Annotated in this window: 58 protein-coding genes, 1 tRNA gene and 1 pseudogene (2 of these 60 cut by a window edge); 27 read left to right on the top strand and 33 right to left on the bottom strand. The window is 63.8% G+C overall.

Features of this window, described 5'->3' with window-relative positions; translation table 11 throughout:
* The 5 genes in view from ABWV23_RS18890 to ABWV23_RS18870 are tightly spaced (at most 51 nt apart) and all read left to right on the top strand, a layout consistent with a single transcriptional unit that may run on beyond the window.
* Positions 1–259 carry the end of an ABC transporter permease gene (locus ABWV23_RS18890; RefSeq protein WP_353350559.1) on the top strand. It extends 1445 nt beyond the left edge of the window, so 259 of the gene's 1704 nt are visible here — the last part of the coding sequence; its start codon lies beyond the left edge, outside the window; its stop codon occupies positions 257–259.
* Positions 247–1296, top strand: coding sequence for an ABC transporter ATP-binding protein (locus ABWV23_RS18885; RefSeq protein ID WP_353350557.1), 1050 nt, complete (start codon positions 247–249; stop codon positions 1294–1296). The genes ABWV23_RS18890 and ABWV23_RS18885 overlap by 13 nt, the downstream gene beginning before the upstream one ends.
* 51 nt (positions 1297–1347) lie before the next feature.
* Entirely contained in the window at positions 1348–2364 is a 1017-nt protein-coding gene (locus tag ABWV23_RS18880) for an MBL fold metallo-hydrolase (RefSeq protein ID WP_353350555.1), read from the top strand.
* Entirely contained in the window at positions 2361–2906 is a 546-nt protein-coding gene (locus ABWV23_RS18875) for a histidine phosphatase family protein (protein ID WP_353350553.1), read from the top strand. The genes ABWV23_RS18880 and ABWV23_RS18875 overlap by 4 nt, the downstream gene beginning before the upstream one ends.
* Entirely contained in the window at positions 2903–3367 is a 465-nt protein-coding gene (locus ABWV23_RS18870) for a phosphatase domain-containing protein (RefSeq protein ID WP_353350551.1), read from the top strand. Before ABWV23_RS18875 ends, ABWV23_RS18870 begins: the two co-directional genes overlap by 4 nt.
* A gap of 330 nt (positions 3368–3697) precedes the next feature.
* Here ABWV23_RS18870 and ABWV23_RS18865 read toward each other — a convergent pair whose 3' ends face one another.
* Genes ABWV23_RS18865 through ABWV23_RS18855 form a run of 3 tightly spaced genes read right to left on the bottom strand, consistent with a single transcriptional unit; the run spans position 3698 to position 4511 of the window.
* Entirely contained in the window at positions 3698–3874 is a 177-nt protein-coding gene (locus ABWV23_RS18865; RefSeq protein ID WP_353350600.1) for a helix-turn-helix domain-containing protein, read from the bottom strand.
* Between the two features lie 37 nt (positions 3875–3911).
* Positions 3912–4286, bottom strand: coding sequence for an AraC family transcriptional regulator N-terminal domain-containing protein (locus tag ABWV23_RS18860; RefSeq protein ID WP_353350598.1), 375 nt, complete (start codon positions 4284–4286; stop codon positions 3912–3914).
* Positions 4287–4298: 12 nt separating this feature from the next.
* Positions 4299–4511 carry a hypothetical protein gene (locus ABWV23_RS18855; protein ID WP_353350549.1) on the bottom strand — a complete coding sequence of 71 codons (213 nt, stop codon included), beginning with the start codon at positions 4509–4511 and terminating at the stop codon, positions 4299–4301.
* Positions 4512–4763: 252 nt separating this feature from the next.
* On the opposite strand from ABWV23_RS18855, the gene ABWV23_RS18850 reads away from it, so the two are divergent.
* Both ABWV23_RS18850 and ABWV23_RS18845 read left to right on the top strand, forming a co-directional pair.
* Positions 4764–5288 carry an SDR family NAD(P)-dependent oxidoreductase gene (locus ABWV23_RS18850; protein ID WP_353350596.1) on the top strand — a complete coding sequence of 175 codons (525 nt, stop codon included), beginning with the start codon at positions 4764–4766 and terminating at the stop codon, positions 5286–5288.
* Between the two features lie 17 nt (positions 5289–5305).
* Positions 5306–5563 (top strand): Rossmann-fold NAD(P)-binding domain-containing protein, encoded by a 258-nt coding sequence (locus ABWV23_RS18845; protein ID WP_353350547.1) that lies wholly within the window; start codon positions 5306–5308, stop codon positions 5561–5563.
* A 65-nt stretch (positions 5564–5628) separates the two neighbouring features.
* Here the strand turns inward: ABWV23_RS18845 and ABWV23_RS18840 are convergent, their stop codons facing one another.
* The 7 genes from ABWV23_RS18840 to ABWV23_RS18810 all read right to left on the bottom strand — a co-directional run bounded on the left by ABWV23_RS18840 (position 5629) and on the right by ABWV23_RS18810 (position 10692).
* Positions 5629–6537 carry a hypothetical protein gene (locus tag ABWV23_RS18840; protein WP_353350545.1) on the bottom strand — a complete coding sequence of 303 codons (909 nt, stop codon included), beginning with the start codon at positions 6535–6537 and terminating at the stop codon, positions 5629–5631.
* A gap of 2 nt (positions 6538–6539) precedes the next feature.
* Complete coding sequence (locus ABWV23_RS18835) at positions 6540–6956, bottom strand: hypothetical protein (RefSeq protein WP_353350543.1); 417 nt, start codon at positions 6954–6956, stop codon at positions 6540–6542.
* Between the two features lie 8 nt (positions 6957–6964).
* Entirely contained in the window at positions 6965–7507 is a 543-nt protein-coding gene (locus ABWV23_RS18830; protein WP_353350541.1) for a DUF4453 domain-containing protein, read from the bottom strand.
* Positions 7508–7582: 75 nt separating this feature from the next.
* Positions 7583–8401 carry a hypothetical protein gene (locus ABWV23_RS18825; RefSeq protein WP_353350539.1) on the bottom strand — a complete coding sequence of 273 codons (819 nt, stop codon included), beginning with the start codon at positions 8399–8401 and terminating at the stop codon, positions 7583–7585.
* Positions 8402–8412: 11 nt separating this feature from the next.
* Positions 8413–8880 (bottom strand): hypothetical protein, encoded by a 468-nt coding sequence (locus ABWV23_RS18820; RefSeq protein WP_353350537.1) that lies wholly within the window; start codon positions 8878–8880, stop codon positions 8413–8415.
* 33 nt (positions 8881–8913) lie between these two features.
* A complete protein-coding gene (locus ABWV23_RS18815) occupies positions 8914–10086 on the bottom strand; it encodes a TMEM43 family protein (RefSeq protein ID WP_353350535.1) in 1173 nt (390 codons plus the stop codon).
* Positions 10087–10122: 36 nt separating this feature from the next.
* Positions 10123–10692: a hypothetical protein gene (locus ABWV23_RS18810; RefSeq protein WP_353350533.1), complete on the bottom strand. Its 570-nt coding sequence runs from the start codon at positions 10690–10692 to the stop codon at positions 10123–10125.
* 961 nt (positions 10693–11653) lie between these two features.
* Between ABWV23_RS18810 and ABWV23_RS18805 the strand changes: the two genes are divergently transcribed.
* The 3 genes from ABWV23_RS18805 (at position 11654) to ABWV23_RS18795 (ending at position 15507) form a co-directional block, all read left to right on the top strand.
* Entirely contained in the window at positions 11654–11962 is a 309-nt protein-coding gene (locus ABWV23_RS18805; protein ID WP_353350531.1) for an RcnB family protein, read from the top strand.
* Between the two features lie 415 nt (positions 11963–12377).
* The gene (locus ABWV23_RS18800) at positions 12378–13547 is read left to right on the top strand and encodes an efflux RND transporter periplasmic adaptor subunit (RefSeq protein WP_353350529.1); all 1170 of its coding nucleotides are present in this window, start codon (positions 12378–12380) and stop codon (positions 13545–13547) included.
* A 1-nt stretch (position 13548) separates the two neighbouring features.
* Positions 13549–15507 (top strand): MacB family efflux pump subunit, encoded by a 1959-nt coding sequence (locus ABWV23_RS18795; RefSeq protein WP_353350527.1) that lies wholly within the window; start codon positions 13549–13551, stop codon positions 15505–15507.
* 624 nt (positions 15508–16131) lie between these two features.
* On the opposite strand, the gene rnk is transcribed toward ABWV23_RS18795, so the two are convergent.
* Positions 16132–16578 (bottom strand): nucleoside diphosphate kinase regulator, encoded by a 447-nt coding sequence (gene rnk / locus ABWV23_RS18790; protein ID WP_353350525.1) that lies wholly within the window; start codon positions 16576–16578, stop codon positions 16132–16134.
* A 97-nt stretch (positions 16579–16675) separates the two neighbouring features.
* The gene (locus tag ABWV23_RS18785) at positions 16676–17128 is read right to left on the bottom strand and encodes a hypothetical protein (protein ID WP_353350523.1); all 453 of its coding nucleotides are present in this window, start codon (positions 17126–17128) and stop codon (positions 16676–16678) included.
* Between the two features lie 470 nt (positions 17129–17598).
* Here ABWV23_RS18785 and ABWV23_RS18780 point away from each other — a divergent pair, with 470 nt between their 5' ends.
* Together ABWV23_RS18780 and ABWV23_RS18775 are read left to right on the top strand one after the other, a co-directional pair.
* On the top strand, positions 17599–19905 hold the full coding sequence (locus tag ABWV23_RS18780) for a molybdopterin-dependent oxidoreductase (protein ID WP_353350521.1): 2307 nt from the start codon (positions 17599–17601) through the stop codon (positions 19903–19905).
* Positions 19906–19939: 34 nt separating this feature from the next.
* Entirely contained in the window at positions 19940–20710 is a 771-nt protein-coding gene (locus ABWV23_RS18775) for an IclR family transcriptional regulator (protein ID WP_353350519.1), read from the top strand.
* A gap of 7 nt (positions 20711–20717) precedes the next feature.
* On the opposite strand, the pseudogene ABWV23_RS18770 reads toward ABWV23_RS18775, so the two are convergent.
* Positions 20718–21118 (bottom strand): annotated as a pseudogene (locus ABWV23_RS18770) (rhodanese-like domain-containing protein).
* A gap of 117 nt (positions 21119–21235) precedes the next feature.
* On the opposite strand from ABWV23_RS18770, the gene ABWV23_RS18765 reads away from it, so the two are divergent.
* The 5 genes from ABWV23_RS18765 to ABWV23_RS18745 are packed head-to-tail and all read left to right on the top strand — an operon-like array spanning position 21236 to position 27162.
* Entirely contained in the window at positions 21236–22513 is a 1278-nt protein-coding gene (locus ABWV23_RS18765) for an NAD(P)/FAD-dependent oxidoreductase (protein WP_353350517.1), read from the top strand.
* Positions 22514–22516: 3 nt separating this feature from the next.
* On the top strand, positions 22517–24601 hold the full coding sequence (locus tag ABWV23_RS18760) for a hydantoinase/oxoprolinase family protein (RefSeq protein ID WP_353350515.1): 2085 nt from the start codon (positions 22517–22519) through the stop codon (positions 24599–24601).
* Complete coding sequence (locus tag ABWV23_RS18755; protein ID WP_353350513.1) at positions 24601–26247, top strand: hydantoinase B/oxoprolinase family protein; 1647 nt, start codon at positions 24601–24603, stop codon at positions 26245–26247. Before ABWV23_RS18760 ends, ABWV23_RS18755 begins: the two co-directional genes overlap by 1 nt.
* A complete protein-coding gene (locus tag ABWV23_RS18750; protein WP_353350511.1) occupies positions 26237–27001 on the top strand; it encodes an SDR family NAD(P)-dependent oxidoreductase in 765 nt (254 codons plus the stop codon). The genes ABWV23_RS18755 and ABWV23_RS18750 overlap by 11 nt, the downstream gene beginning before the upstream one ends.
* 11 nt (positions 27002–27012) lie before the next feature.
* The gene (locus ABWV23_RS18745) at positions 27013–27162 is read left to right on the top strand and encodes a hypothetical protein (protein ID WP_353350509.1); all 150 of its coding nucleotides are present in this window, start codon (positions 27013–27015) and stop codon (positions 27160–27162) included.
* 548 nt (positions 27163–27710) lie between these two features.
* On the opposite strand, the gene htpX is transcribed toward ABWV23_RS18745, so the two are convergent.
* Positions 27711–28634, bottom strand: coding sequence for a zinc metalloprotease HtpX (htpX, locus tag ABWV23_RS18740; RefSeq protein ID WP_353350507.1), 924 nt, complete (start codon positions 28632–28634; stop codon positions 27711–27713).
* A 418-nt stretch (positions 28635–29052) separates the two neighbouring features.
* Positions 29053–29283, bottom strand: coding sequence for a sigma 54-interacting transcriptional regulator (locus ABWV23_RS18735; RefSeq protein WP_353350594.1), 231 nt, complete (start codon positions 29281–29283; stop codon positions 29053–29055).
* 165 nt (positions 29284–29448) lie between these two features.
* Here ABWV23_RS18735 and ABWV23_RS18730 point away from each other — a divergent pair, with 165 nt between their 5' ends.
* The 3 genes from ABWV23_RS18730 to ABWV23_RS18720 are packed head-to-tail and all read left to right on the top strand — an operon-like array spanning position 29449 to position 32343.
* Positions 29449–30417, top strand: a complete 969-nt coding sequence (locus ABWV23_RS18730) for an NAD(P)-dependent oxidoreductase (protein WP_353350505.1) — start codon at positions 29449–29451, stop codon at positions 30415–30417.
* A gap of 5 nt (positions 30418–30422) precedes the next feature.
* Positions 30423–31175, top strand: coding sequence for a class II aldolase and adducin N-terminal domain-containing protein (locus ABWV23_RS18725; protein WP_353350503.1), 753 nt, complete (start codon positions 30423–30425; stop codon positions 31173–31175).
* A gap of 22 nt (positions 31176–31197) precedes the next feature.
* Positions 31198–32343: a TauD/TfdA family dioxygenase gene (locus ABWV23_RS18720; RefSeq protein ID WP_353350501.1), complete on the top strand. Its 1146-nt coding sequence runs from the start codon at positions 31198–31200 to the stop codon at positions 32341–32343.
* A 276-nt stretch (positions 32344–32619) separates the two neighbouring features.
* Here the strand turns inward: ABWV23_RS18720 and ABWV23_RS18715 are convergent, their stop codons facing one another.
* Positions 32620–34278 carry a GMC family oxidoreductase gene (locus ABWV23_RS18715; RefSeq protein ID WP_353350499.1) on the bottom strand — a complete coding sequence of 553 codons (1659 nt, stop codon included), beginning with the start codon at positions 34276–34278 and terminating at the stop codon, positions 32620–32622.
* Between the two features lie 175 nt (positions 34279–34453).
* On the opposite strand from ABWV23_RS18715, the gene ABWV23_RS18710 reads away from it, so the two are divergent.
* The 4 genes from ABWV23_RS18710 to ABWV23_RS18695 all read left to right on the top strand — a co-directional run bounded on the left by ABWV23_RS18710 (position 34454) and on the right by ABWV23_RS18695 (position 40212).
* Positions 34454–35335: a LysR substrate-binding domain-containing protein gene (locus tag ABWV23_RS18710; protein ID WP_353350497.1), complete on the top strand. Its 882-nt coding sequence runs from the start codon at positions 34454–34456 to the stop codon at positions 35333–35335.
* A 165-nt stretch (positions 35336–35500) separates the two neighbouring features.
* Positions 35501–35965 (top strand): hypothetical protein, encoded by a 465-nt coding sequence (locus ABWV23_RS18705; protein ID WP_353350495.1) that lies wholly within the window; start codon positions 35501–35503, stop codon positions 35963–35965.
* Positions 35966–36082: 117 nt separating this feature from the next.
* A complete protein-coding gene (secD, locus tag ABWV23_RS18700) occupies positions 36083–38674 on the top strand; it encodes a protein translocase subunit SecD (RefSeq protein WP_353350493.1) in 2592 nt (863 codons plus the stop codon).
* Positions 38675–39081: 407 nt separating this feature from the next.
* A complete protein-coding gene (locus ABWV23_RS18695) occupies positions 39082–40212 on the top strand; it encodes a THUMP domain-containing class I SAM-dependent RNA methyltransferase (RefSeq protein ID WP_353350491.1) in 1131 nt (376 codons plus the stop codon).
* Between the two features lie 27 nt (positions 40213–40239).
* On the opposite strand, the gene ABWV23_RS18690 is transcribed toward ABWV23_RS18695, so the two are convergent.
* Complete coding sequence (locus ABWV23_RS18690) at positions 40240–40836, bottom strand: TetR/AcrR family transcriptional regulator (protein WP_353350489.1); 597 nt, start codon at positions 40834–40836, stop codon at positions 40240–40242.
* A gap of 146 nt (positions 40837–40982) precedes the next feature.
* On the opposite strand from ABWV23_RS18690, the gene ABWV23_RS18685 reads away from it, so the two are divergent.
* Positions 40983–41546: a carboxymuconolactone decarboxylase family protein gene (locus tag ABWV23_RS18685; protein ID WP_353350487.1), complete on the top strand. Its 564-nt coding sequence runs from the start codon at positions 40983–40985 to the stop codon at positions 41544–41546.
* Between the two features lie 76 nt (positions 41547–41622).
* Here ABWV23_RS18685 and ABWV23_RS18680 read toward each other — a convergent pair whose 3' ends face one another.
* The 5 genes from ABWV23_RS18680 to ABWV23_RS18660 form a co-directional block, all read right to left on the bottom strand.
* On the bottom strand, positions 41623–42801 hold the full coding sequence (locus tag ABWV23_RS18680) for a YHYH protein (RefSeq protein ID WP_353350485.1): 1179 nt from the start codon (positions 42799–42801) through the stop codon (positions 41623–41625).
* A gap of 11 nt (positions 42802–42812) precedes the next feature.
* Positions 42813–43130 carry a hypothetical protein gene (locus tag ABWV23_RS18675; protein WP_353350483.1) on the bottom strand — a complete coding sequence of 106 codons (318 nt, stop codon included), beginning with the start codon at positions 43128–43130 and terminating at the stop codon, positions 42813–42815.
* Between the two features lie 124 nt (positions 43131–43254).
* Complete coding sequence (locus ABWV23_RS18670) at positions 43255–43956, bottom strand: response regulator (protein WP_353350481.1); 702 nt, start codon at positions 43954–43956, stop codon at positions 43255–43257.
* Between the two features lie 4 nt (positions 43957–43960).
* Entirely contained in the window at positions 43961–45409 is a 1449-nt protein-coding gene (locus ABWV23_RS18665) for an ATP-binding protein (RefSeq protein WP_353350479.1), read from the bottom strand.
* A gap of 83 nt (positions 45410–45492) precedes the next feature.
* Positions 45493–46812 (bottom strand): ATP-binding protein, encoded by a 1320-nt coding sequence (locus ABWV23_RS18660; RefSeq protein WP_353350477.1) that lies wholly within the window; start codon positions 46810–46812, stop codon positions 45493–45495.
* A 101-nt stretch (positions 46813–46913) separates the two neighbouring features.
* On the opposite strand from ABWV23_RS18660, the gene ABWV23_RS18655 reads away from it, so the two are divergent.
* Together ABWV23_RS18655 and ABWV23_RS18650 are read left to right on the top strand one after the other, a co-directional pair.
* Positions 46914–47831 (top strand): MBL fold metallo-hydrolase, encoded by a 918-nt coding sequence (locus tag ABWV23_RS18655; protein ID WP_353350475.1) that lies wholly within the window; start codon positions 46914–46916, stop codon positions 47829–47831.
* An 89-nt stretch (positions 47832–47920) separates the two neighbouring features.
* Positions 47921–47995: transfer RNA gene (locus ABWV23_RS18650), tRNA-Asn, on the top strand.
* Between the two features lie 159 nt (positions 47996–48154).
* Here the strand turns inward: ABWV23_RS18650 and ABWV23_RS18645 are convergent.
* The 11 genes from ABWV23_RS18645 to ABWV23_RS18595 all read right to left on the bottom strand — a co-directional run.
* The gene (locus ABWV23_RS18645) at positions 48155–48373 is read right to left on the bottom strand and encodes a hypothetical protein (RefSeq protein ID WP_353350473.1); all 219 of its coding nucleotides are present in this window, start codon (positions 48371–48373) and stop codon (positions 48155–48157) included.
* Complete coding sequence (locus ABWV23_RS18640) at positions 48370–48597, bottom strand: hypothetical protein (RefSeq protein ID WP_353350471.1); 228 nt, start codon at positions 48595–48597, stop codon at positions 48370–48372. Before ABWV23_RS18640 ends, ABWV23_RS18645 begins: the two co-directional genes overlap by 4 nt.
* On the bottom strand, positions 48594–48797 hold the full coding sequence (locus ABWV23_RS18635) for a hypothetical protein (RefSeq protein WP_353350469.1): 204 nt from the start codon (positions 48795–48797) through the stop codon (positions 48594–48596). The genes ABWV23_RS18640 and ABWV23_RS18635 overlap by 4 nt, the downstream gene beginning before the upstream one ends.
* A 421-nt stretch (positions 48798–49218) precedes the next feature.
* Positions 49219–51330, bottom strand: a complete 2112-nt coding sequence (locus ABWV23_RS18630; protein WP_353350467.1) for a phage tail protein — start codon at positions 51328–51330, stop codon at positions 49219–49221.
* A gap of 9 nt (positions 51331–51339) precedes the next feature.
* Positions 51340–51711, bottom strand: a complete 372-nt coding sequence (locus ABWV23_RS18625) for a hypothetical protein (RefSeq protein ID WP_353350465.1) — start codon at positions 51709–51711, stop codon at positions 51340–51342.
* Positions 51712–51808: 97 nt separating this feature from the next.
* Positions 51809–52003, bottom strand: a complete 195-nt coding sequence (locus ABWV23_RS18620; protein WP_353350463.1) for a hypothetical protein — start codon at positions 52001–52003, stop codon at positions 51809–51811.
* Positions 51990–52727 carry an HK97 family phage prohead protease gene (locus ABWV23_RS18615; RefSeq protein WP_353350461.1) on the bottom strand — a complete coding sequence of 246 codons (738 nt, stop codon included), beginning with the start codon at positions 52725–52727 and terminating at the stop codon, positions 51990–51992. Before ABWV23_RS18615 ends, ABWV23_RS18620 begins: the two co-directional genes overlap by 14 nt.
* Positions 52727–53782: a phage major capsid protein gene (locus tag ABWV23_RS18610; protein ID WP_353350459.1), complete on the bottom strand. Its 1056-nt coding sequence runs from the start codon at positions 53780–53782 to the stop codon at positions 52727–52729. The genes ABWV23_RS18615 and ABWV23_RS18610 overlap by 1 nt, the downstream gene beginning before the upstream one ends.
* Before the next feature lie 208 nt (positions 53783–53990).
* A complete protein-coding gene (locus tag ABWV23_RS18605) occupies positions 53991–54323 on the bottom strand; it encodes a hypothetical protein (protein ID WP_353350457.1) in 333 nt (110 codons plus the stop codon).
* A gap of 102 nt (positions 54324–54425) precedes the next feature.
* The gene (locus tag ABWV23_RS18600; protein WP_353350455.1) at positions 54426–54965 is read right to left on the bottom strand and encodes a helix-turn-helix domain-containing protein; all 540 of its coding nucleotides are present in this window, start codon (positions 54963–54965) and stop codon (positions 54426–54428) included.
* Positions 54965–55331 carry the final stretch of a hypothetical protein gene (locus ABWV23_RS18595; protein WP_353350453.1) on the bottom strand. It continues 455 nt past the right edge of the window, so 367 of the gene's 822 nt are visible here — the last part of the coding sequence; the start codon falls outside the window, past its right edge; its stop codon occupies positions 54965–54967. The genes ABWV23_RS18600 and ABWV23_RS18595 overlap by 1 nt, the downstream gene beginning before the upstream one ends.

The following is a 55331-nucleotide window of genomic DNA, read 5'->3' as shown; positions in this document are numbered from 1 at the left end:
GCTGTCTGCGCCTGCGGCAGCGGCGGGGGCGATCCTCGTGTTTCTCACCGCGTTCAACGAACTCACGGTCTCGGCGCTGTTGTGGTCATCAGGCACCGAGACGCTGGGCGTGGTGATTTTCAATCTCGATGACAGCGGCGAGACCGGTATGGCCAGCGCGTTGGCGATGACCATCGTCTTCGTCGTCATGGCGCTCATGGCGCTGATCCAGCTGTTGTCCCGCCGCTTTCCCAAAGGAGTTGTCCCATGGCAGACATAGACCTGACATCTGTCGCCAAGTCATTTGCGGGCGCGCCTGCCCTGAAAGACGTCACCACGCGGTTCGAGGATGGCGAATTCATCGCGCTGCTGGGTCCGTCTGGCTGTGGCAAGACCACGCTCTTGCGGCTCCTGGCTGGGTTCGACGCCCCCAGCCGCGGGCGCCTGCGCATCGGAAAGCGCGAGATGGCGAATGCCGAAACGGGCGTGAACCTGCCCCCCGAAGAGCGAAACATCGGCTTCGTGTTTCAGTCTTATGCGTTATGGCCGCATATGTCGGTGCGGCGCAACGTGTCCTATCCGCTCGACATTCGCGGGTTCTCCAAGGCCGAGATCACACGGCAGGTGGATGCGGCGCTCGCGTCGACGGGGCTCGGGAAATACGCGGACCGGATGCCCTCTGACCTTTCAGGCGGTCAACGGCAAAGGGTGGCGCTGGCGCGGTGCCTTGTCTCTGACCCTTGCGCCGTTCTGCTGGATGAACCGCTCGCCAATCTTGACGTGGCGCTTCGGGCCTCGATGCAGGGCGTGTTCATCGATTTCCACAAACGCACCGGTGCGACGATGATCTACGTCACGCACGATCAGGCCGAGGCCATGGCCATGGCGGACCGGATCGCAGTGATGGATCAGGGCCGGATTCAGCAATTCGACACGCCGCAAACGCTCTATGAACGCCCGAAAAACCGGTTCGTGGCCGAGTTCGTCGGACGTGGCACGGTGGTGCCGGTGCAGTCTGTCGAAATGACAGGAGATGCCATGGCGGCGCGTGTTCTGGGGGCGCGGATCGCGGTGCAGTCCGAGGCGAGAAAGGCCAGCGTCAGCCATGTCTGCCTGCGGCCCGAGAACCTGACCATTGCAGAGACCGGAGACCTGCGCAGCAAGGTCGCGCGGGTCACCTACATGGGCGGCAAGTACCTGCTGGAAACCGTGACCGACTGTGGTGCGCGCTTGTTTGCAGAAACGCGCGCCCGCTTCGAAGTCGGCGCGCAGCTGGGCCTGACCATCACGACACCTTGGGCCTTCTCAGAGGATTGAATGCAAAGCATACGACTACTTTCCGGCATCGGGGATAAAGGCCCTGCATGCATGCAATTGACCGTGGATGATCGGATCTGGCTGTTGGATTGCGGCTTTGGCCCCGAGGCCAACGCCCATTTCAATCCCGCATGGCTTGAAGGCGCCGAGGCCGTGTTCATCACCCACGATCATATCGATCATATCGGTGGCGCGTCCCATGCCGTCGAGGCGGGCCTGCCCATCTATGCCACGGCGCAAACGGCCAAGGCGCTCCCCCCCGCGGCCAAGGTGCACCTGTTGCCCGAACAGGGCCAGACGACCATCGAAGGCGTGACGCTGACCACCGGGCGTAACGGCCACGCGATGGGCGGTGTCTGGTTGCATTTCGATCTGGGAGAGGGCTTCTTCTATTCCGGCGACTGGTCCGAAGAGTCGAACTGGTTCTCCTTCGATGCGCCACCCCCTGCCGCCACCGCCATTCTGGATTGCTCCTATCACCTCGATGACGTGCCCCAATCAGACCGGTTCAAGGCGTTGAATGCGCTGCTTGACGGGGTGCAAGGTCAAGTGCTGTTGCCTGTTCCCCCATCGGGACGCGCGGGCGAGATGGCGTTGCATCTGATCCGCCGCTACGGATGTGAAAGCGTGATGCTCGACCCTGAATGCCAAGACACGCTTCGCGCCGCGCTGAACAGCGGTGCCGTCAGTGCCGACGCGCAGGACATCGCCCCTCTGTTGGGTCGCGGCCCGATGGAACAGGCGCGCTTTTTGATCTGCGATACGCCCAATGCCGATGGCGGCGCGGCGTGGGGCTATGTGCGGGCGTGGAATGAAAGCGGGCGCTTGGGGCGCGATGCGCATGTGGTTTTCACCGGCCACATGACAGCCCATGCGCGCGGAATTTGCAGCGTTCCGGGCGGATATTTCCAGCGCTGGAACGTGCATCCCCCGCTGCGCGACCAAGTGAAAATGCTCAAGCGTCTCGGGGCACAACGCTTTGCGCCCGCCTTCTGCACGCGGCCCGAAGAGTACCTGGTCGAAGATCTGGAGGCCGAGGTGTTCTTTCACGATCTGGTCCGGCTATGATCGACGCCGCCCGGCCATCGCAAAGCTTTTGCCTGATCCGACATGGCGAGACCACAGCCAACGCGGACGGGTTCATCGCGGGCATCACCGATGTCCCGTTGACCGCCTTGGGACGTGATCAGGCTCGCGCTCTGTCGGAGTTGCCTTGGCCGGAAGAGATCGCGGTTTTTGCGAGCCCGTTATCGCGGGCGCAGCGAACCGCAGAGCTCGCATTTCCCGGCCGGGATGTCCAATTGCACCCCGGATTGCGCGAGCGTGACTGGGGCGTGTTCGAAGGTCGGCCGCTGGGGGAACAACCCGCCAGAGAAAACACACCGGGGCAGGGCGAAAGCTGGCCCGACATGCTGGTACGCGTACAAACCGCAATCACGGAAATCTGCGCTGGAGCGGAGGGAATGCTGCCGGTTCTGGTGTGCCATTCGGGTATAATCCGCGCGGCGCGCATGCTCTGGACGACAGGCGACGTCGGCCAACGCCCCCCCAACGCGACGCCGCTTCTGTTTCAAAGAGCAGGCAATAAAACATTGGAGAAGAACCTATGACCCAAGCCGCTCCTACCCCCTGTGTGGTTTTCGATGTCGATGGCACGCTTGCGGAATTCGACGCGGACCGCCTTGGTCATCTCGTGCATGGCATCGAAAAACACTGGGATGATTTCCATCATGCGATGGCCGATGCCGCATTGATTGCGCCAATCGCGAAACTGATGCGCCGGCTGAAAGAAAGCGGTGAAACCATCCTGATTTGTTCCGGGCGGCCAAGGGGCTGGGCCGCGCACACGATTGCATGGCTTCGCAAACACGATCTGCCGTTCGACGGCATTTACTTGCGTGCAGAAGATCAGGACGAGGCCACCGACCCGGAGGTGAAACGTCGCGCGTTGAAGGAAATGCAAGCGGATGGCTTCAAGCCCTGGCTGGTTATTGATGACCGCACTTCGGTGGTCGAGGCCTGGCGCGGCGAAGGGCTGGTGTGCCTGCAATGTGCTCCAGGGGATTTCTGAGAAAGGGTCTGTGGATGTCATCCATCGGTGAGACGCCTGCAACGAGCATCGAGTGGGTTCTCGCCGAGTAGAGTGCGATGGTTTCGAGGTGCTGACACGCGGGCAAGCGGACCCCGGCGGTTTGACCAGCATCTTGCGGCCGGGCCAGAGCGCCGAATGCCTGTGACAGCATGGCCCGCTTTTCGGGGAGGTCTGCGCGCGAACAGACGGCGTTTCGCAAGGCCAGGATAAATGCCTGCAAGGCGTGCGGTAACGCCGTCATGTGATCTCCTGTCATACCGTGCCTGTTGTCATGTTCCGGGCGTCGCTCCATTGCCGGGGCGACTGCCCTTACATGCGTTTGGACTGGGATGGGCTGACATAGCCCACATCCTGAGCCGCCTCGGACACGGTTATGCCGCCGGCGATCTTCATCGCGGCGTGGTTCAGGCGCATGGACTTGACGAACTGGATCGGCGATATGGTCGTCGCCTGTTTGAACTTGCGGTGAAACACGGCGCGGCTCATGCCGGCGTGGGCGGCCATGTCGTTGATCGACATCGGTTCACCCGGCTTTGACGACAGATCGGCGATGGAGCGCGCGATGGCGTTGCCCGGGGCAAAGGCATGGCGGGCGAACTGGCCTGCCTCGCCCTTGAGGATGGCATAGTAAAGCTCGCGCAGCCGCGCATCGCCAAGGACCGCCGTGTCCGTCGGGGACGCCCCCCAGTCGCACCAGCCGCAGCAGCGCGTCCAGAAAGGCTTCGTCCCAGCGGGCCAGGCGGATACCCGGCGCATTTCCCTCGGTCGAGAGGAGACGGCGTCCGGCGGCGTCCATCTCAATGGTGATTTCGGTCATAAGGCGCGGGTCGAGCGCGATATAGACGCTGAGAAGCGGGGGATCCGGCGATGCCGTGGGCGCGCCGGCCTTGACCGGCATGGACATCGGGCATCACATGTATTGGCTGCTGGCGTAGGCATGACGTTGCCCGTCGAGCACCGCCTCCTTGCCGCCGCTGACGATGACGCAGGGCGCATAGACCGGCGGGACGCAGGGTACCGCCTCGGTCGCGCGGAACAGCTGGATGCCTTTGATGCCGGTGTCGACCATACCGTCCTTCGGCATCCGGGCTTCGATGATCTGCCTGATCTGGTGTTTGCTCATGCGCTTCAGTGAAAGGGGCAGGGCGCCCCTTTCAATCGACCTGATACGATTGGGCAAGCTTTTGCGACGATCTCGCCTGTTTCCGGCACACCCGGGAGTGTCATGAACTCTGTGTATCTGGCCCGGCCCATGCGGTTTCAGATACTCAAGCGTCGAAGCGCTCGCCGGCAAGACCTTTGTCATCACCGGTGCGCATGTGGCGCCGGATTTCAGGCCGCGCGCATTCTGCTGTCGAAGGGCGCGAAGGTGGTGATGTTGAACCGCAGCGCCGAGATGTCGACCGCCGCCGTGCAGGACCTGAAGCAGAAATGCGGCTCAAGCGCGGATGTAAGCTTCATCCGCATGGACCTCGCCGAACTGGCCTCGGTGCGATTGGCGGCCGAGGAGGTGCTCGAGGCCGTGCCGCAGATCGACGCGTTGACCTGCAACGCCGCAATCGCACAGGTGCTCACGCAGACTCTGACTGTCGACGGGTTCGAAAGCCAGTTCGGTACCAACCACTACGGCCACTTCCTGCTCTGCGGCATGCTGTTCGACCGGATCGAGCAATCGAAAGGCCGGATCGTGGCGGTTGCCAGCCTCGGCTACAACATGGGGATCAAGACAATCCAGTTCGACGATATGAACTGGGACAGGAATTATAGCCTCAATCCCGTTTACAGCCAGAGCAAGTTGGCACAGATGATGTTTGCCTATGAGTTGCAAGACCGCGCCAAAGCGGCGGGCAAGAGTGTCGAGGTCTACGTCTGCCATCCGGCGCCTCGGCGACCTCGCTGATCAGCACCAGCGGCGGAATGGTGACGCGCTTCGCATGGTGGCTGATGACCAAGACCCCCTTGGTGCAATCCGTCGAGCGAGGCGCCTGCCCGGAGGTCATGTGCGCCACCGAGGACGGACTTGAACAGCGCGCCCTGCATGGGCCCACCGGGTGGATGCAAACCGGTGGGCCGGTCGGGACCGGAAAGCTGGAACCCCACGCCCGTGACAAGCCGGTGATGGCCCGTCTATGGGACGTGTCCGAACAGGCCACTGGCTTCACCTGGTCGGTCTGATCGGATCCTTTGGCGGGGGGCAAGGACCGCGAACACGAGCCCTTAGCCAAGGGGCCTTGTCATGCTCAACCGCCGAACCCGGCGATGTTGCTCTCCTTGACCCAGGCGCTGGAACACTTGCCCCAATAGGCCATGTTCGCAGGCCAGGCCTCGGGCGTCAGGGCGCAGGCCGCCATCCGGGCTTCATAGTCCAGCTGCGCCATGTAGCCGCCCGCGCCATCGCTCTTGTCGGGGTCGCTCCAGATGATGCCGGAAAAGCCGTCTTGGTGGTTGCATTCAAACGCCGTGCCGAGATCGGACGGGAAGACATAACCAAGGATGGCGGCCTCATCGTCTGGCGCGGCATACAGCGCGATCTGACCGTTCTCCGTGCCCTCGTTGCTCAGAACCGCTCCGACCTCGCGGCAATCATAGCTGCCGTGCGGGGTGCTGCCGACGAGCGGTTTGATCGGTTGGTAGAAGGGCGCACTGTCGACGCTGGGGCCCGTGCGCATCGCATTCAGGGAGACGCCGCGCAACTTCAGGAGGTCTGCCACCTCGGCCTGTAAGGCCGGGGTCATGCACGCCAGGCTGCGGTCAGGTGCGGTGCCGCGTCCGAACAGATCCAGCCATACCTGCGCGTCCGAGCTGTCCTGCGTATCCATCGGCGTCTTCACACTCAGAACCGCGCGCCCACCTTCATGCACGAATGTAAATTCGTGCACATCCCAGGGGAAACCGCCCGTGCCGGGCGTCATGCCATAAGGAATATCGGCCGTCAGCCGCGTGATGGGACCGTCGGAAATCGCAGGTGTCACATGCAGCTCCAGAACCGGCGCCCCGGTTTCGGGGTGGCTGGTGGAACAGACCTTGATCTCGTCGGCGTCTTCCGTGAGGCACAGAACCTTCGTTGCCAGAATATCGTCGCAAAAGGCCTGTGCCACGCCAGTAGAGCACATCAGCCCAAGCCCAAAAGCTGTCGTCAAAAGTCTCACGTTCAATTCTCCCTGGAAGAAATCGCATGGATCGCAGCCGCATTGAGAGCTGCCAGCGCGCCCGTGGTGGTGCCCGGATCGCAGGTATAGGCGGTGCTTCCGCCCGCATCCGCGATGACATTCATGCCGCCCACGCCCCCGGCCAGATAGACCTCGTAGCTTGCACCACCCGCGCGCAGGGTTGATGACGCCCAATCGCTTGCGGTCAGGCCCGTCACATCGCCCAGAGGCACCGTGACCTCAGCGGGGGGCCCCGCCTGCGTGCCATAGGCCAGCCGGGCCTGATCTTCTGTCCAGAAGAGCGTCATTTCCCCACCGTTGGACAGCGTGCAAGACACGGCTTCGGCTTCGGTGGCGCTGCACTGGGCGTGGGCTGCCCCCGGCAGGGCAACGATCGCAAGAACAACAAGAATACGCATGATGCCGCTTACCCTGCGAATGCTGCACAGCTGTCGACAGCGACGGCCCCTTCGGGGATCCAGCCTGCGGCACTGTCTGTTTCGACGAACTCGAATCCGCCCCAGCTTTCAAACCGGAAATAGACAGTATCACCGGAGGTGATGGTTCCGGTCGGATAGCTCATCTGCATGCCGATGCCGCTGGTCATCGTCACCGGCGAACCCTTGTAGCCATGACAGGCGGATTCGAATTGGGACAAGGTCGGCAACAGGTCGATGTCGTCCATCTTTCCGATCAGCGTCGAGGCCAGCACACGGCCCTTCGTGTTGATCTTGCAACCATTGCTGGCTTCGATCCTCTTGTGGGCGTCGACCATGCTCTGGTCCCACTCGTTCAAAGTGGGGCTTTTGGTGGAACAAGTCGCATCAAACAGCGCTCCACCCAGGGTGGAGCCGAAGCAATAGCCGGCACGATCAAACGCGAGATTCCGCAGATACCAGGCGTCCTCGCACAGGGCGCTGACAGTGGATGCCGCACAGATGAATGCGGCGGAAAGACATGCGATCTTCATGTAAATTTCCTTTTCTGTTCAATTTGGTTATCCGAACCCGCCGCAGGTCCCTCGGGGCAGGACCTGGGCTGTGCGCTATTGAATGCGCTCCAGGTAGGTCACATCCACCCAACCCGTCGCGCAGGGGCCGGAATAAGGGCGACCGAGGTGTTCGGGGCGGATCGTGCAATCCGAAATGCCGTTCGTCGGAAGGGCGACGGCAAGAAAATCGCCCTCGCGTGCGATCACGTCCACATCCTCGCCCGGTTGCAGCATCCACCAGACCGGGGTCGCGGCACCGGGACGTGCGGAGGCAAAAACCGGCAGGCCTTCGGCCCCCTCGGGGTGGCCGGTCACCCGCGCAACGCCAACGGTGGCAGCCTGTGGCGTCACCACGTCCTGCGAAAAGAACGCAGCTATCGGGCCGCGCTCCTGCTGCGCAGGCCACAGGGCGTCGGGGGCGGCATAGACCGTATCGGACCGGCAAAAGGTCTGATCCACCTGCTGGCGCCAATGGGGCGACTGCAGCCACATATCGGCGGGCTGGTCCTCAATCACCGTTTCGCTCACGTCATCCCAGGGAAGATGCACATGCAGCGTCACCGGTTCGCCCAGATCCGTACTCCAGAACCCTAGCTCCATCCGCGCATGATCGCCTTCCTCCCAGACGAACCACGTGGTGTTGGCGTCAGCGATCAGCGGGGTGTCGTAGTATGGCTCTCCCGTCGCCAAGGTGTGACGGGTCAGACTGTAGCTTTCGCCGCTTGTGCATACCGTGATCTGCTCCCGGAAATCGGGGGTGTCAGTGGCACATTGAAACAGCACCTCACCCTCGCAGACGGCCTCTGCCGCGGCCAGGCCGCCCCACCCGGCCACCGCTGCTGCGATGGCCGCCCCAAGGTTCAGACGGTTCATGTGATTGGCCCCTACTGCGCCGCGTCGATCATTTCGACCAGGGTGCTCAGGTCGCTGGTCACCGTGCCGTCGTCACAGGTGAGATTGGCAATGACCGAGCTGTCTTGCAGCACGTTGATGCCGCCGTCCAGCTGGGCACCGGCGGAGCGCTCGCTGGCCCACCAGACCTCATAGGCATAGCCGTCGCCCGCGCTGAAGGTGACGGACTCGCTGATATAATTGCCCATGCCATTCCAAGGCGTGGCGGTGAGCGTCGCGATATCCTGAACGATCTCCTTTTCGACGACTCCGTTCAACTTGTAAAAACCGTAAGAGGCTTTGTCGCCATTTTCCCAAACCGCATTGCAGACCGTAACGCCCCGGGTGCCGTTCTTGAGCGTGCAGGAGAACATCTCGGTACCGTCGAGCTGGCAATAATCCCCGGCCTGGGCCGCACCGGCGGTAACAACCAGGGCCGTCGAGAAAATGAGGTTTTTCATGGTCAGATCCTTTGAAGAGTAGAAATCGTGAAGTCAGGCGGTTTCGGGCACCGCTTTTGCCGACTTGCGCGCCAGATAGGCGGCAATGGCTGCGCCGATCAGGGCGACCGCGATGATCGAAAGCGACAACAGGGGACGGAAGTAGAACCAGGCGATGGCCATCGTTCCCCCGCCCACAACAAACGCCAGCGCAAGGCTGATCAGGGACGTGACGGAAGAGGTAATCCAGCCGAGGAAGGGCAGGATGCTCGCCACCACGTCGATCACGGAAAACAGCGCCTTGAAGCCGAGGAACAACATGACCATCAGGCCGATCCGCAGCATCCAGGTCTTGAAGCGGTTGGTCGCCTCCGCGGTCTGGAACATCTCCTCCGCGGATTTCAAACCGTCTTCGACAAGATAGATCCGGCGGCCGTTCTGTGCGGTGAAGGGCACCAGGTTACCGTCGCGCTGCACGCCGACCACGCTGGCTTGCGCGATGTCAGAGGCGGCATAGCTGATCCGCAAGTCGCCAAGCTGAGGCGTGGCCACGTCGTCGCTGAAGATGACCTTCCCGGCAACCAGTTTGGCAGGACGTGCGCTGGACAGGGACTGTGCAATGGCGCGGGCCTCGTCGTCGGACAGCAACAAAGGCGCAGACCCGCCGAGGTCGGAAATTTCATCATTGACGGAAAACGCTCCGATGCGTCCGCCAGCCTGCCGGATCACCTTGTTCCGGATCTGCATCGGTGGGTTCATGTGGCCTTCCGAGACCCGGAAATCCACGCCGCTGACAGGCGCGTCCGTCCAGTCCATCCGATAGGTGTATTCCGTGGTCTTTTCCTGTGATCCGCCAACCTTCGTATCGGTCGTGCTCCGCTTTTCTTCGATCCAGGCAAATTGCTCCACCACCCGTTCCAGCCGGACGGTCTGCCCATCTGCCGTCACGCCCAGGGCAGCGTCCTGGAGCGGCGCATCCAGCGCGAGCGGTCCGTTGACGTGTACGAGTTTCTCTTCGTTGGCTGGGTCTATGGATGTGCTGTCGACTGACACCACTTGCCCTGCGCCCTCGGCCAAAGCGCGGGCGGTGCGCACCGAATTGCCCTCGTTCCAGAACAGGAAATAGACTGCAATCCCGATGAAGCTGATGCCCAGACCAATGCCCTTCAATGCGGTCTTGAGCCGCGCGAAAAAACCGATCTGCGTCGTTTCAGTGAAATGAGACACCGTTCAAGCCTTCTTGCGAGTTCCAGAAAAAATGGTTCAGGATGCTTTGGTCAGGCCCAGCGACCGGATCACCTGCTGAACGTCGGCCATGCTTGGCCCCTTGGCGATCGGAGCCTCCGGCAAACCCAGCCAGTCGTTGATCTTTTGCGCCGAATAAAGATGGCGATTGCTGGTGGTATAGCCATGGGACAGGGGCATCCGGTGCGCATTCTGCGCGGTTCCCGTCACGATACACAGCCGGTAGGTGTACCTGGGATGCAGGCGATTGTTGTTGGTCTTGCTGCGCTGAAGATCGACATCCGCCTGCCTGACCTCGTCCAGCGAAATCACCTCTTCGCGGACCCCGTGCAGCATGGTCTTGCGGAAGGTCAGCGTCCCGGTTTCGCGGTCGAAAACGGCCTCGGTCCGGTGAAACACCAGCCACAGGATACCCCCACCCAACACGGCCGCGACAGGGGCCGCGATCCAGCCCGCGGGATACCCTGAAAACCCGGCGAACAGGCTGAATGAGATAGCGGTTAACGTCATGACGACCAACGCGCTCGACAGGATCTTTGTCGATCCCTTCAGCGTGAGGCGGTCAGGTCGGTGCAGGTCAATTTTCATGAGATGCAGCTCTGGATTTCTTGAATGTCAAACACAGGCGATATGCCGGTCATGCCACGTCGGTGAATTTATCTATTGAATTGAGTGGGTTGCGTTCGTCTTGAAAGTGGAAAGGGGACCGGCCCCTGATCGCGACCTTGCTGGCTGCTCGGTTAAGGCGCCCGGTATCAGAAATCTGGACGTCCGGCGCACTGGTGCCCCCCGTTTCAATCTGACCTAAATCAGGTGTCGCTGGTCGTTGCCTGAGGCGCCGGGCCGCGCCCGACGCCGGCAGCACGGTCCTGCGTTGGGGCAGGAGAGAACGCTTCGTAGTTCTTATGCTTCGAGGAGACCATCGTGTGCTGTGCATAAAACGGTGATGCCAATCCCGGTGTGACAACGGTGACAGCTGTCTTCATCGTGTTTCCCTTGTGAGCAAGTGCTTACGCGAACTCTTGCCCCAACATAGTTTACGCTTAAAGCAACCCGCATAGGGAAAAAACACGACTATTTCCCATCAGTGTCACGGCAATGAGTTTGCTTTCCTGGTCGGTTCAGACCTGGTGGCCGGGCTTGCCGGTTTGCTCGGCGAGAACCGGTTTCCGCAGCAATGATCGGTTCGAGAGTTGTTCCAGATTGGCTTGCATCGTGCTTCGAGGGTTTGTTGCAACCAGCCCCGCTATAGTTATCGGGGAGCAACACTTTGAAAGCCACTATCGGAATCTCTGATCTAAAGGCCATGTCCGCTGAGGGGCTGGGTCAAATCATCTGCGGCAGGGACTCGGTCCTCTTCATTAGGCCGCGAGAGCGGGCGCCGTAAAACACACCTGCTGTCAGGATCAGAGACTGGATTTGCGCGGCACAATGGGGCCCGCCTCCAAGATTGACCGTCCTGACGCGGCTGAACAAAAAAACTCAGCTTCAGCGACGGATATTTGTCGAACAAACGTTGATTAAGGAGACAACAACAAGGATGGACCCAATGCAGAACCTGATGAAACGATACGCAAAGATTCTTGTCTTGGCGACGGCTGCGGTGGCTGTCGTGCCGATGACGGCCGCGGCGGAAAGAAGGGCTGTAAAGCAAGGCGCCAAGGTGAAGGTTGTGAAACAGCAGAGCCATCGGCATGCAGTTGGTCACCGTTTCCGCAAGCAGGATGTGATCGTCGTCAATGACTGGCGAACACGCGGTCTGCCGCGCCCCGGTCGCAACGAGGTCTACGTCGCAAATGGAGACGGTATTTACCTCGCGGCGGCTGCGACGCTTTTGGTAAAGGCTTTGATTGATTGAGAAAGGCCAGAGTGCCTCGTCATGCGGTGAAGGTCGGCGTTGTCCGCAAGGTTGGCGCGCGACAGGTGAGATTGCTGCACGAGGCACGAAGGACCGCTTCAATGGACCCGAAATCAGCTTTGGGTCGACAACTGAGCACTGGTTCCGGGCCGTTCATTCCCTCGAGTGGACAGGGGGATGAACAGTCGTTCACTGCGCAGGCCACCATGCTCCGAAATGTGCAGGTTGCGCCAACTGATTGCGCGCGGTGACATGCCGCGGAAACACGTAACAGCGGGTGGGTTGGGCCTGTGCGGCCTTGCTCCCCTCATCAATTTGGGGGAGCAGTTATTTTCCCGTCACAGCGACGGAAGTGCCGGCCTCCGTCGTATCACCGACATTGTTCGATAATTTCTGCCCGAAAGGCCCTCAGCCCATGAAGACAATACGCATCCTGATCCCGCTCGTCCTGGTGGCGGCGATGGTAGGCGGCTGGTTTTATTTTTCCGGCAGCGAGAACGCGGCCCCCCCGACCACCGCGGTCGTCACGCGTGGCACGGTCGAGGAGTCGGTGCTGGCCTCGGGCACGATGGAGGCCAGGCAGTTGGTCAGCGTTGGCGCCCGGGTCTCTGGCCAGATCGAAACGCTGGCGGTGGCGCTTGGCGACGAAGTCGAGAAGGGCGACCTGATCGCGCAGATCGACAACCAGGACCAGCAGAACAATGTGCTGATGGCAAAGGCGAACCTGGCCAATATCAAGGCCCAGATCGCCGGCAAGAAGGCCAACCTGGTCAAGGCTGAAAACGCCCTGGAACGGCAATCGAAGCTGGTGACTTCGGATTACGTCTCGAAGGTGGATCTCGAGGCGGCGCAGGCCGATGTGGACGTCTACAAGGCCGAGCTCGACGCGCTGGAAGCGCAGAAGGCGAGTGTCGAGGTCATGGTTTCGACCGCGCAGATTGCGCTGGACCGGACCAGGATCACCGCACCGATCTCGGGCACGGTGGTGGCGATCGTAAATGACGAGGGCCAGACCGTGAACGCCACGCAGAGCGCGCCGACAATCGTCAAGATCGCCGAGCTGGACAGGATGGTGGTGAAGGCGGAGATTTCCGAGGCCGACGTGGTGCATGTGAAACCCGCGCAGCAGGTGCTCTTCACCATCCTGGGCGAACCCGATCACCAGTTCACTGCCACCGTGCGCGATGTGGAGCCCGCCCCCTCGGAAATCGAGGACAGCGATACGATCTCGAGCGATGAGGCAATTTATTACAACGGCTTGCTGGAAGTGGACAATCCCGACCACCTGCTGCGCATCGGCATGACCGCCGAGGTCTCGATCATTCTCGACCGGGCCGAGGATGTGTTGACGGTGCCATCCTCGGCGCTTGCCAAGGGGCGGCAGGGCTATACGGTCAAACTCTACGATCCGGACAGCGGCACCACCGAGGTGCAGAAGGTCGAGGTGGGGCTGAACAACAAGGTCAATGCCGAGATCAAATCCGGCCTGAGCGAAGGCGACATTGTGGTCACCGGTACCGCCGTCACCGCGGCCCAGACAACGCGGGACACCTCTCCGCGCATGCCGCGGGGGATGGGGCTGTAAGATGAGTGACCCTCTGATTTCCGCGCGCGGCATCTCGCGCAGCTTCCAGGCCGGCGACGAGACGATCACCATCCTGCGCGATATCGACATCGACATCTGGCCGGGCGAACTGGTGGCGATCATCGGCGCATCCGGCTCGGGCAAATCGACCCTGATGAACATCCTCGGCTGCCTCGATCGGCCAAGCTCGGGCAGCTACCGTTTTGCCGGGCAGGATGTCAGCCAACTCGACCCGGACCAACTCGCCCAGTTGCGGCGAGAGCATTTCGGCTTCATCTTCCAGCGCTATCAGCTGCTGCCCGATCTCGACGCGGTGGGCAATGTCGAGGTGCCCGCGATCTATGCCGGCGAAAGCCGCGCAGACCGGCACGCGCGGGCCTCTGATCTTCTGAGCCAACTCGGCCTGGCAGAGCGGCTGGATCACCGGCCCGGGGCGTTGTCGGGCGGCCAACAGCAGCGGGTCTCGGTGGCGCGCGCGCTGATGAACGGGGGCGAGGTGATCCTGGCGGATGAGCCGACCGGGGCGCTTGACACGACAAGCTCGAAAGAACTGATCGATCTGCTGCTGGACCTGAACCGCAAGGGGCACACCATCGTCATGGTCACCCATGACCCGGAGGTCGCCAAGCACGCTCATCGCACGATCGAGATCAGCGACGGGCGGATCGTCTCGGATACCAAGACGGATGCCAAGACCGGCCCCGAGCACGCCGCGGAGGGCAAACGGCTGCAGCGACCGACCATGAAATCGGGCGCGGGGGCGACGTTTCTGCGCCTGCGCGAGGCCTTTGACATGTCGCTCAAGGCGCTGCTGGCGCATCGTGTGCGCTCGGTGCTGACGATGCTCGGGATCATTATCGGCATCGCCTCGGTGGTGCTGGTGGTGGCGCTGGGAACCGGGACGCAAGAAAAGGTGCTCGACAACATCTCCTCGCTCGGGACCAGCACGATCACCGTGCGCTCCGGCACCGGGTTCGGCGCGCGCGACGTCAACAAGGTGCAGACGCTGAAGCCTTCGGATGCCGATGCGCTGGCGCTGCAGCCCTATGCCGACAGCGTCTCGCCCTCGGTCGATTCCCCCCGGACGGTGGTTTATCGCAGCACCTCCTCGGAGGCTTCGATCAACGGGGTGAGCGGCGATTACTTCCAGGTCCACAACTACGTCACCGTGACCGGTGCCACCTTTGGCCCCGAGGATGTCATCGCCCGTTCCCAGGTCGGGGTGATCGACGAGGAGACGCGCGACACCTTCTTCGACGCCGATGTCGACCCGGTCGGCAAGGTGCTGATGCTGGGCGGGGTGCCGGTGCGGGTGATCGGCGTGGTGCGCTCAAGCGGGGCAAGCTTCGGGCCGGAATCGCTCAATGTCTGGGTGCCCTATACCACGGTGATGGCGCGGATCTCGGGGCAGAACCACCTCGACAGCGTGGAGGTGCGGGTAAGCGATGATTACGAAACCGCGCAGGCCGAGCAGGAGATCGCCAAACTGCTGAGTACCCGCCACGGCACCAAGGATTTCTTCCTGATCAATGCCGACACGATCCGCGACACGATAACCTCGACCACCCAGACGCTGACCCTTCTGGTGGCGATGATCGCGGTGATCTCGCTGATCGTCGGCGGGATCGGGGTGATGAACATCATGCTGGTCTCGGTGACCGAGCGGACAAAGGAGATCGGCGTGCGCATCGCGATCGGGGCGCGGCGCTCGGATATCGTCGCGCAATTTCTGATCGAGGCGGTGCTGGTCTGCCTGACCGGCGGCGTGCTGGGGATCGCGCTGGCGCTGATCGGCGGTCAGATGGTGGGCTATTTCTCGGCCGATATGCAGCTGAGTTTTTCGGCCACCGCAATCGTGGCGGCCTTCCTGTCCTCGACCCTGATCGGGATCACCTTCGGCTTCCTGCCAGCGCGCGCGGCGGCCAAGCTCGACCCGGTGGTGGCCCTCAGCCGCGAGTGAGCGACACCGGGCGAGCGGGCAGGTCATTAGAGACCTTGCAGAGAAGGGGCAGAAGGTGTCGGGCCGGGGCCTCTCTCGGATCGGATTGTCCAGAGTGTCAATGGCCGGTTTGGAGCAACAAACTCGCGGTCGAATGACGACATCGGGCTGTTCGGTCCTTGGGCCTGTGTCCATCAACCACGACAGATCTGCTCCGGGGTGCGACTGTCATCATATCTGTCATTGGGATTGAAGCAGGGCAGGGCGCTCTTTCGCAGGTTTTTCGCGATACGAACCTTTCGGGCCGAGACAGAAACGTGATCCACGGTGGGGTTCGGTCGATCCGCCACCTGTGCTGGCCGTTGCGCGGCCTATTGGAAGAAGCTGAACGGATTGGCTCATGCTTCAAGTCCCCGTCCCAACGGACGCGCTGGTTCGGGCCCGGCCTTGGGCCCCAGTGTTCAATGGGCTGCGCTCGATATGGTGCGCAGCCCATTTCCAAATTGAACCCAGCCTCCCACGCGTGTTTCCCAAATCCTCACTTGGCGCGGCGCGTCCGAGTTGTTTACGAAAGCCGTGTGCGATGGCCGCCTCCTCCGGGGTCGGTATGGGCCGTCGGTTTGGTCCGTGCGGGGCGCATCAACGTCACGCCCTCTCGGGTCCGTCGGCAGGGGGTTGTTCTACCCGGGTCACCGTCAGCATCCGGCGCTGGTTGTCGCGCGTGTCCCAGTAGAACGAGGCGCCTTCGGACAGGCCCAGAAGCGCCACGCCGATCGGCGTCATCACCGAGATCCGGTTCTGCGCGATGTCCGCATGTTCGGGGTACACCAGCGTCACGCGCCGTTCCTGTCCGGTGGTGTCATCAACGTAGGTTGCGGTGCTGCCGATCCCGATGGCGGTCTTCGGCATCTTGCCGGCCGAGACGATGCGCGCGCGCCCGAGTTCGCCCAACAGGCGGTCGGCCAGGGCGGGGTTGCGCTGCATCGCGCCTTCGGCCAGGGCCTCGATATGGGCCAGGTCATCGGCATTGATCACAACCTTCGGGTGCCGCATGCGGCGCTTTCTAGTCGGGTCGGTCATGTGGATCGTCATTCGAAAAGCCTCCTTATATGTGCTGGGAAAGTCATCCGGGGAGAACGGAATGGGGCTCTGCCCCCGGTCATGGGCCGCGGGGTCGGTCCGGGGGGGCTCAGTCCGGTTGAATCACACCCAGGACGGAAACGGTGGCGATGGTTCCGTCTTTGCGCAGCAGCGGTGCGCGTTGTCCGACCCGCATGCCGATCAGGGTCGCCCCGAGCAGCGAGGATACCGGGATCACGCCGCTGACGCCTCCCGACCTGGCACGATGGACGAGAAGCCCGGTGACGGCGGGTTTCCGGTCAACCGAGTAAACGACATGGCAGCCCCCGGTCACCAGATCGCGGGTATCGGCATCGGGGGCCGGTTCGCGCGTCGCCAGCTTGCGCAGGATCACCTGCGACAGGAACTGCGACGCCGGCTTCCCGGTGTTTTCGCACTGGTTCAGGTGGTGTCGCAGGTGTCTATAATCGGCCTCTGGCAAAATCGACCCGGTGCACGACCGGGTCTTGGTGCCAGGCGGGGTCTCGGGACGGGATGGACGGATTGGGCGGATGCTGGACATGATTTCCCCTCGGACGGCAAGGCGTCACGCGTTCGGTTCAGGATTGTGAGGAGACCTCGGGAGGTATGCCAGGCGCGTGCGCCTAAACCGCCCGAGGCAAGGGGCGGTTCAGCAGAAGAAACCGGAAATGATCTGCATGTTCCAACATGCCCACGAAGTTAGGCATTGTTTCCGACAAGTCAATCGTCGCGGGCGATGCAGATAGCCCGGCGGGCAAAGCGCCGCCCGTGGCGCATTGATCAGCGCTTTCACGCACAAGGGCAGAAAGGCCAAAGGCCGCGCCGCGGTTGCCTTGGGCAAACCGATAGACAAGACCGTGCGCGGCACGTGTTTCCGCATTTTTCCCCGACAGGACGCAAGGGTGTATCATTTCCCGACTCGTCTGATTGACTGAATTCAAGATGACAGTCGAGAAACTCCGTATCAATATACGGAAAATGTGTTTTGAATGGCGGCGCAGTGGGCGGGCGATGAGCGAGCATCAAAAGAAACTGACGGCGAGCCACTGGGGCGTCGGATTGGCCACCGTCCGGGGTGGCCGGGTCGTCGCGGTCGAGGGACATCCGGGCGATCCCTCTGCCTCTCCCATCAATAGCAACATCCCGGGCAGCCTGCACGGTCGCACGCGGGTCAAGCGTCCCGCCATTCGCAAGAGCTGGCTTGCGCGAACACCGGGGGCAGTTCCGCGCGGGCAGGATGTCTTTGTCGAGGTGGACTGGGACCGGGCGCTCGATCTGGTCGCGGAAGAGTTGAAGCGGGTTCGAACGGCCCATGGAAATGCCGGCATTTTTGCCGGTTCTTACGGGTGGTCCAGCGCCGGGCGGTTCCATCACGCGCAGAGCCAGTTGAAACGCTTTTTGAACACGATCGGCGGCTTCGTTCGGTCCGAGGGAAACTACAGCTATAACGCGGCGCTGGGCTTGATGCCGCATATCGTCGGACCGTACAGATCGCATGTCGTGCAGGCCACGCGCTGGCGCGTGATCGCCGAGCATAGCGATCTTGTGGTGATGTTCGGCGGCATGGCCCTGCGCAATACGCAGGTCAGCGACGGCGGTGTGACCCGGCACCGGATGGGTGACAACCTTGCCGCCTGCGCAAGGGCGGGGGTGTCCTTCGTCAACATCAGCCCGCTCCGGTCGGATGCAGAGGACCTGCTGAACGCGGAGTGGATGCCGGTCAGGCCGGGTAGCGACACCGCGCTGATGATGGGGCTGGCGCATACGCTTCTTGTCGAAGACCTGCACGACCCGGAATTCCTGAAAACCCATGCCATCGGATTCGAGCAGGTTGAGGCCTATCTGCGCGGCGTGGAAGACGGGCAGTCCAAGGATGCGGACTGGGCCGCGGCGCAAACGGGTGTCGGGGCCGAAGCCATTCGCGCGCTGGCGCGGCGCATGGCGTCCGGTCGGACAATGATCAGCGTGGCCGCGGGGGTGCAACGCAACGACTACGGCGAGCAGCCCATGTGGATGGCGATCACGCTTGCCGCAATGCTGGGGCAAATCGGCCTGCCGGGTGGCGGCTACACGGTTGGCTATGGCATGAACGCCAATATCGGCAATATGGAACGGCTGTTTCGCTGGGGGACGCTGCCGCAGGGGCGGAACCCGGTGCAGGCGTTTATCCCCGTCGCCATGATCAGCGAGATGCTTCTGAACCCGGGTGGGTCATACCGCTACCAGGGTCGCGACATGACCTTTCCCGATGCGCGCCTCGTATGGTGGGCGGGGGGGAACCCGTTCCACCACCATCAGGATCTGAACCGCCTGCACGCGGCGTTTCAGCGCCCGGAGACGGTGATCGTGAACGAGGTGAACTGGACCGCCACCGCCCGTCACGCGGATATCGTTCTGCCGGTCGCCGCCGCGCAGGAGCGGACGGATTTCGGGGCCGGCAAGTCGGATGACGGGCTTGTGCCCATGCCACAGCTTGTGCCGCCGGTGGGAGAGGCGCGGATCGAATACGACATCTACGCCGATCTCGCCGCCCGGCTGGGGACGGCCGAGGCCTTCACCGAAGGCAAAAGCGCCGATGACTGGCTGCACGAGATCTGGGAGGTCACCCGCGCCCGTGGGCGCGACGCCGGGTGCGACCTGCCCGATTGGGAGCGCTTTCTGGCCGGGGATGTCATTTCTCTGCCGGACCCGAGCCCCGACCAGGTGTTCCTCGCGGACTACCGTGCCGATCCCGAGGCGCACAGGCTGCCGACCCCCAGCGGCAAGATCGAGCTTTATTCGCAAACCATTGCCGGGTTCGACTTGCCCGACTGCAAGGGGCACGCCGCATGGTTCGTGCCGCGCGATCAGGCTGATGGGCAGGGCGCGCGATATTCGCTTGCCTTGCTTTCCGGACAGCCGAAGACCCGGTTGCACAGCCAGCTCGATAACGGGGCCTACAGCCTCAGCCACAAGATCAAGGGGCGTGAACCGGTGCTGATCCACCCCGCCGACGCGGAACGCCGGGGGATTTCGGATGGCGACGTGGTCGAGCTTTTCAACGCACGCGGCCGCTGCCTGGCAGGGGCACGGGTGACGCCGGACATCCAGCAGGGCTGCGTCTTTCTCTGGACCGGGGCCTGGTACGATCCCGACTTTACCGCGCCGCAGGCCCGCGACCGCCATGGCAACCCGAACGTCCTGACCCATGATCTGCGGACCTCTTCGCTGACGCAAAGCCCGGCGGCGCATTCCGCCTTGGTGGATGTCCGTCGCTTTGATGACGAGCTGCCCGCGGTTACGGCGCATTGTCCGCCGCCTTTCGAAACCGCGCTCTAGCTGTTACCAAATCCCAAAAGGAACGGAGAACTCTATGAGCTCAGCCGCAGCGAAAGAACCCAAGGTCGATTCCACGCTGTCCAAGGGGTTGGCCATCCTTGAGAACCTGGCCGGATCACAGCAGGGCAAGGGGGTGACGGACCTGTCCAAGGAACTCGGGCTGACCAAGTCGAACACGTTCCGGCTGTTGCAGACCCTGGCGACACTGGGGTACGTGCAACACCTTCCCGACAAGACCTATGCCGCGACGCTGAAGACGTGGCGTGTCGGGCGGGCCTCGGTCGAGAACCTGAACCTACGGGAACTGGCGGCGCCGGAACTCCTGTACCTGTCGAAGGAAACCGGCGAGACGGTCTATCTGGCGGCGCGGGAAAACCTGTCGGTGGTCTATATCGACAAGATCGACAGCCAGAAGCCGATCCGGTCGTGGAACACGGTCGGGGGAACGGCGCCGCTGCATTGCGTGGGCACGGGCAAGGCGATCCTTGCTGCCGATTACGACAAGCTGCGCGACCGGGTGAGCACGGAACTGGTGGCCCACACGGACAGGACCATTACCGATCTTTCCGCGCTGGATGCCGATGTGAAGGCGACGCTCAAACGCGGCTATGCCTTCGACACGGGTGAGTTCCGCGAGCGCATCCTGAGCTTTGGCGCACCCATAACCCTGCCGGGTGGTGAGCCGGTGGGGGCACTGGGGATCTCTCTGCCGGATATCAACCTGCCGGAGGACGGGATCGACCGTTTCGGCGCGTTGGTGTCACATGCGGCCCGCTCCGTCTCGGCAAAGGTGGGGCGCGGCTGAGGACGGGTCAGCCCTTACTTTCTGGACATTCGACCGAGCCGCCGTGCTTTTCCCAGGTGGAGAAACCTTCCGTGCGATGTGCGGCCTCGAACCCCATGTCCTGCAAGGTGGCGGTGGTGATCGCCAACCGCCAGCCCGATGCGCAGTGGAAGACGAAGGTCTTGTCCTTTTGCGCGAAGGCGTCCTTGAAATAGGGGCCGTCTGGATCGACCCGGACTTCGATCATCCCTCGCGGTGCGTGACGGCTGCCGGGAATAAATCCGCTGCGCTGTCCTTCGTGCACGTCCCGGATATCGACAATGACCACGTTCGGATCGTCCGGCGTGGCGACCAGCTCCGGTGTCTCGATTTTTTTAAGCGCGCGCGGGCGTCCTTTTCCATCTGGGTCGAGGAAATTTTGAGCGACATCAAGAAGCATTTCGTTGTGATATATGGAACGTATATTCCAAATATTGACACGAATTTGGGCGCCGTGCGAGCTTTCGGACAACGCTGGCACAGCATTTCGAATTGGAGAATCGACACATGACCACATCCGATGCCATTTCGCTTTGGGATGCCTCTGCCCAGGAACCGGACTTTCTTGCGCCGCTGGAAACGGGCGATGCCGTGGTTGATGTCGCCGTGATCGGTGGCGGGTTCACCGGGCTGTCCACGGCCCTGCACTGTGCCGAAAAGGGGCTGTCGGTCCATGTCATCGAAGCAGAGCAGATCGGCTATGGCGGCTCGGGGCGGAACGTCGGGCTTGTGAACGCAGCACTCTGGTTGCCGCCGCAGAAGGTGCGTGAGCAGTTGGGCCAGACCTACGGGCCGAGGTTCATCAAGCGGTTCGGGCAGGGCCCCGAAAAAGTTTTCTCGCTCATCGAAAAGCATCAGATCCGGTGCGAGGTAACCCGTACCGGGACCATCCACGCGGCGCATGGACCAAGCGGCGTGGTCGACCTTCGGAAGCGGCACAAGGAATGGCAGCGGCTGGGTGAACCGGTCGACCTGTTGAGCCGCGAAGAGGTGTCCGGGCTGATCGGCACCACCCATTTCCACGGCGGGCTTGTGGATCGCCGCTGCGGCACGATCAACCCGATGGGCTATTGCCGTGGTCTTGCCCGCGCCGCGCTGGGCGCCGGCGCAAGGATCAGCACCGGAGTGCGTGCCACCGGCCTGGAGCGCAAGGACGACCTGTGGACGGTCAGCACCGACCAGGGTGTGGTCAAGGCGCGGGCCGTAGTGCTGGGCACGAATGCCTATACGGACACGCTCTGGCCAGATCTTAAACGCACCTTCACGATGATTCATTACTTCCAACTGGCGACCAAGCCGCTGGGGCCGGAGGCGGACCACATCCTGCCGGGCCGGCAGGGGCTGTGGGACACCGGGCAGATCATGTTCAACATCCGCCGCGATGCCCATGACCGGTTGCTCGTGGGATCGATGGGCAAGGTGGTCGGCACCAAGGATCGGGGCCTGTCACACCGCTGGGCGAAAAAGCAGATCGCGCGGATCTTCCCGAGGCTTGGACCGGTCGAATTCGACGAGGCCTGGCACGGGAAAATCGCGATGACGCCCGATCACCTGCCGCGCATTCACGAACTGGACACCAACCTCTTCACCTCCATCGGATACAACGGGCGCGGCATCACGACCGGAACGATATTCGGCGAAACCATAGCCGGGTTGCTGACCGGAATGGATCGTGCTGATCTGCCCCTGCCGATGACTCGGCTTGCGCCGGTTTCGAGCGCCCCGTTCGTATCGCGGATCTATCAATCCGCGTTCACCACCAACCAAATCATCAAGGCGATCTGACCCATGGCCATTTCAGTGAATCGTGTCGGCGTCGATATCGGTGGAACCTTTACCGATGTCGCGCTTGCCCATGAGGGCGGGCTGTCCACCTGCAAGATCCTGACCAACTACGCCCAGCCCGAGCAGGCCATTCTGGACGGGATCGGCATTGCGGCGGAAAAGGCGGGGATCGCCCTGGCTGACATCGGTCAGGTGATCCATGGCACGACTTTGGTGACGAATGCGCTGATTGAACGGCGCGGCGCCAAGCTGGCCTTCATAACCACCGAAGGCTTTCGCGATGTCATCGAAATGCGGTCCGAAAACCGGTTTGAGCAATATGACCTGAACCTGACCCTGCCGATGCCGCTGGTCGCGCGGGAACACCGGTTCACCCTGAACGAGCGGATGGGCCCGAACGGAGAGGTGCTGTTGCCGTTGGACTCGGCAGAGGTGCAGCGTCTGGTGCAGACGGTGCTGGATGGGGGGTATGAGGCCGTCGCCGTCGGTCTGATGCATTCCTATGCCAACGACGCGCACGAAGTGAAGGTGGCAGAGGCGCTGCGCGCCGCCGCGCCGGATCTGTCGATCTCGATTTCCTCGGTCATTTCGCCCCAGATGCGCGAGCTGCCGCGTTTCAACACGGTGATCGCCAACGCCTATGTTCAGCCGCAGGTGGCCGATTACCTGGGCCGCCTGGTGGCGGGGCTGCAAGAGGCGGGTGTTACGGCGCCGGTCTTCATGCTGCACTCGGGCGGCGGGCTGATCTCGGTCGAATCGGCGGTGGAGCAACCGGTGCGCCTGCTGGAATCCGGCCCCGCGGGCGGCGCGATCTTTGCCGCCGATTTTGCGCGCGGACACGGTTTGGATAATGTCCTGTCCTTTGACATGGGGGGCACCACGGCCAAGATCTGCCTGATCGAAGGGGCCGAGCCCAAGACCGCCAACACCTTCGAGGTCGCCCGCACCTATCGCTTCAAGAAGGGGTCGGGCATGACGGTGTCGACCCCGGTGGTCGAGATGGTCGAGATCGGGGCAGGGGGCGGCTCCATCGCGTCGATCGACAGCCTTGGCCGGATCCAGGTCGGCCCCCGGTCCGCCGCCTCGGAGCCCGGCCCGGCCTGCTACGGGCGCGGCGGCACGGAACCCACCGTCACCGACGCCAACCTCTTGTTGGGGCGGCTCGATCCGGACAACTTCGCGGGCGGGGCCATCCCCCTTTATGCCGAAGCCTCGGACAAGGCCGTTGCGGAAAAGCTGTCGGCGCATCTCGGCTCGGGCGTGTCGGAGGCGGCCTTTGGTGTGACCGAGATGGTCGACGAGAACATGGCCAACGCCGCCCGCGTTCATGCGGTGGAAAACGGCCGCGACATCGAACATTTCACCATGATCGGTTTCGGAGGCGGCGCACCGCTGCATGCCTGCCGTCTGTGCGAAAAGCTGGGCATACGTGAGTTGATCATCCCGCCGGGCGCCGGTGTCGGGTCGGCCATCGGCTTTCTCAAGGCTCCGTTCAGCTACGAGGCGACGCGCGGCCTGTTCCAGCGGCTCGACACCTTCGACGCCGCCGCCGTCAATACCGCCCTGGCTGAACTGGAGGCGGAAGCCACGGAATTCGTGAGCGCAGGGGCCAAGGGCGAGGCGACCACGACCCGGCTGACCGCCTTCATGCGCTATTCGGGGCAGGGTTGGGAAATCCCGGTTCCGCTGCCTTACCGGCCTTTCACCGACGCGGACCGGACCGAGATCCTGGCAGCCTTCGAGAGTGCCTATCGCAGGCTTTTCGGCCGGGTGATCGACGGGCTGGGGGTGGAGGTGACCAACTGGTCGCTGGTCGTGGCCTCGGTCCTGCCGGACACGACGCCGGTGGTGCGGCACGGCAGTGGTACGCCCGTCACCCCTGCGCGGAGCCGGACGTTCTATGACGCGGCGCTGCGCCGGACCGTGGAGGCGCGCGAAGTGGAGCGCAGCGCCATGACGCCGGGATGCTCTGTCGACGGGCCTGCCGTCATCGTCGAGAACGAAACCACCACCATCGTCACCTCGGCCTATCGCGCCGTGGGGCAAGGCGATAACAGCCTGCGTTTGATCCGCAAGGGAGACCTGTGATGAGCCCGACAGCGATTGACTTCCAAATCATGTGGAACCGGCTGATCGCTGTGGTCGAGGAACAGGCCACGACCCTGATCCGCACCGCCTTTTCCACCTCGGTCCGCGAGGCGGGCGACCTGTCTGCCGGGCTGTTCGACAGGCAGGGGCGGATGATGGCGCAGGCGGTGACCGGGACGCCGGGTCATGTCAACGCCATGGCCGAAAGCGTCACCCATTTCGTGCGCGAGATCGGAACGCAAAACATACTCGAGGGCGATGTCTTCATCACCAACGATCCCTGGCTGGGGACGGGGCACCTGCACGATATCACCGTCGTCTCGCCCAGTTTCCGGAACGGTCAGCATATCGGCTTCTTTGCCTGTACGGCGCATGTGGTCGACATCGGCGGGCGCGGTTTCGGCCCGGATGGCAACGAGGTCTACGAAGAGGGGCTGCTGATCCCGATCATGAAATTCGCCGAACGCGGCGAGGTGGCGCGCGACCTGATCCGACTGGTGCGCGCCAATGTGCGTGAACCCGATCAGGTGGTCGGGGACATGTACTCTCTCGCGGCCTGCAACGAGGCCGGCGACCGGCGCCTTCAGTCGATGATGGGTGAATTCGGAATCGAAGATCTGGGCGGCCTGTCGGATTTCATTATCGAAAGCAGCCGCAAGGCAACCCGCGAGGCGATCTCCAAGGTGCCGGATGGCCGCTATTGCCACTCCATGCAGGTCGATGGCTATGACGTTCCGGTTCAGATGGTGGTGCAACTGGACGTGGAGGGCGACCGCCTGCGTGCGGATTTCGACGGCACATCGGGGATGAGCCGGTTCGGCGTCAACGTCCCCGAGGTCTATACCCGCGCCTATGCCTGCTATGGCCTGAAATGCGCGATCGCGCCGCAAGTGCCCAACAATACCGGGTCGCTGGAGCCGTTCGAGATCACCGCGCCCGAGGGCTGTATCCTTGCGGCCAAACGCCCGGCACCGGTGTCGGTGCGCCATGTCCTTGGCCACCTCGTGCCCGACGTGGTGCTGGGCGCGCTGCACCAGGCCTTGCCCGGAACGGTCCCGGCGGAGGGCGCAAGCGCGCTCTGGAACATCCAGATATCCGCGCGTCCCTGCGATCCCGACAGCGGGCTGCCGAACCGGGAGGTTCTGATGTTCAACTCCGGCGGCACCGGCGCGCGACCGCAGTTTGACGGGCTGTCGGCAACCGCTTTCCCCTCGGGCGTCTCCACGATGAGCGTCGAGGCAACGGAACATGTCGGCCCCATCACGATCTGGCGCAAGGACCTGCGGGCCGGGTCCGGCGGCGCGGGCGCCCTGCGCGGCGGTCTCGGCCAGACCATCGAGATCGAGCCGCGCGCGGGGTACGATTTCTACTTCAACGCGATGTTCGACCGGGTCGAGAACCCGGCGCGCGGTCGCGACGGGGGCGGCAGCGGCGCGCCGGGGCGGGTCGAGCTTGCGGATGGCACACCGTTGCGCAGCAAGGGCCGCCAACAGGTGAAAAACGGGCAACGGCTGAAACTCAGCCTGCCGGGCGGTGGCGGTTACGGATCCCCGGCGGAACGGGACCGGGCAAGCGTCCAGGCCGATCTGCGGGCCGGGCTGATCACCGCGGAACAGGCGAAACATGACTATGGATATGAGGAATAAGATGATGGCGGGAAAACCACTTGCACTGGTCACGGGCGCGGCCCAGGGGATCGGTCATGCCTGCGCCGAGGCGTTGATCGAGGACGGCTATGACGTGATCCTGTCCGACATCCAGACCGATGGCGTTGCCGAGGCGGCCGAAAGGCTGGGCGCCGTTGCGGGCCTTGTCTGCGACATGGGCGATGTCGCCCAGATCGAGGCGATGTTCGCGCAGATCGCGGCCGAGCACGGCCCGCTTCACGCGCTGGTCAACAATGCCGGGATCGCGTTGCCCGGCGACTTCCTGAGCTATGACCTCAGTGCCTTTGAAAAGGTGATCGACGTCAATCTGCGCGGTGTTTTCGTGGCCACCCAACTGGCGGCGCGCGGGATGGTCGAGAACAAGATCGAGGGCGCCATTGTCAACATGTCCTCGATCAATGCGCAGCTGGCAATCCCGGCGATCCCGGCCTACTGCGCCTCCAAGGGCGGTGTGATGCAACTGACCAAGGTCGCCGCGCTGGCGCTGGCCAAGCACAATATCCGGGTGAACGCGGTCGGCCCCGGCTCCATCGACACCGAGATGATGGCAGGGGTGAACGCCAACCCCGAGGCCTTCCGCGTGGCCATGTCGCGCACGCCCCTGGGTCGCTCGGGCACCGCCCGCGAGATCGGTGACGTGGTGGCGTTTCTCTGCTCGAAGAAGGCAAGCTACATCACTGGCGAGACGATCTATGTCGACGGCGGTCGCCTTGGCCTGAACTACACCTGCTGAGGCCTCGCGGAATGTCGAGTTACTCAGAGGTTCTTGCAGCCTGCTCGTTGGACCCGGCGGCGTTCTGGCAGGGCGCGGCGCGGCAGGTCGACGGGTCCAGCCCTGCCGCAACTGCATCGACCGTCACTTCGCCGCGGGGCGGGGTGATCAACTGGCCGTGATCCATGGCGGCCCGATCACCGGCCAGTCGCGCGCCATGTCTATGCCAAGCTCCATTGCAGTGAACTCCGCAGACAATGTTCCACCGGTCGTGCCGCCGTGCGCACCAATGGCGGGTTCCGAGGGGCGCCCGAGAGAACCGGATGGCGGTCGTGGGTCGGCTTCTGACCGTCACCGCAGAAGAGGTGAAGGTCGCCGATGCGCAGTTGGAAAGAAAAGGGATTTCGGGGCAGGTCTGTTCGATGTTCAGCCAAAGGTGACCAGGTGTTTCGGGCTCCGGCCCGCGGTAAGCGAAAACACATCGGGGCGGGCGTAATGCCCCGAAGTGTCGAAGTTGCGCCGTGCGGCGCGGGCGCGGCTTTCACGATGCGGATGCCCCTGCGTCCCGGGCGTTCCCGTCCGCAAGTTCGAGGAAAAGTCAGTGGCCGGCACATGGCCTGACGTCTTCGCGCATTTGGCGGCCAAACGTGATTGGTCCCCGGTGCCTAGGGCGACGTCCGGCACGCGGCCTTCATCCGAGAGGGGGCAACGCATTCGGCAGGGGAGGTGTTTATGACCAAGGCTCCTTCGTTTTACGTTTCCGGATCTTCGGCACACGGCTGACCGACAGGGGCTGCGCAGCTGCACGCGGAGCAGGCCGCGATTGCCCGGCCATGGCACGCAGGGCGGCGATGCGGTTTTCGGTCGCGGGGTGGGTTGCAAAGAGATTGTCCTGCTTGTGCCCGTGCAGCGGGTTGATGATGAACATATGCGCCGTCGCCGGGTTGCGCTCAGCCGCGTCATTGTCGATCCGGGCCGCGCCCATTGCGATCTTCTCCAGCGCCGCCGCCAGCCAGAGTGGATGGCCGCAGATTTCGGCGCCCGCCTTGTCGGCAGCATATTCCCGCGTCCGGCTGATCGTCATCTGCACCAGCGCTGCCGCGAGCGGCGCAAGGACCATCATCAGAAGGGTGCCGACCAGCCCCAGACGTTCCCGCGAGCCACCGAAGAAGAGCGCGAAGTTGGCCAGCATCGAGATCGCACCGGCAAAGGTCGCGGTGACCGTCATGATCGCAGTGTCATGGTTGCGGATGTGGGCCAGTTCATGCGCGACCACGCCGGCCAGTTCCTCGCGCGTGAGGCTGCGCATCAGGCCCGAGGTCACCGCCACCGCGGCATTGGCGGGGTTGCGCCCGGTGGCAAAGGCATTGGGCTGTGGGGTGTCGATCAGATAGACTCTGGGCTCGGGCAGGCCCGCGTTTCGGGCAAGCTGTGCCACCAGGTCATGCAGGCCCATCCGGTCCCCGGGCGCCACCGGCTGGGCATTGTTCATGCGCAGGACCATACGGTCCGAGTTCCACCAGGTGAACCCGTTCATCCCCGCCGCAACCACCAAGGCGATGACCGCGCCGCCGGACCCGCCGATCAAGTAGCCCACGCCCATGAAAAGCGCGGTCATCGCAGCCATCAGAACCGCTGTTTTCAGATAGCCCATTGTCGTCTCCGGAACCTTATCTCACGTAACCCATTGAGATATGGTGAGGAGTTGGAGGGGTGCAAGTCCGTGCTGCCGAATGGCGCAGGTGCAGGACGGCGCGGCCACTGAGGAATTGTGCGCCGATGTCGGCTCTCGATTGCGCGCGCCGGCGATCCAGTCCCTTGCGGTCTTCGGGGCACCATCGACAGACAGTGCTTGGCTTTGCGCGACGCTCGGAGAGAGGGCAGGAAAGAGAGATGGCGTTGCCCCCCGCGCCGTTCACGTCAATGACAGCCCGGCGGAGGGTATAGCAAAGCTCTCTCACGTTCTCGGGTCCGTCATGATCCAGAAGCTTTCGCAAGGCCGCATTGGTGAACCGGGGAGTCTTACCACCTAAAAAAATTTTCGACCGAGGAGGACCGCCAGTTCCGGGAATTCATCGGACCGTTCGCGCAAGGCGGGCAGGGCGACAATAGAGGTCGCGGCGGAACGGATCGCAGGTCTTCAGATCGGCGGAACTGGTCGCAATGATGCGGGCCTGCACCTGTCTCGCGGTCATCTCGCCTATGCGCTGGAAGATGCCTTGGTCGACGCAGCGAAGCAACTGGCGTTGGTGTGCGGGCGCAGGGCTATCTTCAACGGGACACGCAAGCGGTCGGCGAGGCACCCTTGCGGTTGGTTCTTTGTACACGGCCGGCCCGTGCACAATCCGGTCCGGCGACTGGGACCGGTTCAACAGGAATGAACCCTGAGCGCCCAAATCTATCGTTTATCGGCTCGCGTGTTTCTTGGCACCCTGATGTGGCAAGTCATGGACGCATCGGAGCACAACATGAAAGTCGGGTTCATCGGCCTCGGAAACGTGGGCAGCAAGCTGGCGGGCAGCCTTCTGCGCAACGGGTTTGACCTCACCGTACTGGACCGGAAACCGGACCTGGTGGCAAATTTCACCGCGCGCGGGGCCGGGGGCGCCGACAGTGCCGCCGCGTTGATGCGCAACAATGACGTGGTGATTACCTGTCTGCCGTCGCCTGCCGCCTCGGCCGAGGTGATGACGGAGATGCTGCCGGAGGTCGGCCCCGGCAAGACCTGGCTCGAGATGTCCACCACGGACGAGGCCGAGATCCGCCGCCTCGCTGCGCTGGTCACGCAAAAGGGGGGCGCCGCCGTCGACTGTCCCGTCTCGGGGGGCTGCCACCGTGCGGATACGGGCAATATCTCGATCTTCGCGGGCTGTGATCGCGAGACCTTCGAACGGGTTCTGCCGCTGCTGACCCGCCTCGGGCGTCGGGTGCTGCACACCGGCCCGGTCGGCACGGCATCGACCCTGAAGGTGATGACCAACTATCTCGCCACGGCGAACCTGCTGACCTGTTGCGAGGCGCTGGTCACCATGAAGGCGGCCGGCATGGATCTCGCCACCACATACGAGGCGATGAAGATCTCCTCGGGGACCTCCTTCGTGCACGAGACGGAAAGCCAGCTCATCCTGAACGGCTCGCGCGACGTGAGCTTTACCATGGACCTGATCCTCAAGGACATCGGCCTGTTTCAGACTATTGCAGAGCGCAACGACGTGCCGCTGGAACTCTCGCCGATGATCATCGACATCATGAAGGATGGCCAGGCCCGCTATGGCGAACGCGCCAATTCGGACGATATCATCCGCCGCCTCGAGGATGCCACCGGCCTGTCGATCCTGGCCGATGGGTTCCCGGCGGAACTGATCGACGACGAACCCGAAGCGCCGGGCTACGAGGTCGTCCCGCCCGGGGTCACGCGCCCTGTCGCGGCGGAGTGAGCGGCATGAGCCTCGATGCCGCATCCAACATGAGCCATTGGCAGGACCGCACCGACCTGGCCGCCGCCTTTCGCTGGACCGCGCGGCTGAACATGCACGAGGCGGTGGCCAACCACTTCAGCCTCGCGGTGAACGAGGATGGCACGCAATTCCTCATCAACCCCAACCAGGCGCATTTCGCGCGCATTCGGGCGTCGGACCTGCTGTTGCTGGACGCCAATGACCCTGACGCGTTGAACCGGCCCGATGCACCGGACCCGACGGCGTGGGGCCTGCACGGTTCCATCCACCGCCGCTGCCCCCATGCGCGCTGCGTGATGCACGCCCACTCGATCTTTGCCACGGTTCTTGCCTCGCTCGCCGACAGCACCCTGCCGCCGATCGACCAGAACACGGCGACCTTCTACAACCGCGTCGTGATTGACGAGAGCTTCGGCGGTCTGGCCTTCGAGGATGAGGGCGAGCGCTGCGCCGCGATGCTGACCGATCCGTCGAAAAAGGTGATGGTCATGGGCAACCATGGCGTCCTGGTGCTGGGCGACAGCGTCGGAGATGCCTTCAATCGGCTGTATTACTTCGAGCGCGCCGCCGAGACCTATATTCGCGCGCTTCAGACCGGGCAGCCCTTGCGCCTGATCCCGCAGGAGATCGCCGAGAAGACCGCGCGGGAGCTGGAGGACTATCCGGGACAGGCCAAGGCGCATCTGTGCGCGATCCGCCAGATCCTCGATTCCTACGCTCCCGACTATGCCACCTGACCGCAAGACACAGAGCCTGACCATGATCAAGATCACCCTGACCGACACCGGCCTGACCCTTCCGCTTTTCGCAGGAGAGACCTATTTCAACTATTGCTGGCTGCGCGACGCCTGTCCCAGCTGCATTGATCCGCAGACCCGCGAGCGCATCTTCGACGTGGCCTCGCTGGCCGAACTGCCGCGTGCAAGATCCGCGCATATCTCGGATGAGGCGCTGGTGATCGAATGGCAGGCCGAGACGCAGGTCAGCCACATCCCGTTGTCGCTGCTTGAGAGCTTTGCCACCCGTGGCCGTGCCGAGGATCCCGCCGATCTGCCGCGCACCCCGTGGTATGCCGACCACGGACCACGTTTTACCCGTGTTCCTCAACAGGCCGTGCTGAGCGACCCGGACGCCAAGGCCCGGCTGACCCGTGCCCTGATCGAGGACGGGATCGCCATCGTTACCCAGATGGAGGGCGACGAGGACAGCCTGCCGCGGCTCGTCAACGCCATCGGCCCGATCACGCCGTCGGCGGAGGGGCTGTTCTTTGACGTGCGCGTCGAGATCGAACCGACCAACCTGGCCTTCACCTCCGGGCCATTGGAGATGCACACCGACCTGCCGGGCGAAGAGGCCGCACCCGGCATGCAATTCCTGCATTGTCTGGAAAACACCGTCGAGGGCGGGTTGTCGCTGTTTCTCGACGGGGTCGCCGTGGCCGAGGCGCTGCGCGAAGAGGACCCCGACGCCTTTCGCCTGCTGGCGGACAACAAGATCCCGTTCTTCTATCGCCACGACAACTGGGACTACCGCGCCCATCAGCGGGTGATCGAAACCGACCCGGAGGGGCGGGTGACCGGCGTGACCATCTCCCAGCACCTGCAGGATGCGATGGACCTGCCGCAGGACCTGCTCGACAGTTATTATCCGGCCTTCATCAAGTTCCTGAAGATGATGCAGGAGGACCGGTTCCTGGTGCGCTTCCGCTCCGAGGCGGGGAATTGCGTGATCTTCGACAACCACCGTATCGTGCATGGCCGCGAGGGCTATGTCGCCGACAGTGGCACACGCCACCTGCGCGGCTGCTACACCGACCGGGGCGCGTTGCGCAGCACCTATCGGGTTCTGGCCAAGCAGGGCTTTGACGGGCGGACCACGGCGGAACCGGATCTGTGCAGCGCCTGAGATCGGGTCCGGGCCCACGTGCACAAAGGGTCGGTCGATCCGCGCCCCTCGGAACAATCTCCACAAACGAAAAAGGGTCCGGGTGCTTTCCCCGGACCCTTCCCGGTTCCAACGGTGGCGTCAGGCCACGAAGGGGGGCGCACCTTGATGTCCTGGTAATCCTCCAGCCCGAAGATGCCGCCCTCGCGTCCGTTTCCTTATTTCTTGTAGCGCCCGAAGGGTGGCGTCGAACGGGCCGTGTCGTTGATGGACAAGGCGTGGTGTCCTTCCGGCACCTCAGACCGTGTCGGCCAGCGCCCCCGTGTGGTGCGGAGCGGCGGCATCCTCGAGGATCATCTCGGCGGCGCGCGTGGCCAGCATCATGGTGGGCGCGTTGGTGTTGCCGGAAGTGACGGTCGGGAAGGCCGAACTGTCGACGACCCGCAGGCCGACCACACCGTGCACTTTCAGCCGGGCATCGAGCACCGAGTCCTGCGGCCCGCGCCCCATGCGACAGGTCGAGGTGGGGTGAAAGACGGTGGATGCCCGGTCGCGGAAATCCTCCATCAGGGCCTCCGGCTCACGCATCTCCGGTGCAGGGATCAGGCGGGTTTGTGTCACATCGGCAAGGGCCGGCGCGGTGGCCAGGCGGTTGATGATTTCGATGGCGCGCCGGGCGCCGTCGCGGTCATGCTCCGTCGTCAACGAGTTGGGTCGGATCAGCGGTGCCTTGCCCGGATCGGCGGAACGGATCGCGATCTCGCCCCGGCTGGTGGGGCGGCACAGCTGCGCGCTGAGAAGGTAGCCCGGCTCGCGGTCCAGAACCGGGCGCCCGTCCGGCGCGCTCCGGTAGGACAGCGGGTTGCAATAAATCTGCATGTCCGGCTGCGCCACGGCTGCGTCGCCGCGCAGGTATCCCCCGACCTGGTTGACCGGTACGCCCAGCGGCCCGCGCCGCGCGGCGAGAAAATGCAATCCGGCCATCAGGCGTGGCAGCGCCCGACCGAGGATGTTGTTCAGCGTCGGAACCCTGGCCCGGAAGATGTGGGAGATGGCGAGGTGATCCTGAAGCCCGCGCCCCACCTCCGGCAGGTCGTGCCGGACCGTCAGCCCAAGCCCGCGCAGCAGCCCCGCCGGGCCGATCCCCGAAAGCTGCAGCAGTTTGGGCGAGTTGATGGCTCCGGCGCAGAGGATCACCTCGCGCCCAGCCGCCACCTCGACGGTCTTGCCGCCTGCGCGAAACCGCAGCCCGGTCGCCCGTTTACCCTCGAAGGTGACCCGCTCGACCAAGGCGTTGGTCATGACCCGCAGGTTGGCGCGTCGTCGCGCCGGGGCGAGGAAGGCATCCGCCGCGGAACAACGCAGGCCGTAGCGCACGGTGCTGCGATAATAGCCGATCGATTCCCCGGTCGTGGTGCTCAGATCCTCGCAACTGTCCCAGCCGCAGTCCCGGGCGGCGGCGAGAAACCGCGCGGAGAAGGTGCTCATCTGGTCGCGCAGGTCGCTGACGGTCAGCAACCCCTCGCCACGCGCCCGTGGCCTGCCATCCGCGTCGCGCTCCAGGTGCTGTTCCATCCGTTCGAAGGCGGGGCGCACCCTGGACCATGACCAGCCTTCGGCCCCCGCGCGCGACCAGTCGTCGAAATCATGCGGCAGCCCACGCATGTAGGCCATGGCATTGATCGAGCTTGAGCCGCCGATGACCTTCCCGCGCGGCCAGTAGATGCGCCGCCCCTTCAGCGCGGCATCCGGTTCGGCGTGATAATCCCAGTTCAGGCGCGGATTGGCGAAGTTGACGGCATAGCCGATGGGCACCTTGATCCAGAAACGCCGGTCCGATCCGCCAGCCTCGATCAACAGTACGCGTGTTCTGCCATCGCGGGTCAGCCGTTCGACCAGCGCGCAGCCCGCCGACCCGGCCCCGACAACGATATAATCATATGCGGCGTGGTTCATCCCGCGACGCCCCCCTGTGATGCCAGCCGGTTGTGACCGCAGCGGGGCGTTGGTGACAAACAACCGATCTTGCGCCATTGGGGCGGTTCATTTTGACGGCTGCACGCTTCACCTCGTGACTGCGACATGCAAGATGGCGATGGACGCATCCGGCGCTCAACATAGAAGGTCTCTCATGCGACTGCCCCACGTGACATGGCTCAGGGCCTTCGAGGCCGCGGCACGCCACAGCAGCTTTTCCGATGCCGCAGCCGAACTGAACCTGACCCCGGCGGCGGTCAGCCAGCAGATTCGCTTGCTGGAACAGCACTTGGGTGCCGCCTTGTTCCATCGCCTGCCGCGCGGTGTCGTGCTGACCGACATCGGGCAGGCCTATGCGCTGCCGGTGCGCAGGTCCTTCTCGGAAATGCAGGAAGCGACCGATGGGCTTTTCACCGTTCGCGGCAAGCGCAAGATCCGCATCCGCGCCTCGATCAGCTATGCAACTCTGGTGCTGGCTCCGCGTCTGAAGGCCTTTCACGACCTGCATCCCGACATCGAGATCGCCCTGTCCACCGCCGTCTGGTCCGATCGGATGGACCACGAAACCATAGACGTCGATATTCGCTATGGCACCGGCCATTGGAACGAACCGGACATCTGGAAACTCGGGGACGAGGTCGCGACCATCGTCTGCCACCCGGATCACCTGCGGTCCTTTGGCGACGCCCCCCGCATCCAGGATGTGCTGGCCGCCGGGATCGTCCCGGTGCTCGGCTCCGAGATCGAATGGCGGCGCCTGTCGGACCGGTTCGAGCTGGACTGCCCCGAGCCGCCGGTTTGGCTCAGGGCAGACTCCTCGTTGATCGCACTGCAGTCGGTTGCGACCGGGTTCGGAACGGCCCTGATACACAAGAGCTTTTCACGGCCATTCCTGGATCGGGGGGATCTGGTGTCGCCCTTTGACTACGGCCTGCCGATCCGTGAGGCTTATTACGTCGTGATGCGTCAGGATGCAGGCCGCAGCGACGAGATCGAGGCGTTGCGGTCCTGGCTGATGGACGGGATGCCGGGGTAGGTCGGCGACAGGGGGGAGGTTGCGTTCACCGCGATGTTTCGCCGCCCTAGCGCCCTTGGGGCAGGGACGGGATAGGGCGCCAAGCCGTTCGGCGGACCCGGCCCGCGCCACCTCCCGCAAGGCCCTTGTGCCGGCTTGCAGCCTGACCGGGACTCACGGTGGCTGATGACGCGTGAAAAGGATGCGGGATACTGCGCAACTGGCATCCATCGAATCCGAACGATTGACAAGACGGCTTCCAAGCCCCAGTTCGCCATGATGAAGACCCGTTCCAAGATTCTGCTGTTCTGGGCCAGGACCAGTCTGGTCCTGCTGCTGTTGAGCGCGGGTATTTTGGGGGACACGGTTCGCCCGCATCTGACCGTTGCGCCCGGCGCCGAACAGATTCAGCTGACGGAGGTGCATCGGCCGGGGATGCCGCCGGACGATTGCGTGCAATCGCTGCGTGCCCACCACGCGGCGCCCCCCACCGGAAGCGGTGTGGATGGCGCGCCCACAACGGCGTCAGAGCCGCTGTTGCCGCCCGAGCACCGCGTTCTGCAACTGGCCGCTCCGAGGGCGCCGCCGCGCGTCGTGCAAAGCGTTGCCCGGGCCCACTGCACCCGTGCGCCCCCCACTGACATGATCTGATCGCGCGGGATCGCCTCCTTTCGGGGGGCTGTCCGCGCATGCCGTCCTGACGACAACGACAACACGGAACGGACAGAGACGCTGCGGCCGCGTGCCGACCTCTGTCGCGGAGAGATCATGAAACGACCACCATTGCTTAAACGCATCGGCGTTTGGGGCATCTGCCTGCTGTGCCTGTGGCTCGCCCTGCCCAATGCTTTTTACGCGCGTGTCGACGCGTACAACCAGACCACCGAAATCGAAAACATTACCGAAAACAGCTGGCCCGGCTGGCTGCCGTCCTCGCTCATCCATCTGGGGCTCGACCTGCGGGGTGGGGCGCATCTGCTCGCCGAAGTCGATGTGCCCGGCGTGATGGATCAACGCCTTGCCGCGCTGTGGCCCTCCTTGCGCGATGCCCTGCGAGAAGAGGGGGGGAACTCCGTCCTGGTCCGGCAATTGCAGGCGCCGTCCGGAGAGATGCGCATCGCCGTGTCCCCGGCCAGCTTTTCTACCCGCGCGGCCGGGATCGCGGCGGGCTTCGCCACCGATATCGTAGGGGGCAGCGGTCTGACGTCCCCGGATCTGGAGGTCTCTACGGACGCCGGCGTACTGAAGGTGCGGTATTCAGAGGCGGGCACCGAGGCCCTGACCGAACAGTTGGTGTCGCAAAGCCTGGAAACCATTCGTCGCCGGATCGACGAGACCGGAACACGGGAGCCGACGATCCTGCGCCAGGGGGCGGATCGGATCGTGATCGAGGTGCCGGGGGTCTCCGATGCTGAGGCTCTGAAGGATCTGATCGGAACCACCGCGCAGCTGTCGTTCCACCGGGTCCTGACGACCGCAGGAGGGACCGGGGACGCGTCCCTGACCCTGCCGCAGGCAGGGGAACCCGGGGTGACCTATCGCCTCGATCCCAGGCCGGTGGTGTCGGGAGAGCATCTGACGGATGCGCAAGCGAGCTTCGATCAGAACGGGCACCCGGCGGTGTCGTTTCGTTTTGACAGCGCAGGCGCACGGGCATTCGGGGCGTTCACCGCAGCCAATATCGGCAGCCCCTTTGCCATCGTGCTGGATGATGAAGTCCTGTCGGCGCCGGTCATTCAGGACCATATCGCGGGCGGCAGCGGCATCATTTCGGGGCAATTCACCGTGGACGAGAGCACGCAGCTGGCGACCCTGCTGCGGTCAGGCTCGCTTCCGGCGAAACTGACCTTTCTGGAGGAAAAGACGGTTGGCCCGGAGCTTGGCAGCGACAGCATCGCCGCGGGTCTGAACGCCGCCCTGATCGGGCTGGCGGCGGTCTGCGTTCTGATGGTGGGCTGCTACGGCGGGCTGGGGCTGGTGGCGGTGGCCGCACTGGCGATCAACATGGTCATCCTGATGGCGGTGCTGACACTGGTGGGGGCGACGCTGACCTTGCCGGGGATCGCGGGCATCGTTCTGACGCTGGGCATGGCGGTGGATGCCAATGTGCTGATCTTCGAGCGCGTGCGCGAGGAACTGCGCCGCGAGCGCAACCTGTGGCGCGCGGTCGGAAACGGTTTCGACAACGCGTTCTCGTCGATCCTGGATGCCAACCTCACCGGGTTGCTGACCGCCGGGCTGATGTTCTGGCTGGGGGCGGGGCCGGTGCGCGGCTTTGCCGTCACCCTGGGGCTGGGAATCCTGACCTCCATGTTCTCGGCATTGGTGGTCACGAAACTCATCCTGCAAAGCTGGCTGGACTGGCGCCGTCCGGCGCAGTTGCCCCTGAACGGGGTGTTCCGGTTCCTTGGGCGGCAGCCGGTGATCGATTTCTTCCGCTTGCAATGGGTGACGTTCGGTGCCTCGGCCACGGCCATGCTGGCCTCGGTCCTGCTGATCGCAACGCTTGGCCTGAACCTCGGGATCGATTTCACCGGTGGAACCAGCATGCGGATCGAAACACCGCATGTCCTGAAGTTGGAGAATTACCGGGACGCGTTGAGCGACCTGGGGCTTGCCGACGTGGCCGTGTCCGAGGTGTTCGGTGCCGGCGGTTCAGGTGACGCCCATGTTGCCAACCTCCGCCTTGCCGCCGAGAGCGCGGACGGTGCCGCGCTTTCGACCGACCAGGTGCAGGCGGTGCGCGCGGCGCTGTTGCAGGTGGATCCGGACCTGAGCTTCACGGCAAGCGAAAGCATCGGTGGAAAGGTATCTCCGGAACTGGTTCGCGCCGCCATTCTGGCGATCGCGGGTGGGGTCCTGTCGATCCTCGGCTATGTCTGGCTGCGGTTCGAGTGGCAGTTCGCGGTCGGGGCGGTGGTTGCCCTCACCCATGACGTCTTGCTCACGCTGGGATTGTTCGCGCTGCTGGGGTTGAAGATCGACCTGGCCTTTGTGGCGGCCTTGCTGACGATCCTTGGCTATTCGATCAATGACACGGTGGTCGTCTTTGACCGGGTGCGCGAGAATTTGCGGCGCCATGCGGCGATGCCGTTGCGGGGCCTGCTGAACCTGTCGGCAAGTGAAACCCTGAGCCGCACCGTGCTGACCTCGGCGACCACGCTGGTCGCCTTGCTGGCCTTGCTGGTGTTCGGCGGGGATGTGATCCGCGGCTTTGCGCTGGCGATCACTTTCGGCGTTATCGTCGGCACCTATTCCTCGATCTATGTGGCCAAGAACATCGTTCTTTTCCTGGGCGTTGACCGCAGGAGGCCCGAGGCCCGCAGGCCGGTGGGCCAGTACGACCACATCGAAGCGTAGATCACTTCGCCCTGTCCGTTCCGCAAGGACGAACGGGCAGGGCGCGCGCATCGCGATCCAGTCCGGGGCAAGACCTTTGAGTACCGATTTCCACACCCGCCGCCACCCGCGTGAGGCTTCGGCACAGCATCCGATCGTTTCGGGGCAAGCCGTCGAGCACCCACGACAATCCTGCCAGGCGGGACAACACCCGCGAGACATGCTTGAAGCCACGGACCATCCAAGGGGGCGTGGTTCGGGGGCGGGCCATCCTCGGACGGAAGCCGCCAAACATCCACGATTGTGGCGTGTAGTCGAGCCCTGAGGCGCTTTTGTGCGCAATGGGCGAGAGAGGGCGACGTTCAGCGGCCACAACGGGTCGCGGGAAACCCCTCGCGCCTGTCGCGGGATCGGGATATGCAGACGCGATGCAGACAGGCGATGAATACGAGATCTTCCTGGTGGCCCTTCCAGGGCTGGAACCGGCACTCTGCGACGAGGCGCGGGGGCTGGGGTTTGCCGGGGTGCGGATCGTGCCCGGCGGGGTGGCGCTGCGCGGCGGCTGGCCCGAGGTCTGGCGCGCCAACCTGTGGCTGCGCGGGGCGACGCGGGTGCTGGTGCGGGTGGGGGAGTTTCGCGCCTTTCACCTGGCACAACTCGACAAGCGCGCGCGCAAGTTTCCCTGGGGTGATTTCCTGCGTGCCGATGTGCCGGTGCGGGTGGAGGCGAGCTGCACACGCTCGAAGATCTACCACGCCGGGGCGGCGGCTCAGCGGGTAGCCCGTGCGATCTCCGAAGAGCTGGGCGCGCCGGTGGTCGAGGGCGCCGACGAGGGCGCGGTACGGGTGATGCTGCGCATCGACGACAACCTTTGCACGCTGAGCCTGGACAGCTCGGGGGCGCCGTTGCACAAGCGCGGGCACAAGCAAGCGATGGGCAAGGCACCGCTGCGCGAGACCATGGCGGCGATGTTCCTGCGCCAATGCGGTTATTCCGGGACAGAGACGGTGCTGGACCCGATGTGCGGCTCGGGCACCTTCGTGATCGAGGCCGCCGAGATCGCCGCCGGGCTGGCACCGGGGCGAACGCGGGCCTTTGCCTTCGAGCGGTTCGCCGGGGTCGATGCGCAGAGCTGGGCCGCGATGCGGGTCGAGGGCGGCGTGGCGCGCGATCCGGGGCTGCGGTTTCATGGCTCCGACCGGGACGCGGGTGCGGTGCGCATGTCGGGCGAGAACGCCGGGCGGGCCGGGGTGGCCGGCTGGTGCGACTTTGCCCAGATGCCATTTGCCGATGTGCAGCCCCCGGAGGGGGCGCCGGGGCTGGTGATGGTGAACCCGCCCTATGGTGCGCGGATCGGCAACAAGAAGTTGCTTTACGGGCTGTACGGGGCGCTTGGCAACATGCTGAAGGCGCGGTTCGCCGGTTGGCGCGTCGGGCTGGTGACCAGCGAGGGCGGGCTGGCCAAGGCGACCGGGCTGCCGTTCAAATCGCCCGGCGCGCCGGTGGCCCATGGCGGCATCAAGGTGAAGCTGTATCGCTGCGGTCCGCTGGGCGATTAGCCGCAAAGCATGGCCGGGGTGGCGGCATCACGCCGCTTGTCGAAGGGTGCCGATTTCCTCGGCGAGGTCGGCGCAGAGCGCGCGCATCCGCCCGGCGTCGGTTTCACGCTGGGCCTGGATCTTGAGGCCGAAGATATAGGTCTGAATCCGTTGCGCCAGGCGATCCGGGTCGCAATCTTCGGGAAGTTCCCCGAGGGCCTTGGCACGGTGGAGGGCCTCGGACAACATCCGTTCCACCTGGTCCAGGTGGGCGGTGACCACATTGCGTACCGCGGTGCCGCGCGGCACCTCGAGCAGGGTTTTCACCAGCATGCAGGCGGTCGAGGGTTTGTCGCAGGGATCAAGCTGGGCCATTCCCCTGAGATGCGCCTGCAGCGCCGCGAGCGGCGAGGGCGCGCTGTCGATCACCCCGCGCAACTCCTCGGCCGTGCGGTCGGCGTAGCGGTCGAGCGCGGCCTTGAACAGGGTCTCCTTGTTGCGGAAGGCGGCGTAGATAGAGCCGGGGCGCATTTGCAGCGCCGCTTCGAGATCCTTCAACGAGGTGGCGTTGTACCCCTTGGCCCAGAACAGGTTCATGGCGGCATCAAGCGCGGCGTCGCGGTCATATGAGGCGGTTCTGGACATGGGGCCACTCTAGACCGTTTTTTTTCCCGGTTGAAGGGTGTGGCTGGTTTTAATTGAGCGGTCACTCAAACGTGATTTGAGCAATCGCTCAAGAAAAGTCAGGTGTTGGGCATCGACGCGAAACCCATGAAAAAGAGAGACACCCGATGACCAAGTTCGAACGGTTCGACGAAACCACCGCCCCCGAGGCCGCCGTGCCGCTGCTCGAGAAATCGAAAAAGGCCTTTGGCCGTGTGCCGGGCCTGCATGCGGTGATGGCCGGGTCGCCGGCGCTGCTGGAGGGTTACCAGGTGTTGCATCGGCTCTTTGCCGAAGAGACCGCCTTTGACGCCGACGAGAAAACTGTCGTCTGGCAGACCATCAACGTCTATCACGCGTGCCACTATTGCGTTCCGGCGCATACCGGCATCGCCAAGATGATGGGAGTCAGTGACGAGGTTTCGAACGCGCTGCGCGACGAGACGCCGCTGCCCAACGACAAGCTGGAAGCGCTGCGGACCTTCACGCTGGCCATGCTGGACAGCCGCGGCAACCCCTCCGACGCGCAGCTCGAGGCGTTTTACGCGGCTGGTTACGGCGAGCGGCAGGTGCTGGATATCATCCTCGGCTTGGCCCAGAAGGTGATGAGCAACTACACCAACCACCTCGCCGACACCCCGGTGGACGCGGTGATGCAGAAGTTTGCCTGGACTCCCAAGGCCAAGGGCTGAGAGGGGCCGAAAGGCTTGCTCTGACGACGACGGGCGCCCCGATGACGGGCGCCCGTTTCCTGTTCGGTCGGGTGGCTCAGCGCTGTTGCGGTTGCGGCAGGGTCTTGCGCAGGGCGTCGGCGTCGACGCCAAGGCGCTGCGCGACCTCGTCCAGGTCGGCGCCAGGACCGCCGGCGGCTCCGATTGCCTGCATCAGCGCCTCGGGCGTGATCCCCAGCGCGGCGGCGGCCTCGTCAAAGCCGGGGGGCAGGGCGCCCGGTTCTCCCTTCGGCGGGGCCAGTCGGGACACCGCGATATCGTCGGGCGCCGAGGGCGGAGTGGAGCCGATGCCGGCCCGCGCCGTGGTCACGAAGTTATCCAGCGCGGTTTCCCCGACAAGGCAGGGCGGCAGGTTGGGGAAAACCGCGCTGGCGTGGTAATGATAGGTCAACCCATGTTCGGTGGCGCCGACATGGCTGTGGCAGGCGTCGAGATCCTGCGGTACGCTGCCATCGGCCTCGCGGCTGCCGTAGATCGGGAAACCGTCGAAGGCATAGCCGAACATCGCCGCGCTGTCCTGGAGCAGGGCGCAATCCGCTTCGATGCCCTCGATCTCGAACACGGTTTCGATATCTGTGGCGGTGGCATGCCAGTGGTACCAGCCGCCCGGGTCGACGTGGCCGCCGCAGACATCCAGCGCCGGCATGTGCCCGGTGGACTGGATGCTAGGCGCGTCGGAGAGGATCGGCGCACCGTCCAGTGCCACGCCGACCTTGCCCACCGTCCCCAGCATCCGCGGGCGATCGGCGATCACCGGTGTGGTGGGCAGGAGCATGGTGATGGTCACGCTCTGGTCCGGCGTGACGTTAATGCAGGCGTGCTCCTGTTCGGGCCGGGAGGTGGCGTTGTCGATCGTGTACACGGTGCCGTCGTCGTCGAAAAAGCGATAGCCGAGGTCGTCCATCATGCGCAGAAACCTTTCGTCGATCCGGTAAAGCCCGGCGTTCTCACCGTCCCAGGGCCAGATGCCGCCGCTGCCCTTCAGGGTTGCGGGGCAGAAGGGGCCGATCGGCAGACCCTCGGGTTTGTAGCCCACGGTGATCTTGTAACAGGTGGTCTCGGCGCCGTTCCGCAAGGTGCAGAGCGTGGTTTCCAGCGGCGCCTTGAACGGGGCCGTGTCAAAGGCAGCGTGATCCGGATGCGCCTCGGCCGGGGCGGCGGAGGTCAGCAATTGAAGCAGGATGCTGACCGGGTGAAAGGGGAGGGATCCGCGCATGTCTCTGATCCTCAGCCCTTGGATCCAGTATCCTTGGGGACGCAGGCGGCGGGGGCATTGTCGTCGGGTGCGTGGCAGGTGCCAGTCACGCTTCCCTCGGGGGCATCGAAGCTGCAGGCGGCGCCGGCTGACTTGCCGGTGCAGGCGTCCATCGCCTCGCGCGGGGGGCGACCGCCGTCGGGACCGGATTGGGCAAGGTAGAGGGACGGCTCGGCGGTGTAGCGTTCTCCGCCCAGCAGCACCGTGGCCATGGCCCCACCAAGGGACATCGTGCTGGCGACCATCAGGATCGCGGCGACCCTCATGCGCTTGGGGAATGTGTCGTTCATCTTCTCTGCTCCTGTTTCCTGGCGCCTTTCTCGGCGCCTGCCCCGGGTCTACCGGGCAACCGGGGAGCCGGATTGCAGGAAATGTGAAGCGAGGATGCAGAGGCGAAATTTTTCCGGTGCGTGGCTATTCCGCCCCGTCCGGATCGAAGGCATAGCCGACGCCATAGACCGAGCGGATCGGATCGAGGTCCGAGGCGGCGGCGATCTTGCGACGGATGTTGCGGATATGGCTGTCAATGGTGCGATCGAACACCTCGGCATCATCGGGAAAGGCCAGGTCCAGAAGTTGCTCGCGCGAGAACACGCGGCCAGGGCGGGTGGCCATGGTGTCGAGCAGTCGGAACTCGCGCGGGGTCAGGTCCAGCCGGTGCCCGTCGACAGTGGCGCGCCAGGCCTCCCGGTCCAGGTGCAACCGCGCCGGGGCCAGCGGTGCGGTGTCGCCGCGCTCCAGCGTCGGGCGACGGCGCAGAACCGCCTTGATCCGGGCCACCAACTCGCGTGGGGAATAGGGTTTGCACAGGTAATCGTCGGCGCCCAGTTCCAGCCCCAGCAAGCGGTCGATCTCCTCGACCCGGGCGGTGGTCATGATGATCGGAAGGTCGCTGGTGGCGCGGATCTCGCGACAGATCTGGAGTCCGTCGGTGCCCGGCAGCATGATGTCCAGCACGACAAGGTCATAGCCGCCGTCAAGCGCGGCGCGGGCGGCGCCGGTGCCCTCGATCCGCCGGTCGGCCGCCATGCCCGCCGCCTGGAGGTAATCGTGCACTACATCGGCCAGGGCGGTTTCGTCCTCGACGATCAGGATGCGGGAGCGGGGTGCGGTCATCGGATCAATCCTGTGACAGGGAAAGCTGGACGCGAATGCAAAGCCCGCCGAGATCGGAGGGCGTTGCGGTGATCGTGCCGCCATGCGCCTCTACCAGCGCGCGGCAGATCGCCAGGCCGAGGCCCGAGCCGCCGTGGCTGCGCGCGCGCGAGGTCTCGCCGCGCCGGAACCGGTCGAACAGTTCGGGCAGGGTTTCGTCGGGCGGGCAGGGGGCGGTGTCGCATACCGTGATCTCGGCCTGGTTTCCGATCGGGTGACAAGAGACGGTGATCCGCCCCGGTGCATCGGTGTAGCGGCAGGCGTTGTCGAGCAGGTTGTCGAGCACCTGGCGCAGCCGCACCGGGTCGCCTTGCACGGTCAGCGGGGTCGCCTCGGCCTCGGTCACCTTCAACCTCAGGCCGGCCTCGCGCATTCGCGGGCGCTGGTCGCGCGCCGCCGCCCGGGTCAGGGCACAGAGATCGACCGGCACCGGCGCCAGTTGCAGCCGTCCCTCGTCGCTGCGGCTGATCAGGGAGAGGTCCTCGGTCAGCCGGGTCAGCCGCATGACCGCGTCGTGCATGATGTCCAGCATCTTGGGCGTGGTCGGGCGGATGCCGTCCTGCTGGGCCTCGATCTGGGCGCGCAGCACGGCCAGCGGGGTTTTCAACTCGTGCGAGGTGTCAGAAACCCACTGCCGTTCGCGCTGGCGGCTGGCCTCGAGGCTTTCGGCCAGCGCGTCGTGGTCGCGCATCATGCGGCCCAATTCGTCCCGGCGGGTGGCGTTCAACCGGCTGGACAGATCGCCCGAGGCCAGCCGGGCGACGTGATCGCCGATGCGCCGGATCGGGGCGAGGAATTGTTGCGCCGTGAGCCAGGCCACCACCGAGGCGCAAAGGAGCGCGATGAGCGCGGTCAGCCCGATGACCCGGAACTGCCGCGCGAGAAAGGCATTGTCCGAGGGTTCGGGATTGGCGCCCACGTGGGTCAGGCGCAGGGTGCCGATCACCGTGTTGTCAGCATTGCGCAGGGGACGGTCCGCATGGGTGGTTCCGTTGATCACCCCGCCGGCGATCAGCCTCCCGTCGGGGCCCAGCAGCGACAGGCGATCGGGCAGGGGGACAGGCCCCTGGCCGCCGGCGTGGCGCTCGGGGGGCGGTCCGCCCGCGCCGAAGGCAGGGCCAGAGCCAGGGCCAGCACCGGGCGGGCGCGCCCGACGGGGCACCATGTCTTCCAGAAGGTAGACCCAGGCGTCAAAGTCGGACAGTGACGGCCAGCCGGCGCTGGCCTCCGGGTGCTGTTCCAGCGTTGCGACCAGTCCGTCGAGCTGCGACAGTTCGCTGTCCAGGAGATAGCGCGAAAATCCCGCGCGCATGGAAAAGGCCACGGCGCCGGCCAGCAGCAGCACGGCGAAGAGCACCGGCAGCACGACGGCGACGAAGAGCTTGCCGGAGAGGGAAAGGCGCGACCAGATCATGGCCCCGCCCTTATGCCGCGAATGTCGACGGAATATGAAGGCAGTTTTTCGCGGCGGCGCCGGTTTGCCGGGGCGGAGGGCGTCTAGCGCCCGATCACGATATCGGCCCTGAGCCCGCCGAGTGCCTCGCTCTGGTCCAGCCGCAGCGCGCCGCCATGGGCGCGGGCGACGTCCTTGGCGATGGCCAGTCCCAGGCCGACGCCGCTGCCCCGGTTCTGGTTGCGGGCCGGGTCCAGCCGGGCAAAGGGTTTCAGCGCCTCGTCGCGCTGTTCGGGGGGGATGCCGGGCCCGTCATCCTCGACCCGGATGCGCAGTACCTTGTCGCTCAGCGTGACAGACACCACCGCATGTTCGCCGTAGCGCACCGCGTTGTCGATCAGGTTGTCCACCGCGCGGCGCACCGAAAGCGCCTTGAGCGGCACCTCGCCGGTGCCGCGCAGCTTGCCCAGCCGCACCGGCTTTCCCGCCCGCTGGGCATCGTCGACGATGCCGCGCACCAATGCCACCGGGTCGGTCGGCTCGGGCTCTCCCGCCGCTGCCCCGCGCGAGAAATCGAGGAAGGTGTCGAGCAGCCGTTCCATGTCATCGACATCGCGCAGCAGTGGTGCAGCCTCTGCCTCGTCAAGCATCGACAGCCCCAGCTTCAGGCGGGTCAGCGGCGTGCGCAGATCGTGGCTTACCCCTGAAAGCATCAGCGTGCGTTGTTCGATCTGCCGCTCGATCCGCGCCCGCATGTCGAGAAAGGCATGCCCCGCCGCTCGCACCTCGACCGCACCGCCGGGGTGGAACGGCGCCGTGCGCCCACGCCCGAAGGCTTGCGCCGCATCTGCCAGCCGGGTGATCGGGCGCAGCTGATTGCGCATGTAGAGAAAGGAGATCACCGTCATCAGCAGGGCGAAGAACACCATCGTCACGATCAACTGGTGCGGCGTGCCCACCGTGACCCGGCTGCGGTGAAAGCTGATCTCCAGCGGGCCGTGGACCGTCCGCTGGAAAATCTGGACCGAGGAATCGTCGTTGAACCGCACCGCCAGGATGCCGGGAAGGGCCGCGCGCAGCAAGGTCCGTACGTATTGTCCCGAGAAATCGTACCAACGGAGGTAATCCGCCGCCGGCACCTCGTCGCGCGGGGGGAAACGCAACTGCATCTGTAGCGCCGGCAGCAGCGGTTCCAGCCCGTCCAGCGCGGCCTCTGGCTCCGGTGCGGAGTCGACGCGGGTGGTGATGAAGGCAACTTCGCGCTCCACCGTGCCGGTCATCTGCCCGATGATGCCCTGCAGGTGGTTCTGGATGAAGGCGACCGAGACCGCCAGCATGAGCACCACAACCGGCAACAGCAGGATCAGGGCGGTCCGGCCATACAGGCTGCGCGGCATATAGTGTTTGAGCCAGTGGAACGACATGGGCTAAGCCTAGAGCGCAATCCGGGGACTGGAAACCGGTTTCGGCCCGAATTGCGCGACAAAACAATGCTATAGAATGGCGTTACCAAGGAGCAGACCAGATGACCCAGCCCCCCGACGATTTCGATCCCGCCCCAGGCGAAGCGGTTTGGCTGGCCGACGGGCTGCGACGGGTGCTGGCACCGAACCCCTCGCCGATGACCTATCGCGGCACCAATACCTATCTGGTGGGCACGCGCGAGCTTGCCGTCATCGACCCGGGCCCGCGCGACGCGGCGCATCTGGAGGCGATCCTGGCTGCGCTGGAACCGGGCCAGAGCATCAGCCATATCGTCGTTACCCATACCCACCTGGACCATTCGCCGCTGGCCGGCGTCCTGTCCGAGCGCACCGGCGCGCCGGTGATCGCCTATGGTGGTGCCGAGGCGGGGCGCAGCGCGGTGATGGCGCAGCTGGCCGCGGCCGGGTTGGCCGGGGGCGGCGAGGGGATCGACCGGAATTTCTCCCCCGATGTCACCGTCGCCGACGGTGCGCGGATCGAGGGCGACGGCTGGACGCTTGAGGTCATCCACACCCCCGGCCACCTGGGCAACCACATCGCGCTGGGCTGGGGCGAGATGTGCTTCACCGCCGATCACGTGATGGGTTGGGCCAGTTCGCTGGTGTCGCCGCCGGACGGCGATCTGACCGATTTCATGGCCTCCTGCCGCAGGCTGCGGGCGCGGGGCTGGCAAGTCCTGCACCCCGGCCACGGCGCCCCGGTTACCGATGCTGCCGGACGGCTCGACTGGCTGCTGGAACACCGGCTGGCGCGCGAGACCTCGATCCTCGAGGCGCTCGAGGACGGCCCGGCCACCGCCGCCGAGCTGGCCGCGAGGATCTATACCGAGACGCCCGTCGCCCTGCTGCCGGCGGCGGAGCGGAACGTCTTTGCCCACCTTGTTGATCTGGGTGGACAAAACCGGGTCGAAGCCGAGGGCGCGCTGGCCGCCAAGGCGCGGTTTTCCCGGCTGTCCTGACACTGCATCGGGGTGGTGAAATTTTTTTCCGATAAGCTGGAAAACCCTCTGGACGCCCGAGATTCCGATTGCTATACGGCGCGAACCGTTCCGGCGTAGCTCAGCGGTAGAGCAGTTGACTGTTAATCAATTGGTCGTAGGTTCGATCCCTACCGCCGGAGCCATAAAAAGCCCTTAAGTCTCAGCGACTTGAGGGCTTTTTTGATTCTGGGGAAGTTGTGCGGTTTTGCTCTGGGGTAACGTCTGGGGTAACAGAACTGAGGCATAGAAAAAGGCCGGGAACCTTCGCCCCCGGCCTATGTCTTGGTGGTGATCTAGCTCTACTACCGCCCGCCGTTCGTCACTTCGCTCAATCTTTGCATGGCATCACTGACACCGATCAGCGCGTCACGGTGCCGGTGCAGTCGCTTGGGCATGTCGTCTTGCGTGATTTGCCACACCACCACGTCAAGCGCGTCGGCTAGGTTCTGCCAGTCGGACAGTTGCGCGCCAAGATTGTGGATCTCATTGCTCAATCGGGTTTCAAGGCTTTTCTCGGTCATGCTGCGGCCTCCTTTTCAAACCGGCTTTCCATGCACTCAATGTCGGATGCGAGTTGATCCGCGCGGCGAATGGCGTCCTCAATGATTGCGGGAAGCGCCCCGGCGGCGCGGCGTTCGTCAATCGAATCACCAGCCTGTGCAAACTGGTGCACCAGAACGTCGATGCCGCCCAGAAGGCCGGATAGGTGAACGGCCTCGTTTTGAAGATCTGATAGGGTTTTCATGCGTCACCGCCTTTCGTTGACTGAGTTTGGATGCGCGCCAGATCCTCGGCCATCTGGTCCGCCTTTCCCTCGATAAGATCGGCCAGGGGATAAACCGCGTTCATGGTGTCGCCCCCTTGTGTCAGCAGGAAGTTAAGGCCCTGCACTAGCCCGTGAAGCTGGATCGCCTCTTGGGTTGCGTCTGGTAGGTTGTCAGCCATTGAGTCATTCCTCCTTTGTGGTAATGTTCTCAAAAGGAACAATACGGAATGTTCTAAAATGGAACAAGTGAAAATTTCTGAGGCGCAGATTAGAGCAGCGCGCGGATTGCTGGGATGGTCACAAGCGGCGTTAGCAGAGCACGCAGGCGTTTCGTCAATGACTGTTAAGCGTGCTGAGGGTTCTGGGTCGCCTTACCCCGCACAAGGCGCCTTGAATGCCATACGCGCCGCGCTCGAATCCGGCGGGGTGCAGTTCATCGAAGAGAACGGGGGCGGGCCGGGGGTCAGGCTCAGGAAGTAGGGCAGGGGTTCTCTTTTTTCCTATCGGAAAACTTTTTCTATACAGGTTTTAGATAATCAATGGGGGGCATCGGTTTCCTAGGCCAACCCGGTCAAGGAACGGACGCCCCCCCTATGCCGCCTATATCGTCACACTCTGCGGCCCGCTCTTGGTGCCCGCTACGCCGCTGGTGTTGATCGGCTCGGCCCAATAGCTCCAGCCGCCGGAGCCTGGCGCGGTGTCCGTCCAGGTGTCCGCCGTGTTCGGTGCGCCGTATTCCGTCCTGATCAGAACCGCGTCGTTAAAGTCGGTGCTGTCGTCCGCGCGATAGATGCGGGTGGCGGAATAGTTCGGGTCATTCGGCGCAGTGAAGGCTAGATCAACGTCACTGCCGTCAACGGTCGCAGAGAACGCGTCAAGAATCGCTGGCGCGGTGCTATTGGCGATGACGGTGACGGACGGAATGGGCGAGGTATCAGGTGCCCAATTCCCAACCCGGTAAGAGCCGGTACGGTTGCGCGCCTGATACTCGTATTCCCCGCCATCCAGAAGGCCAGTAACAACGACCTGCGTCTCGCCCTCGGGCGCGGTCGTGACCTGCCAGTCGGTTTCGGTCGTCAGTCGATACCGGACCTGTTGCACAAGGCTGTCGTCAGCCGCCGTCCAGGAGAACGCCACGCTGCCGCCATCCACCGCCGTAGCGGTCAAGCCAGACACATCAGGGATGTCGTCGTTGCTGGTCACGCTGCTATAGGTCGGGCGCGTGGGTTCCTCGGTCGCTGCGTCGAAATCGAAGTCAGAGGCGTTGACCGAGTTCGCGGTTACGCTGAATTGCGACACGCCCTCGCGCACCAGTTCGCCAACCTCGAAATACTCGTCTATGCCCATTTCCTCATGGACAAGGCGGAAGAACCGCTGTCCTAGAAGCTCATAGCCCATCATTCCGATGGTGGCCTTTAGCTGGTATTTGGCCCGCTTGGTCTTGGCGATACGCTTGGCAATCCGCGCCGCTTGGTTGTGGTTGTTGATCATGTAAAGCTGCGGCTCATCGCGCACTGCTTTAGCAACATCATTCTCGACCCAGACCCCGGACGGGGTTTCCCGCCATGCGTTCTCAGGCTCCATGTAGGTAACGGCCACCTCATCAACCGCGTCCGCGCCCCACTGGCCCTCGGTCAGTTCCAGCGCAAAGAAGTCGTCAGCCGAAAGCGAGACGGTCGGCTCGATCCACCGGCCCAGCTTGAACCCGGCTTTACCGTCCGCCCGTTCGTAGATGAACGCGTCACAAGCTGCCGCCATCTGCGCCCGCTGGTCCTCAAACTCTTGTTCGTCGCTGATGGTGCCGTTGATCGTCCAGAGTGGCTGTGTCTCGCTCTCTGCATTGGTGACGGTCGTGTCGGCAACGTCAGCCTCGGTCGCGACCTCATCCCAATCAACATCGCGCCCCAGCCGGTTGACGATCCAATGCGCCAGGACAAGCGCCGCGTTGTTGCTGTACCCCGTGCTGTCGGTGCGCGGGTCGTAAATGTCGTTCGCCCCGTCTATGACAGGCGCATAGGCCCATTGCCGCCCGGTCGGATAGATGTTGCTGAAAGACGATTGAGGCGGTCTCTTGGCCCAGATCACCGCACCCGCCAGCCCAGCGAAGTCATGCGCCGAAGTGATCTCGGTGAAGGCTGAGACAAGCCCGGCGTTCGCTGTCTGCCCGCTCGCCCCATCCAGCGTGTCAATCCGCCCATAGCCGCCGATTGGCGAGGTGTCGATATTGGTCAGGCTGGTGTCGGTCTCGCTGTTGAGCGTAACGACACGCTCATCTAGCCAGTGTTCAACGAAGCCTTCGATTTCATGCGCGGCGAGGATCGGCACATAGTACCGCTTGCTGTCTGAAAACCCGGTGAATCCCAGAATGCCGCCTTTGCGTGTCCGGCCATATGCATATTCCGCGTAGGCTTTCGGCTGAGCAAAGTTGACCATTCGCGCCGAAGGCGGGGGCATGTCCGGCGCGAATAGCTTGTTTGCGAGGAACGAAAGACCAATGCCAACGGCCGTTCGCACCACAAAGCCGCCAAACGCCGATGCCGCGAACAAAGCGCCAGAGGCATAGGTCGCCGCGTATGTCGTCGCAAGCGCGGTGCCACCAGCAACGCCAAGCGACCCTGCGACAAATGCCACAGCCTGGGGGGATGCATAGACAGGATCAGGCGTCAGCGCAGTCGTCCCAAGCAGCGCCAGAACCATCAAGCTACGTTTCATGTCCAGCCCCTACAGAAATTTCGCCCAAGGATCGTCTTCGGGGTCTTCCGGCGTCACCACGTTCTGCCGGGCAATCGGAGTTGCGCCCAAGCTGACTAGGTGCATTCGCAGTTCCCGAATATCTGCCGTCGATATGTCGCCACCGGCTTGAACCCGCGCCCGAAGCGCACAGGCTGACGCCAGGAGCGCCCTGTCGCTGTCTGCCAGCCAAGGAAGCTCTTGGGCGAACGCGCGCCATGCGGCCCGCTCTGTGGCGCTGAGGTGCTTAGGCGGATCGCCCAAGGGTTTCGTCTCGGGTTCGGAGCGGTCGCGGTATCGCTGCGGGTTCTTTGCCGCCGCGCCTGTCAGCACGGCCTTTTTTAACGGGAGTCTGGCGGTCATTGCTCTTGCCTCTGGATTTTCTGACTGTGGATGTGTGCGAAAGCCGGGGCCGTCGGTTTTGTCTATTGGCCTCAGCAAGTAACGGAAGCCCCCCCCTTCATATCCGCGACCATTCGAGCGCGGCAGGCACGGGCAGGGATGCGGTAAAGGTCACGTCAGGGTCGGATGTGTGCCCGTACAGGATTATGGCTGCGCCATCCTCGCAAAGCACGGCGTCGACCTGCTCAATGCCAAGCAATTGCTCATCGAGAGATTGACGAAAAGCCATCAGTATCGCGTCACTCGTTTTCATGTCGGGTCTCCAATTCCTTGATGCGCTCTTCCTGCCAGCGCAGATGCACGACGATCTCGGCCATCTGTTCGGCATAGCCCGCAGCGTGTGCCTTGCGTACCTCTGCTTCGGATCGGCCCGTCGCCGCCGCCGTGCGCTTCACGATGCCGTCGAGGTGATCCCTCACGGCCTTCTCGCGCACCGCTTGTTGCTCATCCGCTGACAGGTGCCGGGGGTAGGGGGGGATGCTGCCGGGCGCGGGTGCTGCCTTCCGGGTATCGGTCAGCCGCTTAACCTCAGTGATTCCGGCCTCTGGGTTCGCCGCAACCGTGACCGCGCTCGTTTCAATGATTTCCCATTTCTTGAAACGCAGTCCACCGCCGGGAAGTGGTTCGGCCTCACGTCCGATGAACCCGACCGAAAGGCCCTTGATCAGCCCCGCGCGGATCATTCGCCACGCCTCGTCAATCTTCGCGGTTGTCCCTTCGGGCGCAATTTGAGCGGCGATGTAAATGCCCTGCGGCGTCACTCGCGCGTCGGTGATCTCGCCAAGCGGCTGCGTGTGGTCGTGGCCTAGCAGCAATGGAAACGGCAGTTTGAATTCCGCCCCTTCCGGTTCCAGAATGTCGCCCTGCCTATCCGCTGTCGGGGTCGATGCGATGCCAGCGATGCGGCGGGCCTCATTGTCGGCCCGCTTCACCTGAATCACCGCATGGGCGCGCTGCATATCCTTTGCGATCTCCATCACGATCCGCCTTCATCGAAGGTGATAAACGCGGCAGAATTGTCGCGCACCGGCTCAAGTCCGAGATGAACCACATACTTCATCGCTACGCTGTCGGTCTGAAACAGGCTCACGACGCTGTCGCTGCCAGTTGGGGTTGTCGTGTCGTTCGTCGGGTCGGTTGCCATTTCAACCACCGCCTCATCAGTCGAAACGATCTCAAGGCGGTCTAGGTTTCCGCCGATTGCCGCTGCATCGACCAGCCCCATCCGGCTTCCGGTGAAACCACTGGTGATCACCGCCGGGATCTTCGCAACCTGGCCCGAAAATGGATTGAGTTCTTCGTCGCCGACCATTGCCAGCATATTCGCGGCTGTCGGAGACACGGCCCAAACCGGATTACCAGCCGCGCGGGTGTGCACAGAGTTCAAAGCGCCCAACATTGCCCCACGCAGATCGTCAATGTCTGGAAGCCCGCCTAACGTCGTGACCGTCTCGTCGGACGTACCGGAATCAGTGAGTTTTGCGAAAAGGAAGTTATCGCAGGCTGTGGCGATTGCCGCGCGCATTTGGGTGTTGACGAATCCTTGCCCTGCCGCCGTTGCATCCGCCCAAAGTTCTTTCGTCAGAACCAACGCCGCCGCGATCTTTTCGCGCTCAACAATCAAGGGATCATCCCAATCCAGATCGGTAACGGGGATCGGTTTTCCGCCGGTGACGACCGCCGCCGTGGCATCCATTCCGACGCTCATCAGGCGGGTGTTGAAGGGCACTCGCAACGCCCAGCGTTCCGCAAAAATGCGGGCGAGAACGGATTGGGTGCGCATTTGAGAAATGAAGGCTGTAACCGCCGCAGATGCCCCGGACAATCCGGGTGCGTCGCTGGAAACCTCAGCGCCAACCGCAGCTTTGATTTTTGCCGCCAATTCGGCGGGTGCGCCAAGTCGTCGTGCTGCACCTTCAATGGATTCAATATCATGGTGAAGCCCCATCGCTTTTATGCGTGACATCCACGGGACTAGCGCCGCATTGGACACCTGTTCCAAGCTGGCAATTTGTCGAGAAAAGTCAGACACTGTTTTATTCTCCTTTCAAGCGTTTCGCTCATCAATTTCGGTCGGGATGAAAATACCATTCATAGGATTCAGACGAAACGGGCAGGGCGGTTTCAGATCACGCGAAACCGCAATACCCGTACCCCCATTTCAGAATTAATCTGTGTGAAAATGAATGGGGGGCATGGGTCGTGGCGAGGACGGCCAATTTATGGTTTGACCACCCCCCTTATAGCACGAGGTAAAGAACGCCATCCCGGCAGGCTGGCCCACGTTCAACGCCCTCATCTTCACGCCCGGCAAGCCACCGGCCCAGCCCGTGCGCGGATTGGATGCCCTCCAGGCGCAACGCCTCAGCAAGTTCAGGCTCGGGATCGCCGGTCGCTGCGGCTGCATGTGCCTCAGCTTGTGCTAATCGCCAAAGTTCGCCCGCCGTCTTCCATTCTCCACCAGTCGCGCGGCGTAGTGCTGGTGTGAGAAAGTCGGCTTGTCCTTCGGTCAAACGCGCCACCTGCGCTTCCAACCGCTCTATGCGGGCAATGAGGCCAATCTTATCTTCCATGGTGCCGCTCAATCTGTAGGGGATGGTAATTAGATATGTCCCCGAATAGGGCACACTCAGATGCGCCAATTCTGGGTTTTCCGTATCCGAATAGGGCACACTTCATGACTGGACGGCCCGCAACTGTGCCCGAATAGGGCACGGGGGTGTGCCCGAATGGGGGGGTGGGTTTTGAATTTCCAGATTGCGCGCGCGACCCTGCCGGGGCTTCGGTAAATAGGTCTGATACACGGTCACCGGATAATCATGCCCAACGGCCCAACGCTCGGGTTCTCTGGTGGCCTCACGCTTTCCGGCGGGCAACATCGTCAGCCGAAAGGTTGCGGTCTTCCCGGTGCCATCTGTGCCGCGCTGCCAAGGGTTCGTGCAAACGATCCAGCCTTTTGCTTGAAGATCTGCCAGCGCCGCGCCTGCGGTCTTGACGCTGCACCCCATATCCTCGGCCAGCTTGCGCAGGGATCGGTAAACCTCACCGTTGTTGTTGTGAGAATTCTTCGCCTCTGCAAAGCAGCGAACCCGTAGGTGAAAATATGCGTCCCGCGCGGGGAAGCTCAGAGCCTTCCAGGCGGGCAACAAGCGGTGCGCGCGTATCCACTTGGTGAATTGCGGCTGTCGCTGTTCATTCCGCTTGTCGCGCCCCATTAGCTCGCCCCTCCGATGAATTGCAGGAGGGTTTCACGCTCGGCATTCTCTACCTGCTTCAGGTGTTCCAGTTCATACGCTGGCAAGTGATCCTCGATTGCCTCTCGAACCATGTCCCGGATCGTGTCCGGCGGGATCGCGTCCAGTTCTGCGGCGAAGTCATACGGCCACCTACGATCCGCAGCGGTGTTGCGCTTGGCCGGGCGCGTCGGCAGGTCGAGGTTCAAGACTTGGTGATAGGACAGGCCAAGGTGATGAAATCGTACCTGCACACCGAATTCTGCGCCGAACCGCTCCACCTTTTCTTGCAGGGAATTCGCTGCGTCCTGGCCGGATCGGTCGAAGTCATAGAGCGCGTAGACCACC

Origin of the sequence: Aquicoccus sp. SU-CL01552, assembly GCF_040365005.1 — a bacterium.
Taxonomy (GTDB): Bacteria; Pseudomonadota; Alphaproteobacteria; order Rhodobacterales; family Rhodobacteraceae; genus Antarcticimicrobium.
The sequence above is the reverse complement of the archived record's forward strand: the minus strand, read 5'-3'. Positions and strand labels throughout refer to the sequence as shown.

Coding starts and splice junctions, on each gene's coding strand:
- ABWV23_RS18885 (WP_353350557.1), top strand. CDS start 247: ATGGCAGACATAGACCTGACATCTGTCGCCAAGTCATTTGCGGGCGCG.
- ABWV23_RS18880 (WP_353350555.1), top strand. CDS start 1,348: ATGCAATTGACCGTGGATGATCGGATCTGGCTGTTGGATTGCGGCTTT.
- ABWV23_RS18875 (WP_353350553.1), top strand. CDS start 2,361: ATGATCGACGCCGCCCGGCCATCGCAAAGCTTTTGCCTGATCCGACAT.
- ABWV23_RS18870 (WP_353350551.1), top strand. CDS start 2,903: ATGACCCAAGCCGCTCCTACCCCCTGTGTGGTTTTCGATGTCGATGGC.
- ABWV23_RS18865 (WP_353350600.1), bottom strand. CDS start 3,874: ATGAGCCGCGCCGTGTTTCACCGCAAGTTCAAACAGGCGACGACCATA.
- ABWV23_RS18860 (WP_353350598.1), bottom strand. CDS start 4,286: ATGCCGGTCAAGGCCGGCGCGCCCACGGCATCGCCGGATCCCCCGCTT.
- ABWV23_RS18855 (WP_353350549.1), bottom strand. CDS start 4,511: ATGAGCAAACACCAGATCAGGCAGATCATCGAAGCCCGGATGCCGAAG.
- ABWV23_RS18850 (WP_353350596.1), top strand. CDS start 4,764: ATGTTGAACCGCAGCGCCGAGATGTCGACCGCCGCCGTGCAGGACCTG.
- ABWV23_RS18845 (WP_353350547.1), top strand. CDS start 5,306: ATGGTGACGCGCTTCGCATGGTGGCTGATGACCAAGACCCCCTTGGTG.
- ABWV23_RS18835 (WP_353350543.1), bottom strand. CDS start 6,956: ATGCGTATTCTTGTTGTTCTTGCGATCGTTGCCCTGCCGGGGGCAGCC.
- ABWV23_RS18830 (WP_353350541.1), bottom strand. CDS start 7,507: ATGAAGATCGCATGTCTTTCCGCCGCATTCATCTGTGCGGCATCCACT.
- ABWV23_RS18825 (WP_353350539.1), bottom strand. CDS start 8,401: ATGAACCGTCTGAACCTTGGGGCGGCCATCGCAGCAGCGGTGGCCGGG.
- ABWV23_RS18820 (WP_353350537.1), bottom strand. CDS start 8,880: ATGAAAAACCTCATTTTCTCGACGGCCCTGGTTGTTACCGCCGGTGCG.
- ABWV23_RS18810 (WP_353350533.1), bottom strand. CDS start 10,692: ATGAAAATTGACCTGCACCGACCTGACCGCCTCACGCTGAAGGGATCG.
- ABWV23_RS18805 (WP_353350531.1), top strand. CDS start 11,654: ATGCAGAACCTGATGAAACGATACGCAAAGATTCTTGTCTTGGCGACG.
- ABWV23_RS18800 (WP_353350529.1), top strand. CDS start 12,378: ATGAAGACAATACGCATCCTGATCCCGCTCGTCCTGGTGGCGGCGATG.
- ABWV23_RS18795 (WP_353350527.1), top strand. CDS start 13,549: ATGAGTGACCCTCTGATTTCCGCGCGCGGCATCTCGCGCAGCTTCCAG.
- rnk (WP_353350525.1), bottom strand. CDS start 16,578: ATGACGATCCACATGACCGACCCGACTAGAAAGCGCCGCATGCGGCAC.
- ABWV23_RS18785 (WP_353350523.1), bottom strand. CDS start 17,128: ATGTCCAGCATCCGCCCAATCCGTCCATCCCGTCCCGAGACCCCGCCT.
- ABWV23_RS18780 (WP_353350521.1), top strand. CDS start 17,599: ATGAGCGAGCATCAAAAGAAACTGACGGCGAGCCACTGGGGCGTCGGA.
- ABWV23_RS18775 (WP_353350519.1), top strand. CDS start 19,940: ATGAGCTCAGCCGCAGCGAAAGAACCCAAGGTCGATTCCACGCTGTCC.
- ABWV23_RS18765 (WP_353350517.1), top strand. CDS start 21,236: ATGACCACATCCGATGCCATTTCGCTTTGGGATGCCTCTGCCCAGGAA.
- ABWV23_RS18760 (WP_353350515.1), top strand. CDS start 22,517: ATGGCCATTTCAGTGAATCGTGTCGGCGTCGATATCGGTGGAACCTTT.
- ABWV23_RS18755 (WP_353350513.1), top strand. CDS start 24,601: ATGAGCCCGACAGCGATTGACTTCCAAATCATGTGGAACCGGCTGATC.
- ABWV23_RS18750 (WP_353350511.1), top strand. CDS start 26,237: ATGAGGAATAAGATGATGGCGGGAAAACCACTTGCACTGGTCACGGGC.
- ABWV23_RS18745 (WP_353350509.1), top strand. CDS start 27,013: ATGTCGAGTTACTCAGAGGTTCTTGCAGCCTGCTCGTTGGACCCGGCG.
- htpX (WP_353350507.1), bottom strand. CDS start 28,634: ATGGGCTATCTGAAAACAGCGGTTCTGATGGCTGCGATGACCGCGCTT.
- ABWV23_RS18730 (WP_353350505.1), top strand. CDS start 29,449: ATGAAAGTCGGGTTCATCGGCCTCGGAAACGTGGGCAGCAAGCTGGCG.
- ABWV23_RS18725 (WP_353350503.1), top strand. CDS start 30,423: ATGAGCCTCGATGCCGCATCCAACATGAGCCATTGGCAGGACCGCACC.
- ABWV23_RS18720 (WP_353350501.1), top strand. CDS start 31,198: ATGATCAAGATCACCCTGACCGACACCGGCCTGACCCTTCCGCTTTTC.
- ABWV23_RS18715 (WP_353350499.1), bottom strand. CDS start 34,278: ATGAACCACGCCGCATATGATTATATCGTTGTCGGGGCCGGGTCGGCG.
- ABWV23_RS18710 (WP_353350497.1), top strand. CDS start 34,454: ATGCGACTGCCCCACGTGACATGGCTCAGGGCCTTCGAGGCCGCGGCA.
- ABWV23_RS18705 (WP_353350495.1), top strand. CDS start 35,501: ATGACGCGTGAAAAGGATGCGGGATACTGCGCAACTGGCATCCATCGA.
- secD (WP_353350493.1), top strand. CDS start 36,083: ATGAAACGACCACCATTGCTTAAACGCATCGGCGTTTGGGGCATCTGC.
- ABWV23_RS18695 (WP_353350491.1), top strand. CDS start 39,082: ATGCAGACAGGCGATGAATACGAGATCTTCCTGGTGGCCCTTCCAGGG.
- ABWV23_RS18690 (WP_353350489.1), bottom strand. CDS start 40,836: ATGTCCAGAACCGCCTCATATGACCGCGACGCCGCGCTTGATGCCGCC.
- ABWV23_RS18685 (WP_353350487.1), top strand. CDS start 40,983: ATGACCAAGTTCGAACGGTTCGACGAAACCACCGCCCCCGAGGCCGCC.
- ABWV23_RS18680 (WP_353350485.1), bottom strand. CDS start 42,801: ATGCGCGGATCCCTCCCCTTTCACCCGGTCAGCATCCTGCTTCAATTG.
- ABWV23_RS18675 (WP_353350483.1), bottom strand. CDS start 43,130: ATGAACGACACATTCCCCAAGCGCATGAGGGTCGCCGCGATCCTGATG.
- ABWV23_RS18670 (WP_353350481.1), bottom strand. CDS start 43,956: ATGACCGCACCCCGCTCCCGCATCCTGATCGTCGAGGACGAAACCGCC.
- ABWV23_RS18665 (WP_353350479.1), bottom strand. CDS start 45,409: ATGATCTGGTCGCGCCTTTCCCTCTCCGGCAAGCTCTTCGTCGCCGTC.
- ABWV23_RS18660 (WP_353350477.1), bottom strand. CDS start 46,812: ATGTCGTTCCACTGGCTCAAACACTATATGCCGCGCAGCCTGTATGGC.
- ABWV23_RS18655 (WP_353350475.1), top strand. CDS start 46,914: ATGACCCAGCCCCCCGACGATTTCGATCCCGCCCCAGGCGAAGCGGTT.
- ABWV23_RS18645 (WP_353350473.1), bottom strand. CDS start 48,373: ATGACCGAGAAAAGCCTTGAAACCCGATTGAGCAATGAGATCCACAAT.
- ABWV23_RS18640 (WP_353350471.1), bottom strand. CDS start 48,597: ATGAAAACCCTATCAGATCTTCAAAACGAGGCCGTTCACCTATCCGGC.
- ABWV23_RS18635 (WP_353350469.1), bottom strand. CDS start 48,797: ATGGCTGACAACCTACCAGACGCAACCCAAGAGGCGATCCAGCTTCAC.
- ABWV23_RS18630 (WP_353350467.1), bottom strand. CDS start 51,330: ATGAAACGTAGCTTGATGGTTCTGGCGCTGCTTGGGACGACTGCGCTG.
- ABWV23_RS18625 (WP_353350465.1), bottom strand. CDS start 51,711: ATGACCGCCAGACTCCCGTTAAAAAAGGCCGTGCTGACAGGCGCGGCG.
- ABWV23_RS18620 (WP_353350463.1), bottom strand. CDS start 52,003: ATGAAAACGAGTGACGCGATACTGATGGCTTTTCGTCAATCTCTCGAT.
- ABWV23_RS18615 (WP_353350461.1), bottom strand. CDS start 52,727: ATGGAGATCGCAAAGGATATGCAGCGCGCCCATGCGGTGATTCAGGTG.
- ABWV23_RS18605 (WP_353350457.1), bottom strand. CDS start 54,323: ATGGAAGATAAGATTGGCCTCATTGCCCGCATAGAGCGGTTGGAAGCG.
- ABWV23_RS18600 (WP_353350455.1), bottom strand. CDS start 54,965: ATGGGGCGCGACAAGCGGAATGAACAGCGACAGCCGCAATTCACCAAG.